The sequence below is a fragment of the Neisseria sp. 27098_8_112 genome, assembly GCF_041433235.1.
In the GTDB taxonomy this organism is placed as follows: domain Bacteria; phylum Pseudomonadota; class Gammaproteobacteria; order Burkholderiales; family Neisseriaceae; genus Neisseria.
The window spans coordinates 115,034-172,704 of the sequence record NZ_JAPWBB010000004.1 but is presented as its reverse complement, the minus strand read 5'-3'; the positions used below and the strand labels follow the sequence as shown (position 1 = coordinate 172,704).

General features: G+C 48.8%; 49 protein-coding genes (2 of these 49 running past the window's edge). 24 read left to right on the top strand and 25 right to left on the bottom strand.

What is annotated here, in order from left to right:
- From pmbA to O3682_RS04360, 3 genes are all read left to right on the top strand, one after another.
- Positions 1–1,267: the 3' portion of a metalloprotease PmbA gene (gene pmbA / locus O3682_RS04370; RefSeq protein ID WP_371508645.1), read on the top strand. The gene continues 65 nt to the left of window position 1, outside the view; 1,267 of the gene's 1,332 nt are visible here — the last part of the coding sequence; the start codon falls outside the window, past its left edge; the stop codon is at positions 1,265–1,267.
- An 87-nt stretch (positions 1,268–1,354) separates the two neighbouring features.
- Positions 1,355–2,524, top strand: coding sequence for a glycosyltransferase (locus O3682_RS04365; RefSeq protein WP_371508644.1), 1,170 nt, complete (start codon positions 1,355–1,357; stop codon positions 2,522–2,524).
- A gap of 154 nt (positions 2,525–2,678) precedes the next feature.
- Positions 2,679–3,188 carry a cold-shock protein gene (locus O3682_RS04360; RefSeq protein WP_371508642.1) on the top strand — a complete coding sequence of 170 codons (510 nt, stop codon included), beginning with the start codon at positions 2,679–2,681 and terminating at the stop codon, positions 3,186–3,188.
- Between the two features lie 68 nt (positions 3,189–3,256).
- On the opposite strand, the gene O3682_RS04355 is transcribed toward O3682_RS04360, so the two are convergent.
- The 4 genes from O3682_RS04355 to O3682_RS04340 form a co-directional block, all read right to left on the bottom strand.
- Positions 3,257–3,811, bottom strand: a complete 555-nt coding sequence (locus O3682_RS04355) for a hypothetical protein (RefSeq protein ID WP_070591005.1) — start codon at positions 3,809–3,811, stop codon at positions 3,257–3,259.
- Positions 3,812–4,127: 316 nt separating this feature from the next.
- Complete coding sequence (locus O3682_RS04350) at positions 4,128–4,979, bottom strand: PoNe immunity protein domain-containing protein (RefSeq protein ID WP_371508640.1); 852 nt, start codon at positions 4,977–4,979, stop codon at positions 4,128–4,130.
- 220 nt (positions 4,980–5,199) lie between these two features.
- Positions 5,200–8,682, bottom strand: a complete 3,483-nt coding sequence (gene smc, locus O3682_RS04345; RefSeq protein WP_371508639.1) for a chromosome segregation protein SMC — start codon at positions 8,680–8,682, stop codon at positions 5,200–5,202.
- Positions 8,683–8,816: 134 nt separating this feature from the next.
- Positions 8,817–9,611, bottom strand: a complete 795-nt coding sequence (locus O3682_RS04340) for a thymidylate synthase (RefSeq protein ID WP_114926105.1) — start codon at positions 9,609–9,611, stop codon at positions 8,817–8,819.
- Positions 9,612–10,025: 414 nt separating this feature from the next.
- Between O3682_RS04340 and gdhA the strand changes: the two genes are divergently transcribed.
- Positions 10,026–11,360, top strand: a complete 1,335-nt coding sequence (gene gdhA, locus O3682_RS04335) for an NADP-specific glutamate dehydrogenase (protein WP_371508637.1) — start codon at positions 10,026–10,028, stop codon at positions 11,358–11,360.
- A 69-nt stretch (positions 11,361–11,429) separates the two neighbouring features.
- Here the strand turns inward: gdhA and recG are convergent, their stop codons facing one another.
- From recG to grxC, 4 genes are all read right to left on the bottom strand, one after another.
- Positions 11,430–13,469 (bottom strand): ATP-dependent DNA helicase RecG, encoded by a 2,040-nt coding sequence (recG, locus tag O3682_RS04330; RefSeq protein ID WP_371508635.1) that lies wholly within the window; start codon positions 13,467–13,469, stop codon positions 11,430–11,432.
- 250 nt (positions 13,470–13,719) lie between these two features.
- Complete coding sequence (locus O3682_RS04325) at positions 13,720–16,764, bottom strand: TonB-dependent siderophore receptor (RefSeq protein WP_371508660.1); 3,045 nt, start codon at positions 16,762–16,764, stop codon at positions 13,720–13,722.
- 258 nt (positions 16,765–17,022) lie between these two features.
- The gene (gene secB, locus O3682_RS04320) at positions 17,023–17,457 is read right to left on the bottom strand and encodes a protein-export chaperone SecB (RefSeq protein WP_003682271.1); all 435 of its coding nucleotides are present in this window, start codon (positions 17,455–17,457) and stop codon (positions 17,023–17,025) included.
- A gap of 21 nt (positions 17,458–17,478) precedes the next feature.
- Positions 17,479–17,736 carry a glutaredoxin 3 gene (grxC, locus tag O3682_RS04315; RefSeq protein WP_003684090.1) on the bottom strand — a complete coding sequence of 86 codons (258 nt, stop codon included), beginning with the start codon at positions 17,734–17,736 and terminating at the stop codon, positions 17,479–17,481.
- A 237-nt stretch (positions 17,737–17,973) separates the two neighbouring features.
- On the opposite strand from grxC, the gene O3682_RS04310 reads away from it, so the two are divergent.
- Complete coding sequence (locus O3682_RS04310) at positions 17,974–19,467, top strand: Rne/Rng family ribonuclease (RefSeq protein WP_107858142.1); 1,494 nt, start codon at positions 17,974–17,976, stop codon at positions 19,465–19,467.
- Positions 19,468–19,524: 57 nt separating this feature from the next.
- Here the strand turns inward: O3682_RS04310 and O3682_RS04305 are convergent, their stop codons facing one another.
- The 4 genes from O3682_RS04305 to O3682_RS04290 all read right to left on the bottom strand — a co-directional run bounded on the left by O3682_RS04305 (position 19,525) and on the right by O3682_RS04290 (position 23,188).
- The gene (locus O3682_RS04305; protein ID WP_371508633.1) at positions 19,525–20,193 is read right to left on the bottom strand and encodes a DUF3108 domain-containing protein; all 669 of its coding nucleotides are present in this window, start codon (positions 20,191–20,193) and stop codon (positions 19,525–19,527) included.
- Positions 20,194–20,223: 30 nt separating this feature from the next.
- Positions 20,224–20,850, bottom strand: coding sequence for a phosphoribosylglycinamide formyltransferase (purN, locus tag O3682_RS04300; RefSeq protein WP_070607919.1), 627 nt, complete (start codon positions 20,848–20,850; stop codon positions 20,224–20,226).
- A gap of 96 nt (positions 20,851–20,946) precedes the next feature.
- Positions 20,947–21,762, bottom strand: coding sequence for an FKBP-type peptidyl-prolyl cis-trans isomerase (locus O3682_RS04295; RefSeq protein ID WP_070607922.1), 816 nt, complete (start codon positions 21,760–21,762; stop codon positions 20,947–20,949).
- A 160-nt stretch (positions 21,763–21,922) separates the two neighbouring features.
- Entirely contained in the window at positions 21,923–23,188 is a 1,266-nt protein-coding gene (locus O3682_RS04290; protein WP_070504425.1) for a Glu/Leu/Phe/Val family dehydrogenase, read from the bottom strand.
- 421 nt (positions 23,189–23,609) lie between these two features.
- Here O3682_RS04290 and O3682_RS04285 point away from each other — a divergent pair, with 421 nt between their 5' ends.
- The 3 genes from O3682_RS04285 to O3682_RS04275 all read left to right on the top strand — a co-directional run bounded on the left by O3682_RS04285 (position 23,610) and on the right by O3682_RS04275 (position 25,122).
- A complete protein-coding gene (locus O3682_RS04285; RefSeq protein ID WP_070734646.1) occupies positions 23,610–24,323 on the top strand; it encodes a phosphoglycolate phosphatase in 714 nt (237 codons plus the stop codon).
- A gap of 100 nt (positions 24,324–24,423) precedes the next feature.
- Positions 24,424–24,885, top strand: a complete 462-nt coding sequence (recX, locus tag O3682_RS04280) for a recombination regulator RecX (protein ID WP_070734648.1) — start codon at positions 24,424–24,426, stop codon at positions 24,883–24,885.
- Between the two features lie 75 nt (positions 24,886–24,960).
- Complete coding sequence (locus O3682_RS04275) at positions 24,961–25,122, top strand: hypothetical protein (RefSeq protein ID WP_039861975.1); 162 nt, start codon at positions 24,961–24,963, stop codon at positions 25,120–25,122.
- A gap of 119 nt (positions 25,123–25,241) precedes the next feature.
- Here the strand turns inward: O3682_RS04275 and O3682_RS04270 are convergent, their stop codons facing one another.
- From O3682_RS04270 to gmk, 3 genes are all read right to left on the bottom strand, one after another.
- A complete protein-coding gene (locus O3682_RS04270) occupies positions 25,242–27,398 on the bottom strand; it encodes a RelA/SpoT family protein (protein WP_371508630.1) in 2,157 nt (718 codons plus the stop codon).
- Positions 27,399–27,504: 106 nt separating this feature from the next.
- Positions 27,505–27,711 carry a DNA-directed RNA polymerase subunit omega gene (gene rpoZ, locus O3682_RS04265; RefSeq protein WP_003682294.1) on the bottom strand — a complete coding sequence of 69 codons (207 nt, stop codon included), beginning with the start codon at positions 27,709–27,711 and terminating at the stop codon, positions 27,505–27,507.
- 52 nt (positions 27,712–27,763) lie between these two features.
- Complete coding sequence (gmk, locus tag O3682_RS04260; protein WP_070607926.1) at positions 27,764–28,381, bottom strand: guanylate kinase; 618 nt, start codon at positions 28,379–28,381, stop codon at positions 27,764–27,766.
- Positions 28,382–28,549: 168 nt separating this feature from the next.
- On the opposite strand from gmk, the gene O3682_RS04255 reads away from it, so the two are divergent.
- Positions 28,550–29,110 (top strand): adenine phosphoribosyltransferase, encoded by a 561-nt coding sequence (locus tag O3682_RS04255; protein ID WP_003682296.1) that lies wholly within the window; start codon positions 28,550–28,552, stop codon positions 29,108–29,110.
- A 45-nt stretch (positions 29,111–29,155) separates the two neighbouring features.
- Here O3682_RS04255 and O3682_RS04250 read toward each other — a convergent pair whose 3' ends face one another.
- The 3 genes from O3682_RS04250 to O3682_RS04240 form a co-directional block, all read right to left on the bottom strand.
- Positions 29,156–29,845 (bottom strand): toxin-antitoxin system YwqK family antitoxin, encoded by a 690-nt coding sequence (locus O3682_RS04250; RefSeq protein ID WP_225905505.1) that lies wholly within the window; start codon positions 29,843–29,845, stop codon positions 29,156–29,158.
- A 275-nt stretch (positions 29,846–30,120) separates the two neighbouring features.
- Positions 30,121–31,020: a 50S ribosomal protein L3 N(5)-glutamine methyltransferase gene (gene prmB, locus O3682_RS04245; protein ID WP_371508627.1), complete on the bottom strand. Its 900-nt coding sequence runs from the start codon at positions 31,018–31,020 to the stop codon at positions 30,121–30,123.
- 95 nt (positions 31,021–31,115) lie between these two features.
- Entirely contained in the window at positions 31,116–33,371 is a 2,256-nt protein-coding gene (locus O3682_RS04240) for a nitric-oxide reductase large subunit (RefSeq protein WP_371508625.1), read from the bottom strand.
- Positions 33,372–33,770: 399 nt separating this feature from the next.
- Here O3682_RS04240 and nirK point away from each other — a divergent pair, with 399 nt between their 5' ends.
- From nirK to O3682_RS04220, 4 genes are all read left to right on the top strand, one after another.
- Positions 33,771–34,928 (top strand): copper-containing nitrite reductase, encoded by a 1,158-nt coding sequence (gene nirK / locus O3682_RS04235; protein ID WP_371508624.1) that lies wholly within the window; start codon positions 33,771–33,773, stop codon positions 34,926–34,928.
- Between the two features lie 174 nt (positions 34,929–35,102).
- Positions 35,103–35,858, top strand: coding sequence for a formylglycine-generating enzyme family protein (locus O3682_RS04230; RefSeq protein ID WP_293193120.1), 756 nt, complete (start codon positions 35,103–35,105; stop codon positions 35,856–35,858).
- Positions 35,859–36,069: 211 nt separating this feature from the next.
- Positions 36,070–36,339 carry a 30S ribosomal protein S15 gene (gene rpsO, locus O3682_RS04225; RefSeq protein ID WP_003679932.1) on the top strand — a complete coding sequence of 90 codons (270 nt, stop codon included), beginning with the start codon at positions 36,070–36,072 and terminating at the stop codon, positions 36,337–36,339.
- Positions 36,340–36,515: 176 nt separating this feature from the next.
- Entirely contained in the window at positions 36,516–38,609 is a 2,094-nt protein-coding gene (locus tag O3682_RS04220) for an AsmA family protein (RefSeq protein ID WP_371508622.1), read from the top strand.
- Positions 38,610–38,876: 267 nt separating this feature from the next.
- On the opposite strand, the gene ubiD is transcribed toward O3682_RS04220, so the two are convergent.
- Positions 38,877–40,355 carry a 4-hydroxy-3-polyprenylbenzoate decarboxylase gene (gene ubiD / locus O3682_RS04215; RefSeq protein WP_371508620.1) on the bottom strand — a complete coding sequence of 493 codons (1,479 nt, stop codon included), beginning with the start codon at positions 40,353–40,355 and terminating at the stop codon, positions 38,877–38,879.
- A gap of 251 nt (positions 40,356–40,606) precedes the next feature.
- On the opposite strand from ubiD, the gene O3682_RS04210 reads away from it, so the two are divergent.
- From O3682_RS04210 to trmA, 7 genes are all read left to right on the top strand, one after another.
- Positions 40,607–41,269 (top strand): DedA family protein, encoded by a 663-nt coding sequence (locus tag O3682_RS04210; RefSeq protein WP_371508618.1) that lies wholly within the window; start codon positions 40,607–40,609, stop codon positions 41,267–41,269.
- 66 nt (positions 41,270–41,335) lie between these two features.
- On the top strand, positions 41,336–42,319 hold the full coding sequence (locus O3682_RS04205; protein ID WP_371508616.1) for an asparaginase: 984 nt from the start codon (positions 41,336–41,338) through the stop codon (positions 42,317–42,319).
- A 12-nt stretch (positions 42,320–42,331) separates the two neighbouring features.
- Positions 42,332–43,099 carry a TatD family hydrolase gene (locus O3682_RS04200; protein WP_070765116.1) on the top strand — a complete coding sequence of 256 codons (768 nt, stop codon included), beginning with the start codon at positions 42,332–42,334 and terminating at the stop codon, positions 43,097–43,099.
- Between the two features lie 287 nt (positions 43,100–43,386).
- Positions 43,387–44,655, top strand: coding sequence for an Nramp family divalent metal transporter (locus O3682_RS04195; protein ID WP_371508614.1), 1,269 nt, complete (start codon positions 43,387–43,389; stop codon positions 44,653–44,655).
- A gap of 154 nt (positions 44,656–44,809) precedes the next feature.
- Positions 44,810–45,886, top strand: coding sequence for a peptide chain release factor 1 (gene prfA / locus O3682_RS04190; protein WP_003745798.1), 1,077 nt, complete (start codon positions 44,810–44,812; stop codon positions 45,884–45,886).
- 149 nt (positions 45,887–46,035) lie between these two features.
- Entirely contained in the window at positions 46,036–47,538 is a 1,503-nt protein-coding gene (gene pta, locus O3682_RS04185) for a phosphate acetyltransferase (RefSeq protein WP_371508611.1), read from the top strand.
- A gap of 117 nt (positions 47,539–47,655) precedes the next feature.
- On the top strand, positions 47,656–48,738 hold the full coding sequence (trmA, locus tag O3682_RS04180) for a tRNA (uridine(54)-C5)-methyltransferase TrmA (RefSeq protein WP_371508610.1): 1,083 nt from the start codon (positions 47,656–47,658) through the stop codon (positions 48,736–48,738).
- A gap of 69 nt (positions 48,739–48,807) precedes the next feature.
- On the opposite strand, the gene O3682_RS04175 is transcribed toward trmA, so the two are convergent.
- The gene (locus tag O3682_RS04175) at positions 48,808–49,848 is read right to left on the bottom strand and encodes a zinc-dependent alcohol dehydrogenase family protein (RefSeq protein WP_107858123.1); all 1,041 of its coding nucleotides are present in this window, start codon (positions 49,846–49,848) and stop codon (positions 48,808–48,810) included.
- A 162-nt stretch (positions 49,849–50,010) separates the two neighbouring features.
- Here O3682_RS04175 and mutY point away from each other — a divergent pair, with 162 nt between their 5' ends.
- Positions 50,011–51,045 (top strand): A/G-specific adenine glycosylase, encoded by a 1,035-nt coding sequence (gene mutY / locus O3682_RS04170; protein WP_371508608.1) that lies wholly within the window; start codon positions 50,011–50,013, stop codon positions 51,043–51,045.
- A gap of 6 nt (positions 51,046–51,051) precedes the next feature.
- Here mutY and O3682_RS04165 read toward each other — a convergent pair whose 3' ends face one another.
- Together O3682_RS04165 and O3682_RS04160 are read right to left on the bottom strand one after the other, a co-directional pair.
- Positions 51,052–51,408, bottom strand: coding sequence for a hypothetical protein (locus O3682_RS04165; protein ID WP_371508606.1), 357 nt, complete (start codon positions 51,406–51,408; stop codon positions 51,052–51,054).
- A 3-nt stretch (positions 51,409–51,411) separates the two neighbouring features.
- A complete protein-coding gene (locus tag O3682_RS04160) occupies positions 51,412–51,609 on the bottom strand; it encodes a zinc-finger domain-containing protein (protein WP_003745781.1) in 198 nt (65 codons plus the stop codon).
- A 113-nt stretch (positions 51,610–51,722) separates the two neighbouring features.
- Between O3682_RS04160 and O3682_RS04155 the strand changes: the two genes are divergently transcribed.
- Positions 51,723–52,217: a DMP19 family protein gene (locus O3682_RS04155; RefSeq protein ID WP_371508658.1), complete on the top strand. Its 495-nt coding sequence runs from the start codon at positions 51,723–51,725 to the stop codon at positions 52,215–52,217.
- A 63-nt stretch (positions 52,218–52,280) separates the two neighbouring features.
- On the opposite strand, the gene O3682_RS04150 is transcribed toward O3682_RS04155, so the two are convergent.
- Both O3682_RS04150 and O3682_RS04145 read right to left on the bottom strand, forming a co-directional pair.
- Complete coding sequence (locus O3682_RS04150; protein ID WP_371508605.1) at positions 52,281–53,054, bottom strand: M48 family metallopeptidase; 774 nt, start codon at positions 53,052–53,054, stop codon at positions 52,281–52,283.
- A gap of 108 nt (positions 53,055–53,162) precedes the next feature.
- Positions 53,163–54,071 carry a serine hydrolase gene (locus tag O3682_RS04145; protein WP_371459479.1) on the bottom strand — a complete coding sequence of 303 codons (909 nt, stop codon included), beginning with the start codon at positions 54,069–54,071 and terminating at the stop codon, positions 53,163–53,165.
- A gap of 313 nt (positions 54,072–54,384) precedes the next feature.
- On the opposite strand from O3682_RS04145, the gene clpX reads away from it, so the two are divergent.
- Positions 54,385–55,650: an ATP-dependent Clp protease ATP-binding subunit ClpX gene (gene clpX, locus O3682_RS04140; RefSeq protein ID WP_371508603.1), complete on the top strand. Its 1,266-nt coding sequence runs from the start codon at positions 54,385–54,387 to the stop codon at positions 55,648–55,650.
- 208 nt (positions 55,651–55,858) lie between these two features.
- Here the strand turns inward: clpX and O3682_RS04135 are convergent, their stop codons facing one another.
- The gene (locus O3682_RS04135) at positions 55,859–56,164 is read right to left on the bottom strand and encodes a hypothetical protein (RefSeq protein ID WP_371508601.1); all 306 of its coding nucleotides are present in this window, start codon (positions 56,162–56,164) and stop codon (positions 55,859–55,861) included.
- Between the two features lie 428 nt (positions 56,165–56,592).
- On the opposite strand from O3682_RS04135, the gene O3682_RS04130 reads away from it, so the two are divergent.
- Positions 56,593–57,671: the 5' portion of a DEAD/DEAH box helicase gene (locus tag O3682_RS04130; RefSeq protein ID WP_371508656.1), read on the top strand. Its footprint extends 316 nt past the window's final position; only the first 1,079 of its 1,395 coding nucleotides appear in the window; its start codon is at positions 56,593–56,595; the stop codon falls past the right edge of the window.

Sequence of the window (57,671 nt, the reverse complement as noted above, 5' to 3'; positions counted from 1 at the left end):
ACAATCCGGTGCCGCCTCGGCCGAAGCCGATTTCAGCGAGTCGCTCGGCCAAAGCGTCAGCGTACGCTTGGGCGAAATCGAACAAATCGAGTTCCAACAAGATAAATCTTTAGACATTACGGTCTATGTCGGCCAACGCAAAGGCCGCGCCAGTACGGCCGACTTCTCCGAACGCGCCCTGCAAGATACGGTCAAAGCCGCCATCGATATTGCACGCTATACCGCCGAAGACGATTGCGCCGGTCTTGCCGATGCTGCCTTGATGGCAACCCATATCGGCGACCTCGACCGCTACCACGAATGGGATTTGAGTACCGAATCCGCCATCGATTTGGCCAAGCAATGCGAACAGGCCGCGCTGTCAACGGACAAACGTATTGAAAATTCCGAAGGCGCATCGGTTCATACCGGCCATTACCAATACGTCTACGGCAACACCCACGGCTTTGCCGCACACCAGCAAAGCACGCACCACAGCATTTCTTGCAGCGTAGTCGCCAGCGACGAACACGGCATGCAGCGCGACTATTGGTACGATTCTTCCTGCCGTCACGAAGACATGGACGCGCCCGAACTCATCGGTAAAACCGCAGCCGAACGGACTTTACGCCGTCTGAACAGCCGCAGCGTTCCGACCGGCAGCTATCCCGTACTGTTTGACACCACTGTCGCCGTCGGCTTAATCGGCCACCTTATCGGCGCACTCAGCGGCGGCGCGCTCTACCGCCAAAGCAGCTTCCTGATTGACAGCATCGGCAAACAGGTGTTGCCCGAGTTTCTCAGCCTTCGTGAAGAACCGCATATCCTGCGCTCGTTCCGCAGCACTTATTTCGATGCCGAAGGCGTCGCCACGCAGCCGCGTTTTGTGGTGAAAGACGGTATTGTCGAAGGCTATTTCCTCAGCAGTTACAGCGCGAAAAAACTTGGTATGCAGACAACGGGCAATGCCGGCGGCGCGCACAATCTGTATCTGAACCACACTCACGCCACGCAGGCCGACCTGTTGAAAGAAATGGGAACAGGTTTGCTGGTTACCGAATTGATGGGACAAGGCGTCAACGGCATTACCGGCGACTACTCGCGCGGCGCGGCCGGTTTTTGGGTGGAAAACGGCGTCATTGCCTATCCGGTTCAGGAAATCACCATTGCCGGTCGTTTGCAGGATATGTACCGCGACATCACCGGCGTGGCAAACGACGCATTACGTCGTTCATCCAACCAAATCGGCTCCATCTTGGTTTCTAAAATGACGGTTGCCGGCAACTGATTGAACTAAATAGACAAAAGGCCGTCTGAAAGATATCTTTTCTTTTCAGACGGCCTCGCCGTTATCTACTTCCATAAAAAACACATCATGCATATTGTCGTCATCCCCTCTTGGTATCCTTCTTCCGAAACCGACGTGGACGGAATCTTTTTCCGCCTCCAAGCCCAAGCCCTGCAACGCGAAGGCATGAAAATCGGCATGGTCGTACCCATGTTCCGCTATTTGAGAAGCCAGCCGAAAACCATCTTCTCGCGCTTCTACGGCCTGCGCCGCCATCAGCAAGGCGGACTCAATACTTACGCCTACGACAGCATGTATTTCTTCCCGCGCTGTCCGGTTGTCGATATCGACCGCATCCGCTGGGTCAACGCAGGCATGAAAGCTTTTGAAGCCTATATCGCCGACAACGGCAAACCCGACGTAATTCACGCCCATTGCGTCAACTATGCCGCCATTTTGGCCTGCGCCATCTTCAAAAAATACGGCATTCCCTATGTGATTACCGAACACAGCAGCGCCATTTCACGCGGCCTTGTCCGCAAAAACCAATGGCCGTCCATGCACGAAGCCGTGCGCCACAGCGCGGCACGGTTCGCCGTCAGCCGTGATTTCTGCCGCATTCTCGAAAAAACCTACGCCGGTACAGACTGGCAATACCTGCCCAATATGCTGGGCGGCAATTTTGAACAGGATTTCGAGTTCCCCGAAAAAAACAATCAAGACTTCACCTTCTGCAGCGTCTCCCACCTGCGCCACCTCAAAGGCCACGACCTGCTCCTGCCTGCTTTTGCCGAAGCACTCAAAACCTATCCGCAGCTCAAACTCACAATCGGCGGCGGCGGCGTAGAAGAAGGCCGTCTGAAACAACTAGCTAGCGACTTGGGCATCAACCACGCCGTTACCTTTACCGGCGCATTAACCACCGACCAAACCCTAGACCTCATGCGCCACAGCAACGCATTCGTCCTCGCCAGCCGTACCGAGACCTTCGGCGTCGTCTATATCGAAGCACTGTCGCAAGGTTTACCCGTTATCGCCACACGTTGCGGCGGCCCCCAATCCATTGTTACTTCCGACAACGGCCTGCTGGTGCCAATCGAAAACATACCGGAGCTGACCAAAGCATTGATTACTCTCTACGAAAACCATGCACAATACGATCCCGTCCGCTTGCGCCAAGATTGCCTTCAACAATTCGGCAGCCGTGCCATTGCGCAACACCTGATCGACACCTTCCAAAAAGTGCTTAATAAGTAGGCATAAACCATACAGGCCGTCTGAAATCCTTCAGACGGCCTGCCTGCTTCCAATAAGACAAATCTAGTGTAAAATTAAGACAATAACTAAACTTTTTGATTTAAAATCAGTCCAAGGAAAAACTGTTACCTATAATAATATCCCCACATACATTATGCGCTATTACGGAACGATTACTCGCTGGAACAGCAAGCGCGGCTTCGGAGCCGCTACCATAGAAGACACAGGCCAAGAAATCTTTCTTGCCCTTGCCGCCTTCACCACCCTTACCCGCCTTCCGGCCGAAGGGCAACACATCTCCTTTAACATCACAGAAGGCCGACGCGGCCGCAAAGAAGCCGAAAACGTCTGCTTCGCACTCGATTGCGCCGACTGCTTCGATGTCCTCGTCCCTCCCCCTGAAAAACCCCTCGCCGGCAAACAAGCCATCGTTGGCCTGATTGCCGTTATCTTCGTCTGCAGCATTTTCGCCGCCTTGTGGTACGGCCTCCACTTTTCCGACAACACACCGGAAGAGCCGGCCGTCAAAAAACAAGAAACCATGGTTCACGAAGTAGCCGCCAAAATCGAAGCCGAACGCAAAGCATGGCGCGATGCCGTCAACCGCAGCAACCAACGCTCGGGGCAGCCTCAACGAGCCAAAGATAATACGTCGAAAGAATAAAGCTCCGTCCGACATAAAAAGGTCAAGACATTTGTAATATTGGCATTTTTCCACACGCTTACTACAATTTATTTAAACCACAAATCCATAAACCAAGTAATCAATAAATACCACCAACTTTTTTGTTTTTTAGGCTTGATACCATTTTCAGATGAAACAGTCCGGTCTACGCATTTATTAAGACGGAAATTAAAATCTTGTACTTCAATTTGCCCATCTATTTTTTTAAAACAATATGCTCCTGATAAACCAGTAAAATTACTCTTTGTATAGGCACTATACCCTTCATATTCAACCAACTCTTGAGGTATAAGTTTAAATTCATATCTAACATTCTCCCTTAAATCAATACCGGGAAAGTTTTGTGTATTCATTGGTATACATTTATCTTTTACCGGATAATTTTTATCAAAGGCACTTTTATACTCAAAAGAATTATCACTATCATAATAGTATATATAAATTACATATCCGCCTATTAAATCGTCTCTGTCTATATAGATGCATGGTTCATTATTTTTTAAAGTAATATTCACATCCCCATCAGGAAATGGGGCTGGTGACATCCCATATATCTCAACATTCAAGAATAAAACAATAAAACAAAAAATCTTGCGAATCATAGTGGATGCTCCATGAAATAATACTTCTCAAACGATGACAAATAATATCAGTTTACTTCTCTATATTAAAATCCTTTTGTCATTATTCCGCATAATGAATTAGCTTTGTTAATAACAATTTTTAATGGCGATGTCCTGTTGACCAGAATTACAGCTTTATAAGAAATTTTGTTTCATCCGGTTAATCTATATAAATTCCCCTTTTACCACCAACATAAACAAATCGACCATATCTAATTTTAATTGTTTAAGAAAAAGGTCGTCTGAAACCGTATTGGGTTTTCAGACGACCTTTTAATATTTAAACTTTTCCAAACTAATCAACTTTACCTTTGGCTTCGCCTCCACGCTTGCGCTTCTGTTCCCTTGCCCAGTCAACCATATCTTTGGGGTAATAAGGAGATTGGCGCAATTCGGTATCGTCCAAATCATCAAGATAAGCAATGGCGGCGGCTTCGAATGCCCAGTAACCGCAATAACTGTTCTGCTCTGGGTCAAGATGGGATTGGTACTCAAGGTCGCTCATACCGACCATTTCGCGATACCAATCTTTGAGGTAGGCACTGAAAGATTCCAGTTGTTTTTCTTTGGTTTCACCGCGTATGGCATCCGAAATCAAAATAGCATGATCGCCCATTTGGACATAACCCGTATCGGGACGGTCTTTGAAACGGTAGTAGAGGAAATTCTCAATGGTTGAATCAGGCTCAAGCCCATCTTCTGCATTGACAAGGATGACTTCAAGCAGGCGAGGAAGCAAGTCTTCACGTTGGAGAAGGTAGCAGACGGAAATCAGACCGAGAACCTTCATGTAGTTATCGGAATCATCCCACTCAAACGGACCGGAGTAATAACCATGCTTGGCTAATTCTTTTTTATGCTCTTTCCAAAACTGTGTCGATGTTTCCAAAATATGAATAATATCATCTAGAATAGATAGTAAATTTGAAATAGGTTCGCCTGCAGTGTAATTTAAACGCAAAAATCGCCAATCATCATTAACTTTTAGGTAAATTAAATATTTTAAATCTGTCTGTTCCTCTTGCCACTTATCTATCCAAAATTGTAGGTTTGATGCACGCATCTCTATTTCGTATTTCCACTTCTCCTCCGTCAAAAAATGCTGCCTGCGCTTTTCATTAAAACAAACTTGCTCGATTTCGTTCATGTTTACTCCCGTAAAATTTGGTCGGTTTAGTACTATCTTATTCGGCTGCTCGGTTTCTATCTGAATCTTTATATTCAACTACATTTAAAGACCCAAACATTAGCAGCTTGATATCTGAATCCAACACCCTATTTCGATTGACGGAAAGGTCGTCTGAAACCTAATTTGGTTTTTCAGACGACCTTTCCGTATCAAGCTTAATAGACAATCTCTCACTTCATCACGGCTCTGCCATTTCCAACGCTTGTTTGATGTCCACGGCAACGACGCGCGATACGCCTTTTTCCTGCATGGTTACGCCGACCAGCTGCTCTGCCATTTCCATGGTTAGGCGGTTGTGGGAGATGTAGAGGAACTGGGTTTGCGCTGACATTTCTTTGACCAGGTTGCAGAAACGCGAGGTGTTGGCATCGTCCAGCGGGGCGTCGACTTCGTCCAAAAGGCAGAAGGGGGCGGGGTTGAGGCTGAACAGGGCGAACACGAGGCTCATGGCGGTGAGGGCTTTTTCGCCGCCGGAGAGGAGGTGGATGGTGCTGTTTTTCTTGCCGGGCGGGCGCGCCATGATGGACACGCCGGCGGTCAGGAGGTCGTCGCCTATCATTTTGAGTGTGGCTTCGCCGCCGCCGAACAGAGTTGGGAAGAAGGTTTGGACTTTGCCGTTGACGGCGTCGAAGGTTTCTTTGAAACGCGCTTTGGTTTTGTCGTCGATTTGGGCGATGGCTTCTTCCAAAAGGGTGATGGCTGCCTGCACGTCTTCGCTCTGGCTGCGGTAGTAGCCGTCGCGTTCGCGCGCTTCTTCAAGTTCTTGCAGGGCGGCGAGGTTGACGGCGCCGAGGGCTTCGATTTGCTGGGTGAGGCTGCCGATGCTGCTATTCAATACTTTCGGCGATTCTTTCGCCAACGCTTCGAGCGCGTCCAAATCGGCGGCGCGTTCGGTCAGATTTTGATGGTAGCGTTTGGCGTTAATCAGGGCTTCCTGCTGTTGCAACAGAGCGGTTTGGGTGGCGGCCTGAAGCTGCGGCAGCTTGGTTTGCAGGGCTTGTACTTTAGCGTATTGCTCCCTGCCCTGCTCCTGAATCTGCACGAGTTTTTCCTGCACGGCGATGTATTCTTCGTCCAGCGTGTGTACGGCTTCGGTCAGCTCGTCGAGCTTGATGTGCTGCTCGTCGTTTTGGAACTCGGTTTCATAGGCGAGGGCAAGCTCTTGCTGGCGTTCCTGCCAGTCCAGGGTTTGCTGTTCGAGCCGGGCGATTTGCTGCTGGTAGTTTTGTTTTTGCTGGTTGAGCTTGTGGACGGCGACTTCGGCCAGCCCGTATTGGCGGTTGGCTTCCAACAGGGCAAGCTGCGCCTGTTTCAGACGGCCTTGCTGCTCTTGGCGGCTGTGTGCGGTGGTTTGCTGCTGGTGTTCGAGTTCGGCGGCGGCTTCCTGCAAAGTAACGATGTCGTCTGAAAGCCCGTCGGACGTGTGTTGCAATACGGTCTGTTCTTCCGCCAACTGCGCCAGTTCGCGGGCGATGTGTTCGCGGCGGATTTGCCCTTGGTTGGTGCGCGCCAGAAGTTCGGCGACACGTTGCTGCGCCTGGCTGTATTGGCGCGTGTGTTGCTGTTGCTGCTGCATCAGGTTTTTATGCTGCACTTCGGACGAGCGCACGGCGGCTTCCGCCTGTTTGAACGCGGCTTCGGCGGCGGAGAGTTCGGGGGCGAGGTTTTCCAGTTCGGACGCAATGCCGTCGAGGCGCGCTTTTTGGGCAATCAGGCTTTCCTGCGCGGGTTTGGCATAGAGCAGGACGCTGACTTTATCAACCTGGTGGCCTTCAGGCGTAAGCCAGATTTGGTGTGCGCCCAAATCGCTTTGATGCGCGAGGGCATAGCTCAAATCGGGCGCGCACAATACGCCGTCGAGCCAGTGGTGCAATGCCGTCTGAAACGGCGGCTGCGCTTGGATTTGGTTCAGCAATGCCTGTACGGGCAGGGATTTTTTAATGCTGCCGGAGAGGTCTTCTGAAAGCCATGCCGCCTGCCCCCGCGGCAAAGGCGCGGGGGGAACGAAACCGTGTGGCACGGCGCGGGCGTGCAGGCGTTCGGCAAGGATGACGGACAAGGCGTGCTGCCACTCGGCGGGCGCGGTGATGTGTTGCCACAGCTGCGACGCAGCGGCATGGTCGGTTGCCTGCCAGAAGTCGGCGGTTTCCTGCTGTTGCGACAGGATTTGCGACAAGGCCTGCTGCTGCGCCTGCAAGGTGATGTGTTGCTGCTTCAGACTTTGGAAGCGGTTTGAGGCCGTCTGAAACGCCTCGCGGGCGGCGTGAAGGGCTTCTTCGGCGGCAACGATTTGTTCCTCGTAATGCTCTTGCTGGCTTTGCAACAAGGCGGCGGCTTCTTGCGCGGCAGTGGTTTCGGCTTCGTCGGGCAGGTTCAGGGCTTGGTTTTCCTGTTTCAGACGACCTTTGCGCTCTTCGTGCTTGGCAACGGTTTGTTCGGCATGGGCAAGCTGCTGCTGTTTCAACGCCAGTTCGCGGCGGATGCGGTTTGCCTCGTCCTGCTGGGTTTGGAAGGCAGCATTGAGCGTAGCTTGGGCTTCTTCCAATTCGGGCAGACGCTCTTCATGTTCGGCAACCTGCATCGCCCACTCCGCCAGCTCGGTTTGTTTTTCTTCAACCTGCAACTCGTTTTCTTCCAGCTTGACGCAGATTTGCTGCTGCTCTTGATGGATGCGTTGCAACTGCGCCTGCGCTGCCTGCTTGTCGCGTTCGATGCGTTGGTGCAGGTTCTGCTGATGGCGGATTTGTTCTTCCAAACGGGCAATCTGCTCGCGCAACACGCCGCGTTTGTTGCTCAATTCATGTACCGCCTGCTGCTGCGATTGTTCGGCGGTCTGTAAGGCGTGTACTTCGTCGTTTAACGCCTGAACCTGCGCGGCGGTTTCGTCCTGCTGCGCCTGCAAAGACTGATGCTGCGCGGTTGCCTTATCTGCGGCGGCAAGCGATCGCTGCCATTGGGCGTAATCGAGCAAATCCTGTTGTTGGTTCAGCTGCGCGGTCAGGGATTTGTAGCGTTCGGCGGTTTCGGCTTGTTTCTCCAGCTTCTCCACCTGGCGCGCCAATTCGTTCTGCAAATCGCCCAAACGCTGCAAATGCTCGCGCGTGTCTTTCAGACGACCTTCCGTCTCCTTGCGGCGTTCCTTATATTTGGACACGCCCGCCGCCTCCTCGATATAGGCGCGCAACTCCTCCGGCCGCGCCTCGATGATGCGCGAAATCATCCCCTGCTCGATAACGGCATAACCGCGCGCGCCCACGCCCGTACCCAAGAACAAATCGGTAATGTCGCGGCGGCGCACAGTTTGATTGTTGATGAAATAAGTTGATTCGCCCTGACGAGTCAGCTGCCGCTTGATGCTTACTTCGGCATACTGCCCCCACGCCCCCTGCAAACTGTGGTCGCTGTTGTCAAACACCAGCTCCACCGAAGCCCTCGGCGCAGGACGGCGCGTTGCCGCACCGTTAAAAATCACGTCCTGCATACTCTCGCCGCGAAGCTGCTTCGCCGAAGCCTCGCCCAACACCCAGCGCACCGCGTCAATCACATTCGACTTGCCGCAGCCGTTCGGCCCGATAACCGCAACAAGCTGCCCCGGCACATGAATCGTGGTCGGGTCGGTAAAAGATTTGAAGCCGGAAAGTTTGATGTGGGTGAGGCGCATGGCAATGTTTCGAATCGGAAAAGAAGGCGTATTTTAACGGAAATACGCTGATCCGTTGAGAGAAAATCTGACAATTCAAATTAAATAAAAAGGCCGTCTGAAGTTTCAGACGGCCTTTTGTTTTTTAACTTGAATTACACCGATACGGCTGCTTTGATGTGCGGATGTGGATCGTAGCCTTCCAATTCGAAGTCTTCAAATTTGAAGGCAAACAAATCTTTGACTTCAGGATTGATTTTCATGGTTGGCAGGCTTCGGAAATCGCGGCTTAATTGCAGCTGTGCCTGCTCGATATGGTTGCTGTACAAATGCGCATCGCCAAACGTATGGATAAATTCACCGGCTTCTAGGCCGCACACTTGTGCCATCATCATGGTCAACAATGCGTAGCTGGCGATGTTGAACGGTACGCCAAGGAAAATATCGGCGCTGCGTTGGTAAAGCTGGCAAGACAGTTTGCCGTTGGCAACGTAAAACTGAAACAGCGCATGGCAAGGCGGCAAGGCCATTTCGTCGACCAAAGCCGGATTCCATGCCGATACAATCAGGCGGCGCGAGTCGGGATTTTTCTTGATTTGTTCCACCACATTGGCAATTTGGTCGATATGGCGACCGTCGGGTGCGGGCCAGCTACGCCATTGGTAGCCGTAAACCGGGCCTAAATCGCCGTTTTCGTCCGCCCATTCGTCCCAAATGGAAACGTTGTTCTCTTTCAGGTATTTGATGTTGGTATCGCCTTTGAGAAACCAAAGCAGCTCATGAATAATTGAGCGAAGATGCAATTTTTTGGTGGTCAACAGCGGAAAGCCTTCACTCAAATCAAAACGCATTTGATAGCCGAACACAGACCGCGTGCCGGTGCCGGTACGGTCGGATTTGTCGATACCATTGTCGAGGACATGGCGCATAAGGTCGTGATAGGCTTTCATGGGTTTCCTTAATGTATGTGTTGTGGGAATTTCTTGTGTATTGTACCGAATTTTCAGACGGCCTGCCTCTCTGTCTTCAATGGGGCAACCTTCCCCATATTCGCGTAGTACACTCATTAACAATGTTTACAATTTAGCGCTAATTTACACAAATTTTTGAGCTGAATTAAATTTTTACAAAAAAATTTTCAACATTTTCTAGTTTAATTACTAGGCATTTTATTTTTATTTAAATCTATTTGATGAAATATTTTTATATATTTTTAATTAAATTTAAAATATAATTCTATTTTTACAAATTGGTAAAAAAATAATGTCAACAATCTAGGTAAAATTTTTCTTGGCAAGTAAAATTTTTACAGCTATATTTCAAAACATAAATATTGAAATATCTCACTCAATAGGAGTAGAAAAATGACCGACCTGAACACTCTATTTACCAATCTCAAACAACGCAACCCCAACCAAGAACCCTTCCACCAAGCTGTTGAAGAAGTGTTCATGAGTTTGGATCCGTTTTTGGCGAAAAACCCGAAATACACCCAACAAAGCCTACTTGAGCGTATTGTTGAACCGGAGCGCGTGATTATGTTCCGCGTCACTTGGATGGACGACAAAGGCCAAGTCCAAGTCAACCGCGGCTACCGCATTCAAATGAGTTCCGCCATCGGCCCTTACAAAGGCGGTTTACGTTTCCACCCGACCGTCGATTTGGGCGTGTTGAAATTCCTCGCCTTTGAACAAGTGTTCAAAAATGCGTTGACCACCCTGCCTATGGGCGGCGGCAAAGGCGGTTCCGACTTCGATCCTAAAGGCAAATCCGATGCTGAAGTAATGCGCTTCTGCCAAGCCTTTATGACCGAACTCTACCGCCACATCGGCGCCGACACCGACGTCCCTGCCGGCGACATCGGCGTAGGTGGCCGCGAAATCGGCTATCTGTTCGGCCAATACAAAAAAATCCGCAACGAATTTGCTTCCGTCCTGACCGGCAAAGGTCTCGAATGGGGCGGCAGCCTGATTCGCCCTGAAGCCACCGGTTACGGCTGCGTGTATTTTGCCCAAGCCATGTTGGAAACCCGCAACGACAGCATCGAAGGCAAACGCGTGTTGATTTCCGGCTCCGGCAACGTGGCGCAATACGCTGCCGAAAAAGCCATCCAACTGGGTGCAAAAGTATTGACCGTTTCCGACTCCAACGGCTTTGTCCTCTTCCCTGACAGCGGTATGACCGAAGCGCAACTGGCCGCTTTGATCGAGCTGAAAGAAGTACGCCGCGAACGCGTGGCCACTTACGCCAAAGAACAAGGCCTGCAATACTTTGAAAACCAAAAACCGTGGAACATCGCGGCCGAAGTCGCCCTGCCTTGCGCCACCCAAAACGAATTGGACGCAGACGCTGCTAAAATCCTGCTGGCAAACGGTTGCTATGTGGTTGCCGAAGGTGCGAACATGCCGTCAACTTCAGACGCTGTCGAACAATTTATCAAAGCCGGCATCCTCTACGCTCCGGGCAAAGCCTCCAACGCCGGCGGCGTAGCGACTTCAGGTTTGGAAATGAGTCAAAACGCCATCCGCCTGTCTTGGACACGCGAAGAAGTGGACAGCCGCCTTTTTGACATTATGCACAACATCCACGAATCCTGCCTGAAATACGGCAAAGTCGGCGACACAGTGAACTACGTCAATGGTGCGAACATTGCCGGTTTCGTCAAAGTTGCCGATGCCATGTTGGCGCAAGGTTTCTAAACCCCTATCCAGCCAAATCAAAAGGCCGTCTGAAAGATTTCAGACGGCCTTTTTCTTTTCAAACAAATTTTATACGCCCAAATAACCTTCCCTACTGGAAAGCCATCTTGCCAAATGCGCTTCGACGATTTCAGGGTTTTGTTCAATCAGCAAAGGGGCGATTTCGCGCGCTTGTTCCAAGAGGTGTAAGTCTTCTTCAAGGTTGGCAAAGCGCAGCATGGGAACACCGCTTTGCCGCGCGCCGAGAAATTCGCCGGGGCCACGGATGTTGAGGTCTTGTCGGGCGATTTCAAAGCCGTCGGTGTGTTCGTAGATGACTTTCAGCCGCGCTTTGGCAAGTTCGCTCAAGGGTTCGGCAAACAGGAGGACGCACACGCTTTCTGCCGCGCCGCGCCCTACCCGACCGCGTAATTGGTGCAGCTGCGCCAAGCCCATGCGCTCGGCGTGTTCGATCACCATCAGGGCGGCGTTGGGCACATCTACGCCGACTTCGATGACGGTGGTGGCGACCAAGACGTTCAGACGACCTGCGGCAAACTCTGCCATGACTTCGGCTTTTTCAGCGGCTTTCATGCGCCCGTGTACCAAGCCGATGTTGAGTTCGGGCAATGCCGCCTGAAGCTGCTCTAGGGTTTCGGTGGCGGTTTGCAGTTGCAGGGTTTCGCTCTCTTCAATCAGCGGGCAGACCCAGTATGCCTGCTGCCCTTTGCGGCAGATGTTGAGAACGAAGCCTTCGACTTCGGCGCGGCGGACGTTGTTGACGAGGCGGGTTCTAATCGGGGTGCGCCCGGGCGGCAATTCGTCGATAACGGACACGTCCAAGTCGGCAAAGAAACTCATGGCGAGCGTGCGCGGGATGGGCGTGGCGGACATCATTAGCTGGTGGACGTCGCGCCCTTTGTTTTTGAGGGCGAGGCGTTGGGCGACGCCGAAGCGGTGTTGTTCGTCCACAATCACCAAGCCCAGATTTTGGAACTCGACGTCGTCTGAAAACAGGGCGTGCGTGCCGACGGCAATTTTGACAGAGCCGTCAGCCAGTTTGGCTTTGGCTTCGTCTTTGGCTTTTTTACGCTGGCTACCGGAGAGCCAAACGACTTCGAGCCCTAACGGCTCAAGCCATTGTTTGAACTTGATGAAGTGCTGTTCGGCAAGGATTTCGGTCGGCGCCATTACAGCCACCTGCGCGCCGGATTCAATGGCGGTCAAAGCAGACAAGGCGGCGACGATGGTTTTACCGCTGCCGACATCGCCTTGCAGCAGGCGGTGCATGGGGTGGGTTTGCGCCATATCGCGGCAAATTTCGGAAACAACTTTTTCTTGTGCATCGGTCAGGGCAAACGGCAAAGCGTGGCGCAGGGCTTGAGTCAATGTGCCGTCGCCGCCCAATGCCGTGGCTGAGCCGCTGACACGCTTCTGCCGCGCCAAGCGCATGGAAAGCTGTTGCGCCAAAAGTTCGTCGAATTTGAGCCGCTGCCATGCAGGCAGCGCGCCGTCTGAAAGTTGATGGATGGTGAAACTCGGTGGCGGCGAGTGCAAAAGGCGCAGGCTTTCGGCAAGGTGTGGCAGTTTCAGACGGCCTAATAAAGCATCGGGCAAGGTATCGTGCAGCGGCGTAACGTCCAAGGCCGTCTGAATAATACGGCGCAAAGTGGGCTGGTTCAAACCGTTTACGGTCGGATAAATCGGCGTGAGGCTTTCCGCCAAACCACTGCTCTCTGCATCGCGGATTTTAGGGTGAATCATCTCGTCGCCGTGAAACCCGTGTTTGATTTCTCCCACGGCGCGGATGCGCTTGCCGACTGCCATCTGTTTCTGGTTGCTGGCGTAAAAGTGGATGAAGCGCAGAAAAAGGACGCTGCCGGAACCGTCGGCAATTTGGACAATCAGCTGCTTGCGTGGTTTGAACGTTACTTCCTGATGGATGACTTCGCCCTCGACCTGACACGGCACACCGATCGGCGCATCCTTAATCGGCATAATGTGCGTCTCGTCCTCATAACGCAACGGCAGGTGCAACACCAAATCCCATGCGGTGTGGAGGTTGAGTTTTTCGAGCTTCTTGGCGGAAACATCGGTGATTTTGAGCTGTTTTTGGGTTTCGGGCGTCATCTTAAAAGGCAGCTAATTTTAAAGTTTGCTGTATTTTATCCGAAAACAAAAAGGCCGTCTGAACGCAATGTTTCAGACGGCCTTCAAAGCTGAATACTTGAAACAAATTAATATTTGAAAATACGCCGGCTATCAAATCAACTTCAGCCATTGTTAGAAAACAGCTTTCAAAAAAGAAGGATGTTTAATCCATACTTTTATCAGGAATTTGGCCAATAATGTTCACATACCAAATGATTATCCATTCGCTCTAGAAATGCCAATCCAATTTCAGTTTGACTGTCCGCGGTTCACCATAGAAATTGTTTTGACCTCGCGTACGGTTGTAGTTATTTTCAAAATACGTCCTGTCAGCCAGGTTAGTTCCGATCAGGCTGATTCTGCCGTGTTTGTGAAAGTCATATTGAACAAAGCCATCTATAAGTCCGTAGCCTCCTTGGCGAATATTGTAAAGGCTACTTGTGCGACTTTGCGCGGATATTCCGCCACCCAAGGTCAACTTAGTTTGAGGCAAGCGGTAGCTTGTACCGAGGCGGAACATATGTACCGGCGTGAAGTTACTGAAGTTATACGGATCGGCAGTCGTGTTTTTCTCCAACCGCTCCGCATTGACTTCTGCAGCATTTTTATACTTACTTTTGTTATATGTGTAGCCAACAAAAATACGCCAGCTTTCCGACAATTCGCCAGCCAATTCAAGTTCTGCACCGCTGCTCTTAACCTTACCCACAGGTTTTGCGATGGTTTGGAATGAACCTCCGTTACGACTAGTATCAGGAACAAATCCGAAATCGACAACGGTACGGTTTTTCTGCTGTAAGACAAACAAGGCAAGCGAAGCATTCAGACGGCCTTGCAAGAACGACCCTTTCCAACCTATTTCATAGTTAGTACCGATGAGTGGTGGAAGAACGGATTTGCTGGTTACATCAACGTTATCCTGTTGTTTAAAGATCTTAGTATAGCTGGCATACAAGCTTTGTTGCGGTGTCAGGTCGTAGGTAATACCGGCATATGGCGTAAACCTATGGCTTTGCATTTTTGAGGTGTAATGCTCTTTGTCGATTTTATTACTGCTCTCAGTTTGAAATGCCGTAGCAGGCTGGCCGTAGCGTACAGGCATTTCTTTGGCTTGTGTGGTTTCATAGCGCGTATAGTGCAGACCACCCAAGAGATGTAGGCGGTTGGTTGCATTAAAGCGGGTACTGACAGTCAAAGAATGTGTTTTATTCGTGTTAAGGTATTTCGAATAATTGTATAACGCCGGAACATGATCATCTGCAACCTGAACAGTTTTCCACAGCGGCGTTTTCAGATATTGGTTTGCCCATTTCAAATTTCCCTCTTCATCCCGCTCCTGTATTTTGTTTCCATTTGCATCCAATTCATAAACAGGATCTTGCACCATGACGCGCTCACCATTGTCGTTGACTGTCCAGACAGGCTTGCCCTCAGCATCCAACCGGGGAGTATATTTGGTAACATGCGCGCCACTGCATTCCGGCACATAGATCTTGTTATTACCTTTTTCGTTATAAATATGCCAATCTGGTTCGACAATGCCTTTTTCTAAAGGATTACGCTCCGGACCATCGGGATGAATGCCGCAACTGCCTGCACCTGCATAACCTTGAGGACGGACAAAATAACGGTTTTGATAGATTTCTGTATAAGCAGAACGGATTTTTTCATTGTTATACGCATAGCCGACAAAGAAATCATGTTCACGTCCAAGCAGGCGGTAGTTACCTGTCAGATCCAGCTTAAAGCCCCATTGCACATCGTGTTTGGTATAGTGCAACGGCATGAAGTTGTAACGGCGGTTGTATGTGTGGCGAAGATTGTATGCTGAGTCGTATAGACGGTTGGGAAACAGGCCTTCTGCATTGTTAATAATGCCTTGCTTTGCAAGCTCCTTATCAACAAACTCTTTTTTATCTACTTCTACACCAGGATCCTGCCAGTCGTTGCACAGGAAATCCAAACCAATGTCCTGCATACATTGATCAAAACCTGCCCGACGTGCTGCCGCCCTTTGGGAGCGATATTGTTCAAAAGCAGATGAATCGAAATGATGGGCAACGTAATCTGCTTTTTTCTCTTCATATGTTTTAGTGACGCCATCACGATATTCTTTTAATTTTGCCAACGCCTGGTCTTTAGGCTCAAAAGGAATAACCTCCCCCTTCTCGGTTAAGAAACCCGTTGCCGCAGATGCTGAAATACCTGCCGCGTGTTCGTTTTTCAGAAAAAATTGTCCGACTTTGGCATCTGAATCATTACGCGTATAAGAAATTTCGGCATTGAGTTGCCATCCATTGTCAAAGACATGTTTGAAACCGGAAAAAATATTGTATTTATCAGCATTCAGGCGTGACCATGAGGTTTCACCCAAATAAGTTTTACGTGGCAATTTCAAAGGATTGTTACAGGCAGGACTAGAGCTGAAGGCCGCAGTTTTTTGATCCTCGCAAGGTAAAATCACGCCGGCAAAATCGGGAATATCTTTATTTTTCTGATAAGTACCGCCCAAAGTCAGCATACTGTTATCACTCAAATCCGTATCGATCACGCCATAAACCATGTCTTTCTTGTTCCATACACCCTCTTTAAAAGAGCGGTGGTCCTCATGAACACCAACCAGCCTACCGCGTACCGTATGTTCATTATTCAAGCTTCCAGATACATCCAAAGCCAAACGCTTGCTGCCCCTATGGTCGGTGCTGATTTCACCTGTATGCTTAAACAGAGCTGTTGGCCGCTTACGGATTAAATTAATGGTTCCACCCGGTTCAGAATTGGACTGAGTAAGACCGGTTGCACCTCTGACAACCTCAATGTGATCATAAACAGCCAGGTCTGTACTTGGTGAGACATCAATTTTTGCCGTATAGCCCGAACGTCCAGACACATTAGTGGTAATACCGTCTTCACCAATCTGATCAACATAGAAACCACGAGACAAAAAACGAGTTTGTAGGCCCGAATCACGAACCACGTTGATTCCCGTAGTGTTTTTCATTGCATCTTCTAAAGAATATATTGCTTTATCATCTAGCTGCCGACGTGTCATTACACTCACCGACTGCGGCGTATCCTTGCCTGAAATACGCAACCCAGTCGCCGTTGCCATCGTTCCGATTGTATAAGACTGACTGCGCTCAGTATTCCTTTGTGCCTGCCGTTTGCCACTGACCTTGACCGTATCCATATCTACATGTTCCACTTCTTGATGTCCCGTATCTGCAAAAACAGTTTGGCAAGGCAGCACCAATAACAAACAAATTGTTTTCATTTGAAAATCAGGTTTCACAACTATTTCCTTAATTAATAGAATCTACTTGCTGGATAAAATTCTAATTTATTGATTTTAAATGGTATATATACTATAAAATTAAAAATATTATCGTAATGATAAACAATATCATTATATACTTATTACATTAATATATGAACTTTTTTATTATAGATTTTTCTTATGTCCTAATTTTCAAATAAAAAAAGGCCGTCTGAACGCAATGTTTCAGACGGCCTCAATTTAGGTATAACGCGATTAAGCGTTAGCTCCCTGTTGCTCTTGGTAGATTGCTTCGAAGTTGATCGGAGCAAGCAGTACAGGTGGGAAGCCGGCGCGGGTTACGCTGTTGGAAATGGCTTCGCGTGCGTAAGGGAACAGGATGTTCGGACAAGCAACGCCCAGCAGCAGTTGTACGTCTTCTTCAGGAATGTTTTCCAGACGGAAGATACCGCTTTGGGTAACTTCGTTCAAGAACATGGTGCGCTCTTCGTTCAGTTTGGCAGTCACGGTAACAGTAACGTCAACGCTGTAGAAGCCGTCTTCCAGTTTGGTGTTGCCGGTAGAAACGCGCATATCCACTTCAGGCTCGCCTTGTTCCAAGAAGATTTGTGGTGCGTGAGGCACTTCCAAAGACAAGTCTTTTACATACAGACGCTCAACGCTGAATACGGGTTGCAATTCTTCGCTCATTTTATTTTCCTAAGTTAAGGGTTAAGGATTCAGTAATTCGTCCAACTTGCCTTCCTGCTGCAAGCGGTACAAATCGGTAAAGCCACCGACATGGGTGTCGCCGATAAAAATCTGCGGCACGCTGCGCTGGCCGGAAAGCTGCTGCATTTCGGCAAAAACTTCCGGATTGCCGTCGATGCGGATTTCGTTGATTTCTTTCACACCCACCGCCTGCAACAGCCTTTTCGCCATGGTGCAGTACGGGCAATATGGACCGGTATAAACAGTAACGGTTTGCATGATTTCTTCCAAAATACCAATGTTCATGACTATATGGGCATAAGCGTTATTTTACAAGTGTTCCCGCCGTACGGTTGTAAAAAACATTCAGACGGCCTCTTAGCCATAAACATTTGTGCAGATGCGGAAAAACCATAATTAAAGTATGATAAGCGCTTTCGCAGAATGACTTTTGCCATTTGTTTTTTGGAGAAGAACACATCGCAAAAGTTTTTCTATTCAAAATCAGGTATCCCCATGCTTTCAGGAATTCCCATCCCCAAGGACGCCGTGCGTCCGTCCGAAACCGTCCTCGTCAACATTACGCCGCAAGAAACGCGTGTGGCTGTTTTGGAAGAGAACAATATCTGCGAGCTGCACATCGAGCGCAACAGCGGCCATAGTTTGGTCGGCAATATTTATTTGGGTGTCGTCAAACGCGTCCTCCCCGGCATGCAAAGCGCGTTCATCGATATCGGCTTGGAACGCGCCGCGTTTCTGCACATCGTCGACGTCCTCGAACAACGCCGCAATCCGGATGAAACCCAACGCATCGAACACATGCTCTTTGAAGGCCAGTCTGTCTTGGTTCAGGTCATTAAAGACCCCATCAACACCAAAGGCGCGCGCCTGTCCACCCAAATCTCACTGGCCGGCCGTTTCCTCGTGCATCTTCCGCAAGAAGACCACATCGGTATTTCCCAACGCATCGAGGATGATGCCGAACGCAGCAGCCTGAGGGAGCGCCTCAACAACCTGCTGCCCGAAAACGCCTGCCACGGCTACATCATCCGCACCAACGCTGAAAACGCCTCCGATGACCAACTGCAATCAGACATCAACTATCTGACCAAAGTGTGGGAACACATTCAAAAACAAGCGAAAATCCAGCCGCCCGAAACCCTGCTGTATCAAGATTTGCCTTTGAGCCTGCGCGTTTTGCGCGATATGTTCAGCCTCGATACGCACAAAATCCTGGTCGATTCCACTGAAAACCACCGCCGCATGACCCAGTTTGCCGAACAATACGTTCAAGGTGCATTGGGCAGAATCGAGCTGTTCAAAGGCGAACGCCCCCTATTTGAAACCCACAACATCGAGCAGGAAATCGCCCGCGCCCTGCAACCGCGCGTCAATCTCAACTTCGGCAGCTACCTCATCATCGAGTCCACCGAAGCCATGACCACCATCGATGTCAACACCGGCGGCTTTGTCGGCGCGCGCAATTTTGATGAAACCATCTTCCGCACCAACCTCGAAGCCTGCCACACCATCGCCCGCGAACTTCGCCTGCGCAATCTCGGCGGCATTATCATCATCGACTTCATCGATATGGCGCAGGAAGTCCACCGTGAAGCCGTCCTGCAAGAGCTTGCCAAAGCCCTCAGTTTCGACCGCACCCGCGTCACCCTCAACGGCTTTACCAGTCTGGGCCTTGTCGAACTGACCCGCAAACGCTCGCGTGAAAACTTAAGCCAAATCCTCTGCGAACCCTGCCCTTCCTGCCAAGGCCGAGGCCGTCTGAAAACGCCGCAAACCGTGTGCTACGAAATCCAACGCGAAATCGTCCGCGAAGCGCGCCGCTACGATGTCCAAGCCTTCCGCATTTTGGCTGCTCCGAATGTCATCGACTTGTTCTTAGACGAAGAATCGCAATCGCTGGCGATGTTGATAGACTTTATCGGCAAACCGATTTCTCTGGCAGTCGAAACCGCCTACACGCAGGAACAATACGATATTGTGTTGCTGTAAAAATAAAAGGCCGTCTGAAAACTTTTCAGACGGCCTTCTTGTTTGAGCAAATAAAGATTACGGTTTCACTACTTTACCGTTGATTTTGACGGAAGTCAGTTTCAGGTTGTAGGTTTTACCGTCATCGGTATAGCTAATTTGCGCAGGGATATTGTCGATATCGGAAGCAAACGAGTAAGTAACGGTATCGTCGCCGCGGCGGACGCGATATTTGCTTACAGGCGTTGTACCGCCGTTCAGTTTATAGCTTTCGCTGCCGATTTTGTTCATGCTACCGACGGTATACAGTTTTTTACCGTTGGTAATTCTCAAGCCTGACGGCAGGCGCACGTCATTGGCGGCCAGTTGCCATGCCAAAGTGAACAAGTCCATGGCCGGGCCGGATTTTTCAGTTTTCAAATCACCTGCTTTGCCGTAAGTGATGTTGCCGCCGGAGAATTTGGCCTCGGCATACAATTTACCGCCACGTACATCTTTGTAGTAAGACGGATGCAGTGTCGTACCGTTGATGCTGCCACCTGATTCAAAGCGAATATTGTAAAGCGGTACTTTGATGGTAGAAACGATTTTGTATTGGCTACCGCTGCGTGTAAAGGTCATGGTTGCAGGAATACCGTAGCTACCTGAGTATTGCAAAACGGCAGATTGCGGCAATTCAGCGGCTTGTGCGCCGATGGAGGCAGTGAGCAGGGAAAGTGTCAGCAGGGTTGTTTTAATCGGATTCATGATGTTTTCCTTGTGTGTATGGTGTTTTAATTAAGCCAACAGGCTTTGACCGGCAGCATTGCGTTGTGCATTCAAAACGCGGTTGCCTTCGATTTTCAGACGGCCTGCAACAAAGTCGGCAACGGCTTGTGGGAAAAGCTGGTGTTCAACCGTCAGCACGCGTGCGGCAACATCGTCAGCGGTATCACCGTCCAAAATAGGAACAATGCCTTGTGAAATAATCGGGCCGCAATCCAACTCGGGCGTTACGAAATGGATGGTGCAGCCTGCCACTCGGCAACCTGCTTCCAATGCGCGTTCGTGGGTGTGCAAACCGGTGAAAGAAGGCAGGATGGACGGATGGATGTTGATCAGGCGGTTTTCATAATGTGCGCAGAACTCCGGAGTCAAAATGCGCATGAAGCCCGCCAATACGACCAAATCCGGCTGATAGGCATCGATCTTTTCCATCATGGCCTGATCAAATGCCTGACGCGAGTCGAAGTTTTTATGGTTCAAACTGTCGGTGGCTATACCGCGCTCTGCCGCCCATGCCAATCCGGCCGCGGTCTCGTTGTTACTCAATACGGCTGCAATGTTGGCATCGGGAATATCGGCATTCACAATCGCCTGCATATTGCTGCCGCGTCCGGAAATAAGGATGACGATATTTTTCATCATAATTCCTTGTTGGTTTGGAACAAAGGCCGTCTGAAACGGAATTTTTCAGACGGCCTTTTATCCGTTGTTTAAGGGCGTAAGCCTTGATTCGGATTATTGAACTTTTTGTACGTCAACTTGTACAGGTTGTTGCGCAGCAGCATCAGGCGCGCCGACTTTAACCAGTTTCACGTCAAATACCAAAGTAGCGTTCGGGCCGATTTTATCGCCGGCACCCACTTCGCGGTAAGCCAATTTGGCAGGGATATAGAATGTTGCTTCGCCGCCTTCTTTCAAGAGCTGGATACCTTCAGTCCAACCTGGAATCACTTGGCTTACAGGGAAGCTTACTGGGCCGCCGTTGGCTTTGCTGCTGTCAAATACGGTACCATCAATCAGACGGCCTTCGTATTCAACGGTAACCATATCATCTTTAGTTGGTTTTTTACCTTCGCCTTCTTTGGTGATTTTGTATTGCAGACCGGAAGCGCTGGTTTTCACGCCTTCTTTAGTTGCGTTTTCTTTCAAGAACGCCTCGCCTTTTTCCAAGTTTACTTTGGCATCTTCAGCACGTTTGGCAGTAGCTTTTTCTTGTTGCTCTTGCAGGAATTTCATCATCACTTCCTGAGCTTGGGCTTCAGTCATTTTGACTTCTTTACCTTCAAACATGGCTTCCATGGCTTCGGTGAAGACTTTCAAATCGATTTCCGTACCTTGGTCTTTCATTTGTTTCAATGAACGGCCGATATCCACACCCATTGCGTAGCTGGCTTGTTGGGCAGTAGAACCGATGGCAGAAGCATCTGCAGTCGCATTTGAAGCTGCGGAAGCAGCAGGGGCATCTTTAGCGGCAGTGTCTTTTTGGTTGCAAGCAGTCAGTGCCAACAAAGCAGACAAAGCCAATGCGCTGAATTTGAAAGTTTTGTTCATGATTATGTCTTTTCCGGAAAGGTCAAAAAAGGGGATTATAGCTGAGTTTGATTGAAATGGAATCAAGGTGGATTAAAATTTGTAAAGGCTCTTATCAAAAACATTAAGGCCGTCTGAAAACAGGTTTCAGACGGCCTACTCTTAGCTATCGCTCAAACGATTAATACCAGCCGCGCAGCTTCATTGCTTTTTCAACACGACGGATACTCATCATATAAGAAGCGGTACGCAGGTCGACATCGTATTCTTGAGCCAAGTTCCAGATATCGCGGAACGCACGGCGCAGGACAACGGTTTCTTTCTCTTGAACTTCGTCAAACTCCCAGTAGTAGCCTTGCAGGTTTTGTACCCATTCAAAATAGGATACAACCACGCCGCCGCAGTTTGCCAATATATCAGGAACAACCAATACGCCGTTTTGACGCAGAATAACGTCGGCCTCTGGAGTAGTCGGGCCGTTTGCGCCTTCAACCACGATTTTCGCGCGGACTTTACCGGCGTTTTCAGAAGTCAGTTGGTTTTCCAGCGCGCAAGGGGCGAGTACGTCCACATCCAAAGCCAAAAGTTCGGCATTGCTGATTTCTTTGCCGTAGCCGGCTTCGTTGGTGATGAAACCTTTGGTTTGGAATTCTTTAATGATTGCTTCCATATCCAAGCCGTTTTCATTGTAGATGGCAACGTCAACAGTAGATACAGCAACGATTTTCGCACCGGCTTTGTGTGCATAGTAACCGGTGTGGTAGCCCACATTACCGAAACCTTGAATGGCGTAAGTGGCACCCTTCACGTCTTTGCCCAGTTTTTCCAAAGCTTGGACGGCGGCGAAGTTTACGCCGTAACCGGTGGCTTCGGTACGCGCCAAGGAGCCGCCAAACTCAACCGGTTTGCCGGTAAATACGCCCGGTGCGGAATGTTTCACCACGTTTTCATAGGCATCAACCATCCAAGACATGATTTTGCCGTTGGTGTTCACATCGGGGGCGGGAATGTCGATTTTCTCGCCAATCAGCGGAGAAATAGCTTCAGAATAAGCGCGGGCGATGCGTTCTAATTCTGCTTCGGAATAATTGCGCGGATCCAAAGTGATGCCGCCTTTACCGCCGCCGTAAGGAATACCGGCCACGCAGCATTTGATGGTCATCCAAATAGACAGTGCTTTGACTTCGTCCAGATTTACATTGGGATGGAAGCGCACGCCGCCTTTGTAAGGGCCGACGGCGTTATTGTGTTGGGAACGGTAACCGGTGAAATTTTCTACTGTACCGTTGTCGAGTTTGACAGGGAAGTTGACTTCCAAAACACGTTGTGGCTTTTTCAAGATTTCAAATACTGCCGGGTCGGCATTCAGGCGATCGCAGGCAATTTTTACTTGTTTTTGTGCAATTTCAAACGGATTCAGTGTTTCTTTAACAGCAGATGCGGACATGTATTTTTCCTTTTCATACACATGATTAGACGAGAGCCATACTTGTTACTATATACAAAAACAGGAAAAAATGTAATAGCATGTAGTCGATAAAAAGCAAATCCATTCATTTATATATAAATTTAGTTTGAGGCCGTCTGAAAATATCGGCATGCCGACCAAAAAATTTTCAGACGGCCTAGTATAAATGCTCATCAAACCATTCAAAAAAACACACAAACCCTTTGTTTTTTAATGCCTACCAAACTGCCCTTTTTGTTGACAAAATCCCTTCCACATTCCCAATAGGCTGATAGCCTTACACCAGCAAAAATTGTTAACAATTTAAACAAATATCCCTTTAAAGAATCAGCAAAACATCGGCAAATCAGGCAAACAATGTTAAAATAAGCGCTTAAATAATATGACAGAAAGCTACTCAATGACCACTGCTGCTTTAGAACACGTTCAAGCCGTTGCCTTTGATTTGGACGGTACCTTATGTGATTCCGTTCCCGATTTGGCCGCAGCAGCCCAAGCCATGTGTGCGCACTTGGGTTTACCTGTTTTGCCCACCCAAACGGTTGAAAGTTATGTCGGCGACGGCATCAGCAAGTTGGTTCATCGCGTCATTACCAATGATCGTGAAAAAGAAGCCGATCCTGAAATCTGGGAAAAAGGTTTTGTGTTCTTTATGAAATATTATCGCGATCACTTGAGCGACTTTACCTGCCCCTACCCTGAAACCGAAGCCGGTCTCGGCCTGCTCAAGTCCTTGGGTATTCCATTGGTTGTCATTACCAATAAAAACGAAGTACTGGCTGCAGAGCTGCTGAAGCAGCTCAATCTCGACGGCTACTTCAGCCTGGTTCTCGGCGGCGATAGCCTGACTGAGAAAAAACCCAGCCCATTGCCGCTTCAACATGCGGCCGAAGTTTTGGGCATCGACGTTGCCAATATGCTGATGGTGGGCGACTCTAAAAATGACATTATTGCCGCCAAAGCGGCCGGTTGTTTCAGTGTCGGCGTAACATTCGGCTACAGCGACATGACCTTGCTCTCGCAAGACAAAGCGACCAAACCTGATTTGTTGATTCGCGCGTTGCCTGAAATCTACGAAAATCTGCAACCGCAAAAAAACAAAGACGAAGAATAATTCGGCTTTATTTTCAGACGACCTTTTCGGTGCTTTCACCCAATCAGGCCGTCTGAAATGTAATTCAATGTAGTTAAACTCCCTCCTCTTCCATATCCCCATGAAACCTCCCAAAACCTTACGCGCCCGCGCCTTGGATATTCTTTCCCGTCAAGAAGTCAGCCGTGTCGGCTTGAAACGCAAACTGGCTCCCCACGCCGAAAGCGAAGAAGAATTGGAAAAGGTTTTGGACGAATTCGTCGAACGAAATTGGCAATCCGACCAACGTTACGCAGAAGCCTATATTCACAGCAAAAGCAACCGTTACGGCACGCTCCGCCTCAAGCAAGCCTTGGCACAACAAGGTATCGATGCAGACGACTGTCGGGAGTTCCTACCCGATAGGGAGGACGAGCTGCAAACCGCTATTTCCGTCTTGCGTAAAAAATTCAAGCAAGAAGCCCAAGATTTGAAAGAAAAACAAAAACAAGCGCGTTTCCTTGCCTATCGCGGCTTTGGTGCCGACACCATTCAGACGGCCTTAAAAACCGCGTGGAATGAAGACGAAGACTTCTATCAATAATCATTCCCACTTGAAACTTTGCTTCTATCGGCGTACCCTTACGCTTTTATTCAATAATTCAATCAGAGCTTCATCATGTCCGACAAACCGCACGATACACCTAATCCCCTACTCGAAGACGAACGCAAAAACCCTGTTTACCGCTTGGGGCAGGCAGTAGCCGGATTCATGTTGCTGGTTTGGGCCGGCGTTTTGGCCTTAGTTTTCTTCTTGGTTTTCCGTTTTTGGTTGAGTTAAACCCAATCCAATTACAAAAAAGCCATAAACCCTCTTAAAAAGAAGCCAACAGCTTTTATTTGCAAACATCAAAAAGGCCGTCTAAAAACACTTTCAGACGGCCTTTGCTTATAACGAGATTATCCTCGAATCACTTTGCGGATATTCGGATTGGCATGCATTGCATGAATAATCTGATTAACCTGATCCAAGTCTTTGACTTTAATTGTGAATTTAAATTCTACAAAACCTTCCGTTCCTGCTTGCGCTTTGGTTGGCGTATCGACAGATTCGATATCCGCACCGGAATTTGAAATCGCTTGCGCCATTGAGGCCAACAAACCATGCGCATCTTCGGATTTAACGTTGAGGATGGTGCGGTACGTTTGATTGCGCAAACTGTCCCAACCCGCATCCAGTTGCTCTTCCGGATCGGCTTTGACCAAAGTTTGACAGGTATCTCGGTGGATAATCATACCCTTGTCTTTGACCAATAATGCGCGGATCGCATCGCCGGGAATCGGATGGCAACATTCGGCAAAATGAATCCGGCCGGTTTCCTGATCGTTGACTTTGATCGGGCTGAGTTTGACCGTGCTGCCAAAATGTTGGCCTGCCAACTCGGCAATGTGCATGGCAACGTGTACCGGCAAAGTATGCCCCATACCGACATTGTAGAGAACCTCTTCAAACGAGGTTTGTTTGGTATTCAAATCGGCAAGGTATTTTTCTTTGAGGTCGTCTGAAAGCAGGATGTCTTTAGGCAACAGGCTGGATAAAGCTTTTTGCAGCAGATTCTCACCCAAAACAACGGCATCGTGACGATTCAGATTTTTAATGTATTGGCGGATGGCGCTGCGCGCACGGCTGGAAACGGTAAAGTTCAGCCATGCCACATTAGGCTTGGCATGCTCGGAAGTAATGATTTCTACCGTATCGCCTGTTTTCAGCTTAGTACGCAACGGCATCATGACGTTATTGATACGTGCGGCAACGGTTTTATGACCGATATTGGTGTGAACGGCATAGGCAAAGTCAATCGGCGTCGCACCTTTAGGCAAGGTAAGGATATCGCCTTTCGGGGTAACGATATAGACTTCGTTGGGGAACAAATCGACTTTGACATGCTCCAGAAACTCGATGGCATTTGAGCTGCTGGCCTGCAGGTCAAGAATATTTTTCATCCATCGGTTCATATGGAGGACGGCTTGGTCCGGAGTGTTTTCACCGGATTTGTAAATCCAATGGCCAGCAATACCGCCCTCTGCCACGGCATCCATTTCACGCGTACGGATTTGCACTTCGATCGGCAAACCGTAAGGGCCGACCAAGGTCGTGTGCAGGCTTTGATAACCGTTGCTTTTCGGAATGGCGATATAGTCTTTAAAACGGCCGGGCTTGGGGTGGTATAAATTATGTAATGCGCCCAACGCGGCATAACAGGCAGGAATGTTGTTTACGATGACCCGAAAGCCGTAAATATCCATTACTTCGGCAAAACGCAGCTTTTTAGCCAGCATTTTTTGATGGATGCTGTATAAGTTTTTCTCGCGGCCTTTGATTTTGGCTTCAATATTGACACCGACCAAACGCTGACCGAATGCACGCAACACTTTGCCGACAACATCGCGGCGATTTTTGCGGCTGTTGTCCATGGCTTTTTTCAGGGTTTCGTAGCGTCTTGGGTGGAGGTTTTGGAACGATAAGTCTTGAAGCTCTTGATACGCATTGTTCAGACCAATGCGGTTGGCGATTTGAGCATAGATTTCGAGGGTTTCTTTGGCGATGCGGCGGCGTTTTTCCGGACGCATAGAGCCAAGGGTGCGCATATTGTGTAATCGGTCGGCAAGTTTGACGACGATGACGCGCACGTCTTTAGTCATGGCGAGGATAAGTTTGCGGAAACTTTCCGCCTGATGCTCGGCATGATCTTCAAATTTGAGTTTTTCCAGCTTGGAGAGGCCGTCTACCATTTCGGCAATGGTATCGCCGAATTCCGCCGCCATTTCGACTTTGGTTACACCCGTATCTTCCAATACATCGTGCATAACGCCTGCGCAGAGGCCTTGAACATCCATGTGCCAAATCGCAAGCTGCGTGGCAACGGCAAGGGGATGGGTGATGTAAGGTTCTCCGCTTTTACGGGTTTGTCCGTCATGGGCGTGGAAAGCGTAGGCAACGGCTCTTTCAAGCTCGGCCTGCTCATTGGTATTGAGATAGGATGCGGTGCGAAACAGAAGCTCGCGCGCTTCTGCTGTCAACGGATCATAGGGGGCGGTAGGCAGTGGGGCTGGCATTTTCAGACGGCCTTTTATGGCTATTTTTTTAAGCCGTCAGACTGTATCGGTTGTGATATCGCACCGATACAGTCCGCGCGGCGGTTTTATCGGTTTGCCGGTTGGTTTATTTATTGCGGGTCAGCAGCTCGGTTCCGATTTGTCCGGCAGCGATTTCGCGCAGGGCGGTTACGGTTGGTTTGTTGTTGCGAATGTCGTCAACCAATGGCGTGTTGCCGTTTTCTAATTGGCGTGCGCGACGGGCGGCAACGAGGGTAAGGTCGAAGTGGTTAGGGATTTTACCTGTGCAGTCTTCAGTAGTAATACGAGCCATGTTTGCTTGCTTTCTTTCTATGTTTCAAATAAACGGTTATTTTCGCTGTTTTTTACGAATTTTCCAACAGGTTTGAAATAAATCCCTGTTGAGAGGATTTTTTCAGACGGCCTGCTTTAATAATGTGGAACAAATCGGCTTCGGCACGATCCAAATCGTCATTCACGACGACGTAATCGAACAAAACGGATTGCTCAATCTCATGACGGGCTTTGGACAGGCGTGTTTGAATAACTTCTTCGCTATCTGTTCCACGGCCGATCAAACGTTGCGCCAAAACTTCAAAGGAAGGCGGCAGGATAAAAATACTACTGGCTTCAGGCAACGATTTACGCACTTGCGCCGCACCTTGCACATCAATTTCCAAAATTACGTCATAGCCCTCTTCGCTCAACGAATTTACGCCGGCGATGCTGGTGCCGTAATAATTGCCGAATACATTGGCGTGTTCCAAAAAGGCTCTTTGATCAATCAGCGATTCAAATTCTTCTTTGGGAACAAAGTGGTAATGCACACCATGTGCCTCACCCTCACGCGGCTGGCGCGTAGTATGAGAAATGGAAACACGAATGTCGTCATGATTTTTCAACAGGCGCGACACCAAGGTCGTTTTACCTGTGCCGGAAGCGGCAGAAATGATGTAAATATTGCCTTTTTTATGATTTTGCATGGTGGTTCAGCCGATGGTATGTATCTGTAAATTATAACACAACACAATGTTTCTCGGAATTTCAGACGGCATGTTGCAAAATTTGGCTATTGTATCGATTAATTTGGCAAGTCCGCATATGACCGCTACAATATCGTGTTAAAAACTTTTTGATTTCGGAATGTCGAGATGTTGATTCATCCTGAAGTAATGGGCGTAGAAGCTTTGGCGGACAAAATCCGTAAAATTGAAAACTGGCCGCAAAAAGGGATTTTGTTTCATGACATTACTCCCGTTTTGCAAAGCGCAGAATATTTCCGCCTGCTGGTCGATTTACTGGTTTACCGCTATATGGGGCAAAAAGTTGATGTCGTTGCGGGCTTGGATGCGCGCGGCTTCATCATTGGCGCAGCTTTGGCCTATCAGCTGAACGTCGGCTTTGTCCCCATCCGCAAAAAAGGCAAACTGCCGTTTGATACGGTTTCTCAAAGTTACGCTTTGGAATATGGCGAAGCAACGGTAGAAATCCATACCGACGCCATCAAGCCGGGCGCACGCGTTTTGTTGGTAGATGATTTAGTGGCAACCGGCGGCACAATGCTGGCAGGCGTCGAGCTGATCCGCAAATTGGGCGGCGAAGTAATCGAAGCGGCTGCCATTTTGGAATTTACCGACTTGGACGGCGGCAAAAAAATCCGTGAAAGTGGCGCCCCGTTATTTACCTTATGCCAAAACAAAGGCTGTATGTAATAAAAAACCGCAAGCTGTTCAGCCTGCGGTTTTTTATTGTTAAAATTATTCGAGAACGTACCCGTCCGTATCCCAAAAAGTTTTTTTCACCAACTGGTCATCTTTATAAACCAGCTCAGATTTCTTCGCACCATCATCATACCAATCCAAAATAATGCCACTGCGTTTACCGTTGCGAATACTCAATTCAGACACGATGCGGCCATTTTCATCCCAACTAATAATCTCCGTCGGTTTGTCATTGCTCATCATCATTTCGGTTTTCGGGCTGCCGTCTGAATACCATTGTTTCCAATGGCCATTGGCTTTATCGTGCTTAAACTGAATTTCGCTTTCTTTCACCCCATTTCGGTAATAGCGGGAACCCACGCCCTCACTCAGGCCATTTTGATAAGGCATCACCGCAGATTTTTTGCCGTTTGGATACCAGTTGACCCATTCGCCATGCGGTTTTCCGTTGCGATAGCTGCCAACCATCTTTTTCTGACCGTTGAAATGCCACAGGGTTAGCGTACCATTATCCAACGCCGGCACAAAAACCTTAATCTGACCGGCAGGTACTTCATAAGGATCAGAATATTTTTTCATCGATGGATAGTAAAAATCCTGCACCTGCGCCTTGCCTGCCTCAATCTTGTATTGGCGGACATAAGCAACCGAAGGCATGGTCGCCGTCAGTTTACCGTTTTGATTGAAATAAACGGTATGTTGCTGGGCAAGGGCGGCAACGGGCATACTGAACAAGGCAGCAGCCAACAGGCCTGATTTTAAATAATTATTCATAATATGGAGTTTGGCAGTATATGTTCTACAAAAAGTCAGTAATAAAAATTCACTGACATTAGAAACTATGGCAAATATTATAAGCCATAGTTTCAAAGCCTGCTTGGATTTCATATTCGCCATACCATAGGAATTTGTATTTTCTTAAAATATTAAAAATTTTATAAAACAAAGGCCGTCTGAAACTTTTTTTCAGACGGCCTTTGTTTTATTTATATCAAAATAAACTATTCTTCACCCAGTAATTGCTCGCGGGTCAACAGGAATACAAACCCATCGCCACCGCTGGTTTCCAACCAAGTAAACGGCAATTCCGGATAAGCTGCTTCCAATACTTCACGGTTATGACCGATTTCAACCAGCAATACACCTTTCGGATTCAAATATTTCGCAGCCTGCAAAATGATTTGGCGTGTAGCATCCAAACCATCTTCTCCACTACCCAAAGCCAATTCCGGCTCATGTAGGTATTCATCAGGCAACGCTTCCACAGATTCTGCATCAACATAAGGCGGATTGGAAACAATTAAGTCGTAGGTTTCATCCAAACCTTCAAACAAATCAGTATGCACCAAGCTGATACGGTCTTCAAAGCCATAATCTTCGATATTGATGGCGGCCACTTCCAACGCATCCAAGCTCAAATCAACGGCATCGATTTGTGCGTCGGGATAGTGGTGCGCCATTTGAATGGCTAAACAACCGCTACCGGTACACAAATCCAAAGCTCGATGTACCAACTCATCATGTTCAATCCAAGGACGAATACCGTCGCCAAGCAATTCATAAATAAAAGAACGGGGCACGATGACGCGTTCATCGACATAAAAATCAAACTCACCCTGCCATGCCTGATGCGTCAGATACGCGGCAGGAATATGCTCAACTGCGCGGCGTTCGATAATCGACAGCACTTCCTCTTTCTCACTTTGCAACAATTTGGCATCCAAATAAGGCTCCAACATATCCAAAGGCAGGTTCAAAGTGTGCAAAATCAGATAGGCTGCCTCGTCATGGGCATTATCACTTCCGTGTCCGAAAAACAGTCCGGCATCATTAAAACGGCTGACGGCGAAACGCAATAAATCGCGAACAGTGGTCAGCTCTTGAGCAGCTTGGTTGAACATAATGTTTTGTCTTGTCAATTTAAGAATGTTGAAATTATAACAGAAAGGCCGTCTGAAAACTTTTCAGACGGCCTTCGATTTAATTCAGCTTAAGATTATTTATCGCGGCTGAATACGATTTTGGTAGCTTGGATAGCAACGCAGACAGCACCACCGATGAAGATCAAGTCAGCAGCGGTACGAACCCAACGCAGGGTATCCAGGATTTCCATTTGCAGGAACTCTTCGCTACGTGCATACCACAGGCCATGAGTGATAGAAGCGTAAGCTTGAATCACGCCGACTGGCAACAGGCTGATGGCAATCATACCCACCAGACCGCCGTTCAGCAGCCAGAAGCCCCAAGTCATCAATTTGTCGTCAAATTGAACATTAGGTTTCAGGTAGCGTGCAACCAGCAATACGAAGCCCAGTGCCAAGAAGCCGTACACACCGAACAAAGCTGCGTGTGCGTGAACTGCGGTAGTGTTCAGACCTTGGATGTAGAACAGGGAAATCGGCGGGTTAATCAGGAAGCCGAATACGCCGGCACCGATCATGTTCCAGAAGGCAACTGCTACGAAGCACATCAGCGGCCAACGCAGACGTTTCGCCCAGTCGGACAGGTGTTGGTAAGACCAGTGTTCGTAAGCTTCACGGCCCAGCAGAATCAAAGGTACAACTTCCAAAGCGGAGAAACATGCACCGATTGCCATAGAGGCAGAGGTAGAGCCGGAGAAGTACAAGTGGTGCAATGTACCTGGAATACCGCCCAACATGAAGATGGCAGCAGCAGCCAGAGTAGAAGCAGTAGCAGTACTACGGCGGACAAAGCCCATGTTGTAGAAGATGAATGCGAAGGCAGCAGTAGCGAACACTTCGAAGAAGCCTTCTACCCACAGGTGAACCACCCACCAACGCCAGTATTCCATCACAGCGATTGGAGATTTCTCACCGTAGAACAGACCAGGAGCGTAGAACACACCCACACCGACCATAGAAGCTACGAAGATAGCCAACAGGTTTTTGTCTGTACCTTTTTCTTTAAAGGCAGAGATGGTGCAACGCAACATCAGGAACAGCCACAACAGCAAGCCGACCATCAGCAGAAGTTGCCAGAAGCGACCCAAATCCAAGTATTCGTAACCTTGGTGACCAAACCAGAAGTTCAGCTCAGGTGGAATGATGTGGGTCAAAGCAAAGAAGTTACCTGCGTAAGAACCGCCGACTACGATGAACAGGGCGATGTACAGGAAGTTCACACCGGCACGTTGGAATTTAGGATCTTTACCGCCGTTCACAATCGGAGCCAAGAACAGACCTGCTGTCAGGAAGCCGGTTGCAATCCAGAAAATAGCGGATTGGATGTGCCAAGTACGGGTCAGCGCATATGGGAACCAGTCGGCCATTTCAAAGCCCAGTGCGGTATCGATACCGTAGAAACCTTGACCTTCGACAGTATAGTGAGCGGTCAAACCACCCAACAGTACTTGTACGACAAACAGCGCAACAGTCAGGAATACATATTTGCCCAACGCTTTTTGAGAAGGAGTCAGTTGTACTTTAGAGATAGGATCTTCAGTAGGTACTTCAACCTCTTCATGTTTGGTCAAGAAAGAGTAACCCCACATCAGCAAGCCGATACCCATCAGCAACAATACCACGCTGGTGAAAGACCACATGTAGTTTTCAGTAGTCGGTACGTTGTTGATCAGAGGCTCATGCGGCCAGTTGTTGGTGTAAGTGAAGACCTCATCAGGACGGTTGGTCGAAGCAGACCAAGAAGTCCAGAAGAAGAAGTTGAACAGTTTTTCACGCGCTTCTTGGCTTGGCAATGTATTGTTTTTCATTGCAAAGTGTTCGCGAGTGGTTTGGAACTTAGGATCGTCGCTGTATACACCGTGGTAGTAAGGCAGGATGCTTTCGATTGCTTTCACGCGGGTTTCGCTGACAACGACAGAACCATCTTCCTTAACACGGCTTTGGTTGCGATATTCGTCAGCCAAACGGGTTTTCAGAACAGCTTGTTCTTCAGGAGAAACTTCGTCAAATTTTTTGCCGTAAGTTTCTTGCGCAGTCAGATCCAACCATGCAACCAGCTCGCGGTGCAGCCAGTCGGCAGTCCAGTCCGGAGCTTGGTATGCACCGTGACCCAATACAGAGCCGACTTCCATACCGCCGGTAGTTTGCCATGCAGATTGACCTGCCAAAATATCGTCTTTGGTCATCAGGACTTTGCCGGATGCAGAAACGACTTGTTCAGGGTATGGCGGAGCCTTTTTATAGACTTCGCTACCCATATAACCAAGAATGGTAAAGCATACTGCCAGCACGGCAAACAGCAAGTACCAAAGCTTCTTGTACTGTCCCATTTTAAGTACTCCTTGATTTTGGTAAAAAGTGGTTGGGTATTAATTCATCAAATATGAATGTTAAAGATTGTATCACGGTTTAATAAGTAAAGAAATATTTTGTCAATAATATTCCTTTAAAACCATTAACTTATATGATATTGATTCCCATTTGCCTATACAGACCCCCCTTTATCGTATTTTGTGTTAAGTTTTCGCTAACATTTTCACACAAAAATAAACTTTTCGATGTATTTTTTTATACTTCTAAAGGAGTATTTAAGTAGTAAAAGATTCATATTCCCTGAACAATTTGATTTACATCAAAATATGACCAAACAAGCGCCTACATAATCATACAAAACTTCGAACCATCCTATCAGGATTCTTAACTTTTCTTACTATAAGGAAACTTTAAACATGAAACGCCAAACCTTAGCCGCACTTATCGCTTCTGTATTTGCATTGGCCGCATGCGGCGAGCAAGCTGCTAAACCTGCTGAAACTCCAGCTGCTACTGCTTCTGCTGAAGCTCCTGCTGCTTCCGACTCACAAGCTGCTGCCGAGACTCCTTCTTCAGAACTGCCTGTAATCGATGCTATCATGACTCACGCTCCGGAAGTTCCACCTCCAACTGATCGCGACCATCCGGCTAAAGTACGCGTTAAAATGGAAACCGTTGAAAAAACTATGACCATGGAAGACGGTGTTGAGTACCACTACTGGACATTCAACGGCGACGTTCCAGGTCAAATGATCCGTGTACGCGAAGGCGATACTGTTGAAGTTGAATTCTCTAACAATCCTTCTTCTACCGTTCCTCATAACGTTGACTTCCACGCTGCAACCGGTCAAGGCGGTGGTGCAGAAGCTACCTTTACTGCTCCTGGCCATACTTCTACCTTCAGCTTCAAAGCACTGCAAGCTGGTTTGTACATCTACCACTGTGCCGTTGCTCCTGTAGGTATGCACATCGCCAACGGTATGTACGGTTTGATCTTGGTTGAACCTAAAGAAGGTCTGCCTAAAGTGGACAAAGAGTTCTACATCGTACAAGGTGACTTCTATACCAAAGGTAAAAAAGGTGCTCAAGGCCTGCAACCTTTCGATATGGATAAAGCGATTGCTGAACAACCTGAATACGTTGTATTCAACGGTCACGTAGGCTCTATCGCCGGCGACAACGCTCTGAAGGCCAAAGCAGGCGAAACCGTCCGTATGTACGTGGGTAATGGTGGTCCTAACTTGGTATCTTCTTTCCACGTTATCGGCGAAATCTTCGACAAAGTTTACGTAGAGGCTGGCAAACTGATCAACGAAAACGTACAAAGCACTGTGATTCCTGCCGGTGGTGCCGCTATCGTTGAATTCAAAGTCGACATTCCAGGCAGCTACACTTTGGTTGACCACTCTATCTTCCGTGCTTTCAACAAAGGTGCTTTGGGTCAATTGAAAGTTGAGGGTGATGAAAACCCTGAAATCATGACCAAAAAACTGAGCGACACCGTTTACCAACCTGCCGGTGCTGCCGCTTCTGCTCCAGCAGCTGCGTCTGGTGCTTCTGAAGCCGCTAAATAATCTCTCGGTTTAATACGCCAAGCCACTGCTGCCCTACTCTTTAGAGCCGCAGTGGCTTCCATCACGATTAATCTTCCTGTTCAAATCAGACAGATTGATTTTTCAGACGGCCTTGTTATGATTAGGCTATCTGAAAAATAAATTTCCTGTTTCAATCGATAATAAGGGCGTACCATGAAACTCATACGACTCCTCCTCTTAGGCAGTGCCTTAATCTGTGGCAATACATTTGCTGCCGAAATGGTAAAAATCGAAGGAGGCAGCTACCGTCCTCTCTATCTCAAAAAAGAAACTTCCCTTATTAAAGTCAAACCCTTCCAGCTTGACAAATATCCGGTAACCAATGCCGAATTTGCCGAATTTGTGAACACACATCCGCAATGGCAAAAAGGCAAAATCAGTTCCAAACACGCTGAAAAAGCTTACCTGAAACATTGGGTGAAAAACGGCAGCAACAGTTTTGCGCCTAAAGCCAGCGAACTCAAACACCCTGTAACCAATGTTTCATGGTTCGCCGCCAATGCCTACTGCGTTTCCAAAGGCAAACGTCTGCCGACTATTGACGAATGGGAGTTTGCAGGCTTGGCTTCTGCCACTCAAAAAGACGGCTCTGCCGAACCCGGCTACAACCGCACCATCTTAGACTGGTATGCAGACGGCGGCCGCAACGGCCTGCACGACATCGGTAAAAACAAACCCAACTATTGGGGCGTATACGATATGCACGGCCTAATTTGGGAATGGACTGAAGATTTCAACAGCAGCCAACTCTCTGCCGGCTCGTCCAATACACAAATGTTCTGTAGCGGCGCATCCGTGGGCTCGAGCGATCCGTCCAACTATGCGGCATTCTTACGCTACGGCATCCGCACCAGCCTGCAGTCCAAATATGTTTTAAATAACTTGGGCTTCCGCTGTGCGAGCAAATAAAGTTTAGTTTTTTATCACCAAAGCAGCTTTGGCGGTACTGAAAGGTATCGCCGCTTTTTTTGGCCGTCTGAAAAGATGTGGCATACCAAAACAAATTGTGGCATAATCCGCCCGTCTTTATAAAAAGGCACTTAGGAGTTTGCTTAGGTTGATCGGCTTGGCAAACTTGTCCGAACCTGAAAAGGTTCTTTTATTTTCGGAGTTATCCATCATGGCATTGACCGTAGAACAAAAAGCACAAATTGTTAAAGATTTCCAACGCAAAGAAGGCGATACCGGCTCTTCTGAAGTACAAGTCGCTCTGTTGACTTTCCGCATCAACGACCTGACTCCTCACTTCAAAGCCAACCCTAAAGACCACCACAGCCGCCGCGGCCTGTTGAAAATGGTTAGCCAACGTCGTCGCCTGCTGTCTTACCTGCGTCGTACTCAGCCTGATACTTACCGTACACTGATTACCCGCCTGGGTCTGCGTAAATAATTTATGCTTAAAATCAACACCGCCTTTGGGCGGTGTTTTTATTCATATACCCATGCCGTCTGAAACACATGCCCACTCTGTGTTATACTTCCACACGCTTAAGCAGCAAGGCTTAAACTCCCAATCACTCCTTAAAGCTCCCATCAAAGCGAGAATCTGAATTGTCTGTTCATTCCATGTTGCACTCAGGAAAATTTTGGCTGAAAACCCTGGTTTTCAGCATTACCGCGCTTTTATGCCTCGCGGCGGTATTGAGTGCCTTAATGTTCCGCATATTCAACACAGAAAACATCGACGCATTCATACAAAAAAACTTTTCCGCCCATGGCTGCCAAATCAAATACAACGCCACTATCGGCAGAAAATGGCTGCCGCGCCCCACGCTAATTTTAAAAGACCTCAGCCTTTCACCTTCCGAACCAGACACGCCGACGCTGAACATTGCCGAATCCAAAATGGGCTTTGGCTGGAGCAGCCTATGGTCAGATGCCCCAATTCTTGAAAAATGGATTCTTTCCAATCCATTGCTGACGCTGGGTCCCAAAAACCACCTGCCTGCCTGCCTGCAACAAAACCATGCATCAAAAGAAAGCTTCCAGCTCAACCGCGTCATCATCAATAACGGCAGCATCCGCTATCACAATAAAGAGCAAGATATTGCCTTAAACGATCTGCAATTTTCCCTGCGCAGAGCCGATTCAGACGGCCGTCCATTCGATATCAGCGGCACACTGCAAAACATCGGCAACCCCATCAATTGGCAAGGCATCGGCCATCTTGTACAAGATGATACCGGCTGGAGCGTTCCCGCCCTCAAATTAAACCTGCAAACCGTATTACTCAAAAACAAGCTGGATGCCCAAATCGCAGGCAGCCTTAATTGGCAAAACCAAACCGCCCTTTTGCGCGACTTTAATCTGCAAGCCGAAAGCGACTATCAAAACTTGCATATCAATGCACGTTCTCCCCTCTTGCAATTCAAAAATGGCTATTTGCACCTCAACACACTCAACGGCGCATTGACCGCCGGCAGTGAAAACAACCAATGGGACGGTTCATTCAAACTGGACAAAACCAACCTCTATCCAACCGTTTTGACCGCCGCCAATTTTGAACTCAAAGGCAGCCATAAAGACAACCGCCTCCAAACCAACTTTACCTTTTCCAGCCCGTTGGTTTGGCAAAAAGGCAAAGGCATCGATGCACCCAAACTGCACCTCAGCACCCTGCAAGACACCATCAACCGCCTTCCCCGCCCCCGATTTATCAGCACCCTTGAAGGTCAGGCCAATTTCAGCCTCAATACATGGGAAGGCCGTCTGAAAGGCGCATTTGACAGACAAGCCCTTGCCTTGGCCTTTAAATACCAACGCGATGCCCAACCTCGTCCGCATCTTGACGCCGGTATCGCCTTACAAAAACTCAATCTGACCCCTTACTTGGAAGATCTGAAAACCCAGCCATCACTGAACCTTCCTTCCCTGCTGGCCAAATCCTGGTTGCCCAACATTGAGGCCAACCTCCAAATCGGCAGCATTCAAACTGCCGGCCTACAATTAGAAAACATCGAATCCCTGCTCACCGCCGATAAAGAACATATCGCCCTGCACCGTTTCAAAGCCGGGCTTTATGGCGGCAAAACCGAGGGCGGCCTGAGTATTGCGGCGACCCAACCTGCTTCCTACCACCTTCAGCAAAACGCAAAAGGCATACAGATTCAGCCGTTGCTGCAAGACCTATTCGGTTTCCACAGCTTCAGCGGCAGCGGCGACGCCGTTATCGACATTAAAACCACCGGTAACGACCGTGCCCAAATGATACAAGCCCTAAACGGCAGCCTGCTCCTCGATATTACCAACGGCGCATGGCACGGCATTGATATGGACAGCATTCTAAAAAACGGCATCTCTTCAGAAAAAATCGATAACAGCAACCTCAAAACCCCTTTCCATCATTTCACCCTCAATAGCGAAATCGAGAAAGGCATCAGCCATCATATCAACACCGAACTGTTTTCCGACAGCCTGCACGTTGTCAGCAGTGGCTATACCGATTTGAATACCCAAAAGCTGTCCGAAAACCTGCTTATCAGCAATGTACTGCAACCTAAAAACAAACCGATTCCCCTCAAAATCGGTGGAACCGTACAAAACCCGTCCATTACCCTCGACTACAGCCGCTTGACCAATGGCATGAATACGTCTGCAGAAAAACAAAAAGCCCTGCAAGAAACCATACAAGAACAATGGAAGTGGCTCAAACCGCGCTAGGTTTTCAAATCAAAGGCCGTCTGAAACCCAAAAAGTTTCAGACGGCCTTTTAACAGATACCTTGTCAGAATAAGATGTTCACTTAGGAATGACCATATACATAATCAGTGCAACAATGATGGCAAACCATATCGTCAACATTATCAAGCCTTTTTTGGAGAGTTTTCTTTCTCTCCAATCGAGCCTCACTATTTCTACCGTACCCTCACACATAGACCCCATTATTTCCATCAATATTTACAGTAGAAATTCCAATAAATCCGACATCTACAAACCCAAACTCTCCCAAATCTCATCGATTTTGGCCGTAACGGCAGGGTCTTTTTTGATCACACGCCCCCATTCGCGGTCGGTTTCACCCGGCCATTTGTTGGTCGCATCCAAACCCATTTTGCCACCGAGTCCGCTGACGGGGCTAGCGAAGTCGAGGTAGTCGATAGGTGTATTTTCCATCAAAACAGTGTCGCGTACGGGGTCCATACGCGTGGTTACCGCCCAGATGACTTCTTTCCAGTCACGCACGTCCACATCGTCATCGACCACGATGATGAATTTGGTGTACATAAACTGGCGCAAGAACGACCAGCAGCCCATCATCACGCGCTTGGCGTGTCCGGCATACTGTTTTTTCATGCTGACCACCGCCATGCGGTAGGAGCAGCCTTCAGGCGGCAGGTAGAAATCGGTGATTTCGGGGAACTGCTTTTGCAAAAGCGGTACGAACACTTCGTTCAACGCCACGCCCAAAACGGCAGGTTCATCGGGCGGTTTGCCTGTGTAGGTAGAATGGTAAATCGGGTTTTCACGCATGGTAATGCGCTCGACCGTGAATACGGGGAAATGGTCCTGCTCGTTGTAATAGCCGGTGTGGTCGCCGTATGGGCCTTCCAACGCGGTTTCGTTCGGATGAATCACACCTTCCAACACGATTTCGGCACGGGCTGGCACTTGCAAATCGCTGCCGATACATTTCACCAGTTCCGTCCGCGAACCGCGCAGCAGTCCGGCAAACTGGTATTCGCTCAAGGTATCGGGAACAGGCGTGACTGCACCCAAAATAGTGGCGGGGTCGCAGCCGAGCACAACGGCGACGGGATACGGCGTCTCAGGATTGAGTTTGCGAAACTCCTGATAATCCAGCGCGCCGCCGCGATGCGACAGCCAGCGCATAATCAGCTTGTTTTTGCCGATTAATTGCTGGCGGTAAATACCTAAATTTTGGCGTTTTTTGTGCGGACCGCGCGTTACGGTCAAACCCCACGTTACCAGCGGCGCAACGTCTTCCGGCCAGCAATGCTGAATCGGCAGTTTATACAAATCAACGTCTTCACCTTCCCACACGATTTCCTGACACGGCGCGTTTTTCACCACATTCGGCGCCATGCTCCAAATGTCTTTCAACAGCGGCAGCTTGGAAAACGCGTCTTTGATGCCTTTGGGCGGTTCGGGTTCTTTCAAATACGCCAGGGTTTGCCCAATTTCGCGCAGCTTGGACACGCTGTCCGCGCCCATGCCCATCGCCACACGTTCGGGCGTGCCGAACAGGTTCGCCAACACGGGATAATTGTAGCGCGTACCGTCGGGCTTAATCGGGTGCTCAAACAGCAACGCCGGCCCTTCGGCGCGCAGCACGCGGTCGGCAATTTCGGTCATTTCCAAATGCGGCGACACCGGATGCTGAATGCGCTTGAGTTTGCCATCAGCTTCCAATCCAGCGATAAATTCTCGCAAATCTCTGTATTTCATGATTTCATTTTCCTGAACAGGCCGTCTGAAAACAGACTTCCATTTCGGGTTTGAAAGATAAACCAGCAGCTATTGTACCTGCCAAATCTGTTCAAATCCCAACTTTCCACGTCCGAATTTCGAGTTTTTTTTTGCAAACTACCGTCAAATTTAAACAATATCTGCTTGTGATTGCTTTCAGACGGCCTTATCTTTGGTAAAATTCCAACTTAATCCAGTCATCAATCAATATTTATCGTGGGACGGCGGCCATGTTTGCAATTTTAGAATCTTTTTTCGTTGAATACGGCTATGCGGCCGTGTTTTTCGTTTTGGTTATTTGCGGCTTCGGCGTGCCGATTCCTGAAGATTTGACACTGGTAACCGGCGGTGTGATTTCCGGCCTGGGTTATACCAACTCGCATATTATGTTTGCCGTCGGCATGCTCGGCGTATTGGCAGGTGACGGCTTTATGTTTGCGGCCGGCCGAATTTGGGGGCAAAAAATCCTTAAATTCAAACCGATTGCGCGCGTGATGACACCCAAACGCTACGCCCAAGTACAGGAAAAATTCGACAAATACGGCAACTGGGTTTTATTCGTCGCCCGTTTCCTGCCCGGCCTGCGTACTGCCGTTTTCGTAACCGCTGGCATCAGCCGTAAGGTTTCCTACCTGCGCTTTATCCTGATGGACGGCTTGGCCGCACTGATTTCCGTTCCAGTTTGGATTTATCTGGGCGAATACGGCGCACGCAATACCGACTGGCTGATGAAAAAAATGCACAGCCTGCAATCAGGTATCTTTACCGTACTGGGCATCGGCGCAGTCATCATCGGCTGGATTTGGTGGAGAAAACACCGACGCCATACCTTCTTCCGTGAAAAACTGCAAGAAAAACGCGCCGCAAAAGCTAAAAAACAAGCCAATCAATAAACCATTCCAGGCCGTCTGAAACACTTCCCCGCTTTCAGACGGCCTCAATCATTCATCAGAAACACCATGAAACAAAAAATCTTCGTCCTCTACACCGGCGGCACCATCGGCATGACCCAAAGCAGCGCAGGCCTGCGTCCCGACACCGCTCTCGTCGATAAAGCCCTTGCCCCCTTTTCAGACGGCCTTGATTTCGAATGGCACGTTTGCCAGCCGCTCATCGATTCTTCCGCGGTAACGCTGCAAAACCAACGCGACTGGCTGGAGCTTATTATTACCAAACTGCCTGACTATGACGGTATTTTGGTGCTGCATGGTACGGATACCATGGCATACACAGCCAACCTCTTCGCTCTTTCGCTGCAAGGCTTAGACAAACCCGTTATCCTGACCGGATCGCAATGGCCTTACGATGCCGCCAACAGCGATGCGCCGCGCAACCTTGCCACCGCCGTTTCCGCCTTCTCGCTCAAGCTCAAACAAGTGGCCATTGCCTTTGACGGCAAACTCTTCTCCGCCGTCGGCAGCAGCAAGGTCAGCACCGAGACCTCCGCAGGTTTTGACAACCTGCATTTTGGCGCACTCGCCGAATGGGAGGAAAACAAAGGTTGGCACAATATCCATATTGCCCCGACCCAACATTCAGACAGCCTCAATCCGCGTCTTCCAAATCCCGAAGCCAAAGTTTCCGTCCGCACGCTGATTCCCGGTTATGCCGCGCAAGAACTTTCAGACGGCCTGCCCCATCTTTCCACCCAAGCCCTAATCCTGCAAAGCTACGGCCACGGCAATGCGCCGAGCAACGATGCGTTTGTCCGAGCCGTCCAAGCCTTTACGCAACAAGACAAGTTGCTGCTCAACATCAGCCAAGTGCCGCAAGGTTGCGCCGCCGCCGTCTATGCCCAAGGCGATGCTTTGCGTCAGGCAGGTATCATCAACGGCGGCAAATGCAATCTCGAAACTGCCACTGCGCTGATGACCCTCGCCGTATCTCATGACTGGAATGCAGATAAGGTGCAACAAGAATTGCGACAATTAAATCTGCTGTAACCGCCATTAAATATGACTTTCACCGACACCCACTGCCATCTTGCCGATCCCAAACTTGCCGATACGCTGCCTGCCGTGCTTACCGAAGCGCAAGCCGCCGGCGTGGTGCGTTTTATCGTACCGGCTACATCTCCCAATGATTGGCAGGCAGTTGCGCAGTTGGAAAGGCCGTCTGAAAACATCCATATCGCTTTGGGCATTCATCCGTGGTTTTCAGACGGCCTCAACGAGGCGGCATTCCAAGAATTAGAGTCCGAATTAATCCGGCATCCGCAAGCATGGGTTGGCGAAATCGGCTTGGATTTTTATGGCAAAGAGCAAACCCAAGCGCAACGCGACACGCAAACCGACGTCTTTATCCGCCAACTCATCCTTGCCCAAAACCTCAACCGCCGCGTCATCATCCATAATCTGAAAGCCACCGCCGCCATTGCCGCCGCCGTCAAAACCGTCGGTTTCACACGAGGCGGTATCGTTCACGCCTTCTCCGGCAGCGTAGAAGAAGCGCGAATTTTGGTAAAACTCGGCTTCAAAATCGGCATAGGATCGCTGCTACTCAATCCCAATGCCAAAAAAGTCCGTGCCGCCTTACAAGCCTTAGATGACACGGATTTCGTTCTCGAAACCGACAGCCCTTTTATGCTTGGCCAAGAAACCAACACACCAGCCAACATCCGCCGTATCGCCAAAATTGCCGCCGAACTGCGCGGCGTACCGCTGGCGCAACTGGCTGAAATAACCGAGCAAAACGTGGATTCCCTGCTCCATACTTTCCCTTGATATGCCGACCTCAAGGCATCAAAAAGCCTTGCCCGGCCATTTCGTTTCCAAACCGACACACTCTGCCCTCCCTACCCCATATTCATGAATAAAAAGCGATACAAGGCCGTCTGAAAAAATGTTTTTGGCACAAAATATCGTTCACTCTGTCATCTCGGCTTTTTAACACCGTATTTTCCCTTTGATTGATAAAAAGTATTACGCATATTATTGGGCAAACTTTTTATTTACGTTAAAATATGCTTTTTTTTGATAATAAGGCCGTCTGAAACAGGCGGAAAATACTTATGGCAGAACAACATACACACTCCTCTACTTGGAAAAGCAAAATCAATGCTCTCGGCCCGGGTATCATGATGGCTTCGGCGGCAGTCGGCGGCTCGCACCTGATTGCCTCCACGCAGGCAGGCGCACTTTACGGCTGGCAGCTTGCGCTGATTATCATTCTGACCAACCTGTTCAAATACCCGTTTTTCCGCTTCAGCGCACATTACACGCTGGATACGGGCAAAAGTCTGATTGAGGGCTATGCCGAAAAAAGCCGCGTTTATTTGTGGGTATTTTTGATTTTATGTATTGCATCGGCAACGATTAATGCCGGCGCGGTCGCCATCGTTACCGCCGCCATCGTCAAAATGGCAATCCCATCACTGACTTTCGATGCCGGCATGGTGTCCGTCATGATTATGGTTTCCTGCCTGCTGATTTTGGCAAGCGGCCGCTATAAAGCATTGGACAACGTTTCCAAAATCATCATCGTCAGCCTGACCATCGCCACCGTCGCCGCAGCCGCCGTGGCCATGTCTCGCGGCATGCAGATGAAGCCCGACTTTATCGAGCCGACCCCGTGGACACTGGCAGGCTTGGGCTTCCTCATCGCGCTGATGGGCTGGATGCCTGCACCGATTGAAATTTCCGCCATCAACTCTTTGTGGGTTACCGAAAAACAACGCATCAACCCTTCCAGCTACCGCGACGGTATTTTCGACTTCAACGTCGGCTACATCACCAGCGCGATTTTGGCGGTCGTTTTCCTCGCCTTGGGTGCATATGTACAATACGGAAACGGCGAAGCCGTACAAATGGCCGGTGGCAAATATGTCGGCCAGCTGATTAATATGTACGCCGTGACCATCGGCGACTGGTCGCGTCCGCTGGTGGCATTTATCGCCTTTGCCTGCATGTACGGCACCACCATTACCGTAGTGGACGGCTACGCACGCGCGATTGCCGAACCGGTACGCCTGCTGCGCGGCAAAGACAAAACCGGCAATGTCGAATTGTTTGCCTGGAACGTCTGGGTCGCAGGCTCAGGCTTGGCCGTGATTTTCTGGTTCAACAGCGCGATGGCCGAGTTGCTCAAATTCGCCATGATTACCGCCTTCGTTGCCGCCCCTGTGTTCGCTTGGCTGAATTACCGCCTCGTCAAAGGTGACAAACGCCACAAACTGACCATGGGCATGAATTTCCTTGCCATTATCGGTTTGATTTATTTGACCGGCTTTACCGTTTTGTTCCTGCTGAACCAAACAGGCATCTTGGCTGCGCCTAAATAAGCCCATATAAAAAAGGCCGTCTGAAACTTCAAAACAGTTTCAGACGGCCTTTCCAATCCATCATATCTTGTTGAATTTTCATTCAAACCCATTATAATGACTCCTTATTTCGCCGTTGCAGACCACTCGACGGCATCCGTATTTTGGAAAATTTATGAAGCCGTCTATCTTAGAAAAACTACAACAACTCAGCGACCGACTGGAAGAAGTCACGCACCTGCTCGGTCAGCCTGAAGCCACGTCCGACATGGACAACTACCGCAAACTCACACGCGAACACGCCGAACTGACCCCCGTCGTCGAAGTCTTTCAAAACTATCAGCTGGCACAAAGCGACTTGGCAGATGCCGAAGAAATGCTGTCCGACCCTGAAATGAAAGACTTTGCCGCCGAAGAAATCGAAGCGGCAAAAGCCAAAATCGACACGCTCGATACTGAATTGCAAAAACTGCTGCTGCCAAAAGATGCCGATGACGATAAAAATATCTTTATCGAGGTACGCGCCGGTACCGGTGGCGACGAAGCCGCGCTGTTTGCAGGCGATTTGCTGCGTATGTACAGCCGCTACGCCGAGCGCAACCGCTGGCAGGTTGAAATTGTTTCCGCAAACGAAAGCGAATTGGGCGGCTATAAAGAAGTCATCGCCCGCATTATCGGCTTGGGTGCATACAGCCGTCTGAAATTTGAATCGGGTGGCCACCGCGTACAACGTGTTCCAGCCACCGAAAGCCAAGGCCGTATCCATACCTCCGCCTGCACCGTCGCCGTCATGCCCGAAGCGGACGAACTCGAAGACATCGAGTTGAACCCCGCCGACCTGCGCATCGACACCTTCCGCGCATCCGGTGCTGGTGGTCAGCACATCAACAAAACCGACTCCGCCGTCCGTATTACCCACTTGCCGACAGGCATGGTGGTCGAATGCCAAGACGGCCGCAGCCAACACGCGAACAAAGCGCAGGCGATGAAAGTCCTCGCCGCCCGCTTAAATGACGCACAAAAACGCGAAGCCCAAGCCAAAGAAGCCGCCGAACGCAAATCCCTGATCGGCAGCGGCGACCGCAGCGAACGCATCCGCACCTACAACTACCCACAAGGCCGCGTGACCGACCACCGCATCAACCTTACCCTGCACAAACTGGATTTTGTGATGGACGGAGATTTGGAAGAAATCACCAATGCCCTGATTGCCGAGCATCAAGCCGAGCTTTTGGCGGCAATGGGGGATTGATGGATTTGGTCCATTGCGTTTATACTTTTCAGACGGCCTGATGACATATGTCAATATAGCCGTGTATATGTTATCCCAAAGTGATAAAATGCAGCACCAGCTGCACAACAGCAACACCCTTCTACAATCACCGAATGAGAGGACACAAAATGGCAAAAATCCTGATCGCACCGGTATCTACCGGCCTGAGCGCCGATGCAGCGGCAAAAGCATTTGTAGCGGCATTGAATGCGCAAGTTTTCCAAGCCGTTGACTCCACTACAGAAGCCCTGTTGGCTCAAGGCAAGAGCGACGACTGGTTTGACGCACTTGTCGGTAAAGTTGCAGCATTGAACTCAGATAACCTCGTTATCGAAGGCATTACTCCTGATGCAGACAAATTGTTCTTGGCAGGCAAAAACGTTGAATTGGCACTGTCTTTGGACGCAGGCGTTGTCTTGGCGCTGAAATCCGACAACACCGACGCAGCCGCCGTCACCCAACAATTAAACCTCGCCAAACAGCTCTACACCAACTCCCCGGGCTTATTGGAAGGCTTTATCATTGACGGCGCAGCCGCTGCTTTAGGTGCACAAGTTGCCGAGCAAACCGGCCTGACTTTCTTCGGCTCCAGCGACAAACTGCAAGATGTATCCGCTTTGGCCAAACGCGAAGCCAAACGCCTGTCTCCAGCCCAATTCCGTTACAACCTGATCGATTTCGCCCGCAAAGCCGATATGCGCATCGTCCTGCCTGAAGGCGCAGAACCACGCACCGTCGCCGCTGCCGCTATCTGTCACGAAAAAGGCATCGCCCGTTGCGTACTGTTGGCTACCCGCGAAGAAGTTGAAGCCGTAGCGAAAGAACGCGGCATCTCCCTGCCTGATTCTTTGGAAATCATTGATCCAGCTTCTTTGGTTGAGCAATACGTTGAACCAATGTGCGAATTGCGCAAATCCAAAGGCCTGACTCCTGAAGATGCACGCAAACAGCTGCAAGACACCGTCGTACTGGGTACCATGATGATGGCTCAAAACGACGTGGATGGTTTGGTTTCTGGTGCAGTCCACACTACTGCCAACACCATCCGCCCTGCCCTGCAACTGATTAAAACCGCTCCGGGTGCAAGCCTTGTATCCAGCGTATTCTTCATGTTGCTGCCTAACCAAGTTTTGGCATTCGGCGACTGCGCGGTTAACCCGAACCCAACTCCGGAACAACTGGCCGACATCGCCATTCAATCTGCTGACAGCGCCAAAGCTTTCGGTATCGATCCAAAAGTGGCCATGATTTCCTACTCTACCATCAACTCAGGCAGCGGCCCTGATGTCGATGCAGTGATCGAAGCAACCAAACTGGCTAATGAAAAACGCCCTGATTTGGCCATCGAAGGCCCGTTGCAATACGATGCGGCTACCGTTCCATCTATCGGCCAATCCAAAGCTCCGGGCAGCGCTGTCGCTGGTCAGGCAACTGTCCTGATTTTCCCAGACCTCAATACCGGCAACTGTACTTACAAAGCCGTACAACGCAGCGCCAACGTCCTGAGCGTAGGCCCTTTGTTGCAAGGTTTGCGTAAACCGGTTAACGACTTGTCACGCGGCGCATTGATTGAGGACATCGTCTTCACCATCGCCCTGACTGCCGTTCAAGCCAAACAAATGCAAGGCTGATTGACAAGCTGATGCTTTGAAATCAAAGGCCGTCTGAAACCGATGTTTCAGACGGCCTTTCGTATCTTTGCGCCAACTATATTATAATTCGCCATTATTTTCTGAAAGACTGCCCTAATGACTGCCTACCAGCAACAACTAGCCGACAAAAAGCAATATCTTCAGCAACTTTTCCAAGGACTGGATTTTCCAGAAATCGAAGTCTTTGAATCTCCGGAACAGCATTACAGAATGCGTGCCGAGTTCCGCATCTGGCATGAAGGCGGCGAAATGTTTTACGCCATGTTTGAGCGCGGGCAAAAGGCAAGCGGGGCAAGCCTGATTCGTTGCGACCAATTTCCTGCCGCGTCCGAATCCATCAATACCTTAATGCCAAAACTGATTGAAGCTGCATCCAATCATCCCGAGCTGAAAAACCGCTGGTACGCCGTCGAATTTTTATCCACTTTAAGCGGCGAAATGCTGGTAACCATGATTTACCACAAGAAGCTGAACGAAGCATGGCAACAAGCCGCGCAAGAGCTGGCGCACAATTTGGGCATCCACATTATCGGCCGCAGCCGCGGACAAAAAATCGTATTGAGCCAAGATTTTGTGACCGAAGCATTAGAAGTCAACGGCAAGACCTTCCGCTATCGTCAAATCGAGGGCAGCTTTACCCAACCCAATGCCCACGTGTGCCAAAAAATGCTGATGTGGGCGTGTGATGCTGCGCAAAACTTAGGCAAAGACCTGCTTGAGCTGTACTGCGGCAACGGCAATTTCACCCTGCCGCTTTCGCAACATTTCAATCAAATATTGGCGACCGAAGTTTCCAAAACCTCCGTCAACGCCGCCCAATGGAATATTGAAGCCAACCAAATTACCAATCTCAAAATCGCCCGCCTGTCTGCGGAAGAATTTACCGAGGCATACACGCAAAACCGTGAATTCCGCCGCCTGCAAGAACAAGGCATCGACTTGAAAAACTATGATTTTTCAACTATTTTCGTTGATCCTCCACGCGCCGGTGTTGATGATGAGACGCTCAAATTGGTTGCCCGATTCGACAACGTCCTCTATATTTCCTGCAACCCTGAGACCCTGCGTGCTAACCTCGACACGCTCTGTCAAACCCATACCATAGAACGCGCCGCCCTGTTCGACCAATTCCCATTTACCCACCATATCGAAAGCGGCGTTTGGTTGAAGAAAAAATAAAACCATACAAAAAGGCCGTCTGAATGTTCAGACGGCCTTTAATTAACGGCATATTAAGCGATTTTCAAATCAATCCGCTTCCAAAACCACTTTCATGGCTTGGTTTTCAGCAGCGTGTTTGAATACATCGTAAGCTTTTTCCAATTCGCTGAATTTGAAATGGTGGGTCATCATTTTGGTGTAATCCACTGAGCTGCTGGAAATGGCTTTCATCAGCATTTCGGTGGTATTGGCGTTAACCAAGCCGGTAGTGATGGCAAGGTTTTTAATCCACAGTTTTTCCAGTTTGAAATCAACGGATTGACCATGTACACCGACCACAGCAATATGGCCGCCGGGTTTCACGATGTCTTGGCACATATTCCAAGTTGCAGGGATACCGACTGCTTCGATGGCGCAATCTACGCCGTCTTCGCCGACAATATCGGCAACTTGCTTGCTCACATCGCCGGAAGCAGGGTTAATGGTATGGGTTGCGCCCAATTCTTTCGCCAGTTTCAAGCGGTTTTCGTCCATATCGCAAACGATGATGGCGGCAGGGCTATACAGTTGCGCAGTCAGCAGCGCAGACATACCGACAGGGCCTGCACCTGCAATGAATACGGTATCGCCAGGTTTCACATCGCCATATTGCACGCCGATTTCGTGGGCGGTCGGTAAGGCATCGCTCAACAGCAGGGCAACTTCTTCGTTGACGTTATCAGGCAGCGGAACCAAGCTGTTGTCGGCATAAGGCGTACGGACGTATTCGGCCTGAGTGCCGTCAATCATATAGCCCAAGATCCAACCGCCGTTGCGGCAGTGTGAATAAAGTTGGATTTTACAGTTGTCGCAAGTACAGCATTTGCTGACACATGAAATAATGACTTTATCACCGACTTTGATGTTTTTTACAGCATCGCCGACTTCTTCTACAATACCGATACCCTCATGACCGAGAATACGACCGTCGGCAACTTCAGGGTTTTTACCCTTCCAAATACCCAAGTCAGTACCGCAAATTGTGGTTTTAACGATTTTGACGACTGCATCGGTCGGATCGATAATTTGAGGGCGGGGTTTTTCTTCGAAACGGATGTCGTTTGCGCCATGATAAACCATTGCTTTCATGTGAATCTCCTTGAGCAGTTAATAAACTTTAACAATACAGCGTAAATCCACGTTAACTATATTTATATACCCCCCTACCAGATAAGTCAATCCTGATTATTATTTCGTATGTTATAGTGTAACATGCTGTTTTAAAAATAAATAATTAAAAAGTAAATATTAATGAACACACACACATCCTTTGCACAACGACTCATCGATTGGCAACGGCAGCATGGCCGTCACGACTTGCCTTGGCAGATCAAAGACCCCTATTCCGTCTGGCTTTCAGAAATCATGCTCCAACAAACGCAGGTTGCTACCGTATTGGACTACTATCCGCGTTTCTTAGCCAAATTCCCAACCGTGCAATCGCTTGCCGCTGCGCAGCAAGACGAGGTTTTATCCTTGTGGGCAGGCTTGGGCTATTACAGCCGCGCACGCAATCTGCACAAAGCAGCGCAACAAGTCGTCAGACAATTCGGCGGTATCTTTCCATCCGAACGCAAAGACTTAGAAACGCTCTGCGGCGTAGGCAGAAGTACCGCCGCCGCTATTTCTGCCTTTGCTTTTAACCGACGAGAAACCATCTTGGACGGCAACGTCAAACGCGTTCTCTGCCGTGTCTTTGCCCAAGACGGCAATCCGCAAGATAAGAAATTTGAAAACTCGCTTTGGACGCTTGCCGAAAGCCTACTGCCGTCTGAAAACGCCGATATGCCTGCCTACACGCAAGGCTTGATGGATTTGGGTGCAACCGTCTGCAAACGGACAAAACCTTTGTGTCATCAATGCCCTATGGCAGACATCTGCGAAGCAAAAAAACAAAACCGCATTGACGAGCTTCCCCGCAAAAAAACTGCTCCCGAAGTGCAAACCCTACCGCTTTATTGGCTGATTATTCATAACACTGACGGCGCATTATTGCTTGAAAAACGCCCTGCCAAAGGCATTTGGGGCGGTCTGTATTGCGTACCCTGTTTTGAAAAATTAGACGATTTGTATGCCTACGCCAAACGCTTCGGTATCACTTCAGACGACCTTGAAGAACAATCCACGTTTACCCACCGCCTGACCCACCGCTTATTGATGATTACCCCTTTTCAGACGCAACAAAGGCCGTCTGAACATCTTTCAGACGGCCTTTGGGTATCATCGGAACATTTGGCGGATTATGGTTTGCCCAAACCTTTAATCAAGTATTTGGCAAAAGGCTAAACCGCCCTATTCCACAATCTCTTTAAATACAACTTCTTTCCCACCGCGAATCAATACGGCAAAACCATCGCCAATCTGCCAACGCGAGCTTGGATTGGCGTACTCGACACCCTGACTCTGCAAGCGGACTTGCGCCAGTTTCTCAACCGTATTGCCTTCACGCAGCTCAACCATCATCGGGCTGTGGCTGTTGATATAAATTGCAGTAATCGTCCGACCTTGTGCAGATTGATAACGGACAGAATACGTCTGCGCCTGTGCAATAACCGGTAACGGCGCATCAGGGCGCACGGCCTTATACGAACCGCACGCAGCGCACAAACTCACACACAAAGCGCAGATGATTTTGTTCAACATAGGCATAGATTAGTAATGGTGATGCGGAATCTCGCCATCAAGACGGTAATAAGTGCCGCAATACGGGCATTCAATCTCACTGTTGGACTGAATCGGCAAGAACACGCGCGGATGGCCGTTCCATGTTTCATGATTAGGGCCGGAGCAATGCAGCGGCAAATCCTGCGGCTTGATGACTACAACGTTTTTTTCAGACTGTGTACTCATGGTTTGGTTCCTCACTATGTTTTCTTATCTTCCAATATTGTAAAGCAAAACGGCCGATAGGTTCAGACTGAAAACATTATATAATCACTTTTTTCAGACGGCCTTTAATGATTATGACTACCCTGCTCCGCCTTCAAGATTTCGATACTTCCGATTCCGCTTCATTTCTTTATACACTCAGCGCAGCCTATTTGGATCACACCGAACAGGCAGGTGATGAGGAAATGTCCGGCCTCAACGACGAACAGCATACATTGACCGCCCTTTGTTATCTCGACAGCCAAATTCAAGAAGGCGGCTTCGTACAGCTTATCGCTTCAGGATACGGAGAATACATCTTTGGCAACCCGGTTGCCGACAGCCTGCGCCGCTGGCGCATCAAGCCGATACCGAAAATCTTAGACAAAGCCAAAGCCCTGTACGAAAAACACGGCGAAGCCATTGAAAAAATGGCAGACGAGCAAAGGGATTTCGACGAAATCCGCAAAGCTTTTCCTGATTTTGAAGAGCTTGACGGCGATTATTATGACGTTGCCGACGAAGACTTGGAAACTGCGGCAGCGTATGTTCAGGCAAATTGGGATAAATTTGCCAAAATGTCAGACTGAAACCATAAAACTTTGCCGGTTTGAATCATCTGTTCAAACCGGCAAAATTATAAGTACATCAAATTAACGTTTGTTTTTCTGATAAATCGGCATCACTTCAGGCAACATCTTGCGGATCGCATTGATACGCGCTTGATTGGTCGGATGGGTCGACAAAATAGACAATGAGCTGCCGCCCTGTACTTTGTTCATTTTTTCCCACACGCTTACCGCAGCCTCAGGGTTGTAGCCTGCTTCAGCCATCAAACGTACACCGCCGGCGTCCGCTTCGCTTTCCTGATGACGTGAGAACGGTTTGGTCGCCAACAAATCTGCACCCAAGCCGACCAAATCGCCATCCACACCGGTTGAGCTGGCCAAAATCGAACCGCCCAAGCCGGTCAATACTTGTCCGCCCAAAGCTTTTTTACTGTGTTCCAACAGAGCATGGGTCATTTCATGGCCGACAACGGCGGCAATTTCATCATCAGTCAGCTTCAATTTCTCTACTATACCGGTGTACACGGCCATTTTACCGCCTGGCATTGCCCATGCGTTCATTTCATCACTGCGGATAACGTTCATCTGCCAGTTGAAAGGCACGCCGGTTTTGTTGGCGCGCTCAGCATGAGGACGCAGACGTGCAAACACGCGTTGAACGCGTTGAGCAGTTGGAGATGAAACATCCAAAGCTTTTTGACCACGCGCGTTTTGAATGACTTGTGAGTAACTTTTGGCAGCATCTTCATTCAAAGTCGCAGTATCGTAGCCAACCATATCCGCTACAGAAGTACAGCTGGTCAACGCCAAAATCACACCCATGCCGGCCCAATATTTTTTATTCCATTTTTTCAACATGTTTTCTCTCTGTGTTTTAAAATTAATGTAACGACATTGTACCCAAATTTAATACCCTTTACACAAAAGGCCGTCTGAACGGTTTCAGACGGCCTTTAAGCGTAATATTTAAGAACGGCGCTGCAGCATCCAAGACTCAATCTTACGCGCATCGTTCACGCGGGTTGTGGAAGACGGAGAGTTGAGCAATACAATGGTAATCGGCTGATTCTGTACATTGGCCTTAACCACCATAGAACGTCCTGCTTCACGAATATAGCCGGTTTTCTGCAATTCGATATTCCAGCTGCCCTCACGCACCAAGGCATTGGAGTTTTTGTAGTTTTGACGACCATTTGCCGTCCAAACCGAGCCGTAATTTGAAGTCGAATTTTTGCGAATCAGCGGATACTTACTGGCTGCCGCAACCATGCGGTTCAAATCGCGTGCAGTGGAAACGTTTTGGAAATTCAAACCGGTAGGCTCATAGAAACGACTGCTGGTCATACCCAGGCTTTGCGCTTTGGCATTCATAGCCGCAACAAATGCGCTCATACCGCCCGGATACGTACGGCCCAATGCATGAGTAGCACGGTTTTCACTGCTCATCAGGCTCAGGTGCAACAGTTCGCCGCGTGTCAGCGTCGTGCCGATGCTCAAACGGCTGCCCGTACCTTTCAAACGGTCGATTTCAGCCTCGGTAATCGTAATCGGCTCGTTCATATCCAGATGCGCATCCAAAACCACCATCGCGCTCATCAATTTGGAAATAGAGGCAATCGGCATGACACGATCAGGGTTTTTCTGATACAGCACTTCACCGGTTTTATTATTGAAAATCAAAGCAGATTGCGAAGACAGCAGAGGACCTGCCAAAGCGGCTTGAGCTTCGACTTGGTCGGCATGACTCAATGCAAAAGCTTCCAGCGGGTCATTTTGCACTGGGAAATTTTGCTCCAAAAATTGTCCCAATACATCCATATCATTGGCAACGGCAGGCGCAGAAGCAAAGGCCAATGCCACACCTGTCCATACCATTCCTAAAGTTTTATAGATTTTCATATCTGCCAATTCAAAAAAATACATTTAATTCAACATTCTGTTAAATTTTTCGACAATTGTAAAGCGAGTTGAGAAAACTTTGCGTTTGTTAGCAAGATATTCAAATCCAACGCCCGCATCTGTTTCTTAGACGATACGGCGCAATGCCTGCTCTGATTTGAAAAAACACAAGATAGTCATTATACTTAGGCTCCTTTGTCAGAGGCATTCCCTCAATCCGGCAATACGCCCGAAATATCTGTTCCCCCTTTACAACACAGCCTCCATACAACCATACGAAGAAATTATTATGTCTGAAGAAAAACGCACCTGTTCATTCTGCGGGAAGTCCGAAAACGACGTTAAAAATCTGATCGAAGGCGAACACGCCTTTATCTGCAACGAATGTGTAGAAACTTGCGGCATAATGCTGCAAGACAACGAATCCGGCGAAATTGAAAACGAGCTTGCCAAAGCGAAAGAAGAAAACGCCGAGAAAAAACTGCCTACCCCGGCCGAAATTGTTGCCAACCTCAATGACCACGTTATCGGCCAGGAACACGCAAAAAAAGCGTTGGCAGTATCGGTTTACAACCACTACAAACGCCTGCGCCACCCGAAAGCAGAGGGTAAAGTTGAATTGTCCAAATCCAACATCCTCCTCATCGGCCCTACAGGCTCAGGTAAAACCTTGTTGGCGCAATCTTTGGCGCGCAAACTGGATGTGCCTTTTGTCATGGCGGATGCCACAACTTTGACTGAAGCCGGTTATGTCGGTGAAGACGTCGAGCAAATCATCACCAAACTTTTAGGTAAATGTGATTTTGACGTTGAAAAAGCCCAGCGCGGCATCGTCTATATCGATGAAATCGATAAAATTTCACGCAAAAGCGATAATCCGTCCATCACGCGCGACGTATCCGGTGAAGGTGTGCAACAAGCCTTGCTGAAACTGATTGAAGGCACGGTAGCCAGCGTTCCCCCTCAAGGCGGACGCAAACATCCAAACCAAGAATTCATCAACGTTGATACCACCAACATCCTCTTTATCTGCGGCGGTGCATTTGCCGGCTTGGAAAAAGTCATCCGACAACGTACTGAAAAAGGCGGTATCGGCTTTGGTGCGGCGGTGCACAGCAAAGATGAAAACGCCGATATTTCAGCCCTGTTTGAAACGGTTGAGCCTGAAGACTTGATTAAATTCGGCTTGATTCCCGAGCTTATCGGCCGTCTGCCTGTGATTGCCACATTGGCAGAATTGGATGAAGATGCTTTGGTCAACATTTTGACCGAACCGAAAAACGCCTTGGTCAAACAATACCAAACCTTGTTTGAAATGGAAGATGTCGGCCTTGAGTTTGAAGAAGATGCCTTGCGCAGTATTGCCAAACTGGCAATGGAACGCAAAACCGGTGCGCGCGGCCTGCGCTCTATCGTTGAACGTTGCCTCTTGGACACCATGTACACCCTGCCAGATTTGAAAGACGTAGCAAAAGTCATCATCAATAAAGAAGTGGTGGAAAAAGGCGATCAGCCAAAACTTTTCCGTGAAGACGGCAGCGAATATAAGCAATAAGGCTCATTCTCCAAAAAAAGACGTGTACCCGTTACACGTCTTTTTTATTTTCTTAATAAAACCAAAAGCATATCTTTGAATAATGGTCTTATACATGAAAAATAAAGGCCGTCTGAAACATATTCAGACGGCCTTTATTTTCAAGTTGCTCTAAGTCTGCCTTCATCCGGAGTATTGATGATGGTGACTTCCTTGAATTTTATGAAACTTATTTTTTTGCTTTTTTAACAGTAGCAGCTTTGGCGGCAGGCTTAGAAGCTGCAGCTTCAGGAGCAGCTACTGGCTCAGATGCAGCAGGCTCGGAGGCAGCTGATTCAGCCGTACGTTGATAGCCTTTGCCTTTCATGCAAGCATCAAACACAGCGCGGTCAGCATTTTCACCAGATGCTTGATGGCATTGAGTCATTGCTTCTTCGACAGTGATGCGTGGCGCTGCTGCTTCTTCAGGTTTGGAAGAAGAACAAGCTGCCAAGATCAGGCTACCAGTTGCAAGAGCGATTAATAAAGTTTTCATAATTGTATATTCCTAAATTTTATTTTATGGTTTACCGTTAAACGGGAGATACAGGCTACAAAACAAGTTCTGTCCCTCAATATTGAGTACATGAGTGCAATTTAGTTTCATTTCAACCTGTAAGTTTTTGATAAATTAATTCTATTGAAGTTAAGACAAATGCTTAATCCTCAATAAACTCAAAATCTTGCAGACCAGTCATTTTTTCTGTTTTTTCACTGTAAAAATATCAAAACGTGGCTGTTCCTAATCGCAACCATCATTTGGGGAGTCCCTCTTTTTATGGCATAATGGACTACTTGACGGATTATTCCGCTCCCCATTTTTTCAAACCGCAGAATCAACATCATACTGCGGTTTATCCATTTCAGAATCAGATTTTTCAGACGGCCTCATTATTCAAAAGGCCGTCTGAACAGAAAGCCACCATCATGAATCCTTTCTCTTCACTCGGTTTAGGCAGCGAATTAGTCTCTGCCCTCACCGATCAGGGTTATGAAAACCCAACGCCTATCCAAGCCGCAGCGATTCCTAAAGCCTTGGCAGGACACGACCTTTTGGCCGCAGCACAAACCGGCACAGGTAAAACCGCCGCCTTTATGCTGCCCAGCCTCGAACGTTTGAAACGCTACGCTACATCCAGCACCTCCCCTGCCATGCACCCTGTCCGTATGTTGGTATTGACCCCGACCCGCGAACTGGCCGATCAAATTGACCAAAACGTACAGGCATACATTAAAAATCTTCCTTTGCGCCACACCGTCTTCTTCGGCGGCGTCAATATGGACAAACAAACTGCCGACTTGCGCGCCGGTTGTGAAATCGTTGTTGCTACGGTTGGCCGACTGCTCGACCACGTTAAACAAAAAAACATCAATTTAAACAAAGTTGAAATCGTCGTACTCGATGAAGCCGACCGTATGCTTGATATGGGTTTCATCGACGATATCCGTAAAATCATTCAGATGTTGCCCAAACAGCGACAAACCCTGCTTTTCTCCGCCACTTTCTCACCGCCTATCCGCAAGCTTGCGCAAGATTTTATGCACACGCCTGAAATGGTTGAAGTGGCTGCGCAAAATACCACCAACGCCAATGTCGAGCAACACATCATTGCCGTTGATGCACTTAAAAAACGCAACCTACTCGAACGTCTGATTGTTGATTTACATATGAATCAAGTCATTGTATTCTGCAAAACCAAACAAAGTGTCGATCAAGTTACCCGAGACCTCGTCCGTCGCAACATTGCTGCGCAATCCATCCACGGCGACAAATCCCAACAAAGCCGACTGGAAACCCTCAACGCCTTTAAAGAAGGTACATTACGCGTTTTGGTTGCCACTGACGTTGCAGCGCGCGGCCTGGATATTGCCGAGTTGCCTTTCGTCATCAACTACGAGCTGCCAACCCAACCTGAAGACTACGTCCACCGCATCGGACGTACCGGCCGGGCCGGTGCCGACGGCGTTGCCATTTCCTTGATGGATAAAACCGAACAGAAAAT

Bases quoted from the DNA above. Each gene is read 5' to 3' on its own strand.
- O3682_RS04160 (WP_003745781.1), bottom strand. From the start codon at position 51,609: ATGAGTACACAGTCTGAAAAAAACGTTGTAGTCATCAAGCCGCAGGAT.
- gmk (WP_070607926.1), bottom strand. From the start codon at position 28,381: ATGCAAAATCATAAAAAAGGCAATATTTACATCATTTCTGCCGCTTCC.
- O3682_RS04310 (WP_107858142.1), top strand. From the start codon at position 17,974: ATGCTTTCAGGAATTCCCATCCCCAAGGACGCCGTGCGTCCGTCCGAA.
- O3682_RS04240 (WP_371508625.1), bottom strand. From the start codon at position 33,371: ATGGGACAGTACAAGAAGCTTTGGTACTTGCTGTTTGCCGTGCTGGCA.
- O3682_RS04270 (WP_371508630.1), bottom strand. From the start codon at position 27,398: ATGCCAGCCCCACTGCCTACCGCCCCCTATGATCCGTTGACAGCAGAA.
- purN (WP_070607919.1), bottom strand. From the start codon at position 20,850: ATGAAAAATATCGTCATCCTTATTTCCGGACGCGGCAGCAATATGCAG.
- O3682_RS04250 (WP_225905505.1), bottom strand. From the start codon at position 29,845: ATGCCCGTTGCCGCCCTTGCCCAGCAACATACCGTTTATTTCAATCAA.
- O3682_RS04305 (WP_371508633.1), bottom strand. From the start codon at position 20,193: ATGAATCCGATTAAAACAACCCTGCTGACACTTTCCCTGCTCACTGCC.
- O3682_RS04195 (WP_371508614.1), top strand. From the start codon at position 43,387: ATGGCAGAACAACATACACACTCCTCTACTTGGAAAAGCAAAATCAAT.
- O3682_RS04210 (WP_371508618.1), top strand. From the start codon at position 40,607: ATGTTTGCAATTTTAGAATCTTTTTTCGTTGAATACGGCTATGCGGCC.
- O3682_RS04285 (WP_070734646.1), top strand. From the start codon at position 23,610: ATGACCACTGCTGCTTTAGAACACGTTCAAGCCGTTGCCTTTGATTTG.
- O3682_RS04365 (WP_371508644.1), top strand. From the start codon at position 1,355: ATGCATATTGTCGTCATCCCCTCTTGGTATCCTTCTTCCGAAACCGAC.
- recG (WP_371508635.1), bottom strand. From the start codon at position 13,469: ATGACGCCCGAAACCCAAAAACAGCTCAAAATCACCGATGTTTCCGCC.
- ubiD (WP_371508620.1), bottom strand. From the start codon at position 40,355: ATGAAATACAGAGATTTGCGAGAATTTATCGCTGGATTGGAAGCTGAT.
- trmA (WP_371508610.1), top strand. From the start codon at position 47,656: ATGACTGCCTACCAGCAACAACTAGCCGACAAAAAGCAATATCTTCAG.
- O3682_RS04255 (WP_003682296.1), top strand. From the start codon at position 28,550: ATGTTGATTCATCCTGAAGTAATGGGCGTAGAAGCTTTGGCGGACAAA.
- O3682_RS04290 (WP_070504425.1), bottom strand. From the start codon at position 23,188: ATGTCCGCATCTGCTGTTAAAGAAACACTGAATCCGTTTGAAATTGCA.
- prfA (WP_003745798.1), top strand. From the start codon at position 44,810: ATGAAGCCGTCTATCTTAGAAAAACTACAACAACTCAGCGACCGACTG.
- O3682_RS04360 (WP_371508642.1), top strand. From the start codon at position 2,679: ATGCGCTATTACGGAACGATTACTCGCTGGAACAGCAAGCGCGGCTTC.
- mutY (WP_371508608.1), top strand. From the start codon at position 50,011: ATGAACACACACACATCCTTTGCACAACGACTCATCGATTGGCAACGG.
- clpX (WP_371508603.1), top strand. From the start codon at position 54,385: ATGTCTGAAGAAAAACGCACCTGTTCATTCTGCGGGAAGTCCGAAAAC.
- recX (WP_070734648.1), top strand. From the start codon at position 24,424: ATGAAACCTCCCAAAACCTTACGCGCCCGCGCCTTGGATATTCTTTCC.
- O3682_RS04355 (WP_070591005.1), bottom strand. From the start codon at position 3,811: ATGATTCGCAAGATTTTTTGTTTTATTGTTTTATTCTTGAATGTTGAG.
- O3682_RS04175 (WP_107858123.1), bottom strand. From the start codon at position 49,848: ATGAAAGCAATGGTTTATCATGGCGCAAACGACATCCGTTTCGAAGAA.
- O3682_RS04205 (WP_371508616.1), top strand. From the start codon at position 41,336: ATGAAACAAAAAATCTTCGTCCTCTACACCGGCGGCACCATCGGCATG.
- pta (WP_371508611.1), top strand. From the start codon at position 46,036: ATGGCAAAAATCCTGATCGCACCGGTATCTACCGGCCTGAGCGCCGAT.
- O3682_RS04200 (WP_070765116.1), top strand. From the start codon at position 42,332: ATGACTTTCACCGACACCCACTGCCATCTTGCCGATCCCAAACTTGCC.
- O3682_RS04135 (WP_371508601.1), bottom strand. From the start codon at position 56,164: ATGAAAACTTTATTAATCGCTCTTGCAACTGGTAGCCTGATCTTGGCA.
- O3682_RS04150 (WP_371508605.1), bottom strand. From the start codon at position 53,054: ATGTTGAAAAAATGGAATAAAAAATATTGGGCCGGCATGGGTGTGATT.
- O3682_RS04165 (WP_371508606.1), bottom strand. From the start codon at position 51,408: ATGCCTATGTTGAACAAAATCATCTGCGCTTTGTGTGTGAGTTTGTGC.
- O3682_RS04325 (WP_371508660.1), bottom strand. From the start codon at position 16,764: ATGAAAACAATTTGTTTGTTATTGGTGCTGCCTTGCCAAACTGTTTTT.
- O3682_RS04295 (WP_070607922.1), bottom strand. From the start codon at position 21,762: ATGAACAAAACTTTCAAATTCAGCGCATTGGCTTTGTCTGCTTTGTTG.
- O3682_RS04145 (WP_371459479.1), bottom strand. From the start codon at position 54,071: ATGGTATGGACAGGTGTGGCATTGGCCTTTGCTTCTGCGCCTGCCGTT.
- grxC (WP_003684090.1), bottom strand. From the start codon at position 17,736: ATGCAAACCGTTACTGTTTATACCGGTCCATATTGCCCGTACTGCACC.
- secB (WP_003682271.1), bottom strand. From the start codon at position 17,457: ATGAGCGAAGAATTGCAACCCGTATTCAGCGTTGAGCGTCTGTATGTA.
- O3682_RS04230 (WP_293193120.1), top strand. From the start codon at position 35,103: ATGAAACTCATACGACTCCTCCTCTTAGGCAGTGCCTTAATCTGTGGC.
- O3682_RS04155 (WP_371508658.1), top strand. From the start codon at position 51,723: ATGACTACCCTGCTCCGCCTTCAAGATTTCGATACTTCCGATTCCGCT.
- O3682_RS04220 (WP_371508622.1), top strand. From the start codon at position 36,516: ATGTTGCACTCAGGAAAATTTTGGCTGAAAACCCTGGTTTTCAGCATT.
- prmB (WP_371508627.1), bottom strand. From the start codon at position 31,020: ATGTTCAACCAAGCTGCTCAAGAGCTGACCACTGTTCGCGATTTATTG.
- rpsO (WP_003679932.1), top strand. From the start codon at position 36,070: ATGGCATTGACCGTAGAACAAAAAGCACAAATTGTTAAAGATTTCCAA.
- rpoZ (WP_003682294.1), bottom strand. From the start codon at position 27,711: ATGGCTCGTATTACTACTGAAGACTGCACAGGTAAAATCCCTAACCAC.
- O3682_RS04350 (WP_371508640.1), bottom strand. From the start codon at position 4,979: ATGAACGAAATCGAGCAAGTTTGTTTTAATGAAAAGCGCAGGCAGCAT.
- O3682_RS04340 (WP_114926105.1), bottom strand. From the start codon at position 9,611: ATGAAAGCCTATCACGACCTTATGCGCCATGTCCTCGACAATGGTATC.
- gdhA (WP_371508637.1), top strand. From the start codon at position 10,026: ATGACCGACCTGAACACTCTATTTACCAATCTCAAACAACGCAACCCC.
- O3682_RS04275 (WP_039861975.1), top strand. From the start codon at position 24,961: ATGTCCGACAAACCGCACGATACACCTAATCCCCTACTCGAAGACGAA.
- smc (WP_371508639.1), bottom strand. From the start codon at position 8,682: ATGCGCCTCACCCACATCAAACTTTCCGGCTTCAAATCTTTTACCGAC.
- nirK (WP_371508624.1), top strand. From the start codon at position 33,771: ATGAAACGCCAAACCTTAGCCGCACTTATCGCTTCTGTATTTGCATTG.